Genomic DNA, 56,001 nt, shown 5'->3' on the forward strand with positions numbered 1-56,001 from the left:
TCGACGCCACCATCGCAGAATTTCTGGAACGTCCGCTTCCGCCTGCCGCCCGGCATGCCTGGCTGCTGCTCCTGATCGGGGCCGCCCAGCTGCTGTTTCTTCGGGTTCCTGCCTACGCTGCGGTATCCACCTCGATGGAGCTGTTGATCCGCGGGCCGGGCCGGTCGTGGCGCGGACTCGTCAACGCCGTCCTGCGCGGCATCGCCGACCGCGGCGCGACGATCTGCCAGGACCAGGATGCCGGGCGTCTGAACACTCCGGACTGGCTGTGGCAGTCGTGGCTGCGCGCCTACGGGCCGGCGACGACTGCCCAAATCGCCGATGCGCACCTGCGGGAACCCGTCCTCGATGTGTGCGCGAAGACGGACCCGGAAGCCTGGGCTGCGAAGCTCGATGGAACCGTGGTGCTGGACGGCGGCATCCGGGTGAAGGCGTCCGGTGATGTCGCCGCACTGGCCGGGTTCCGTGAGGGCGCGTGGTGGGTGCAGGACGCGGCAGCGCAGCTTCCCGTCCGCCTGCTGGGGGACATCGACGGGCGGCACGTTGCCGATCTGTGTGCTGCGCCGGGCGGCAAGACCCTGCAGATGGCCGCGCGTGGGGCCCGGGTGACCGCGGTGGACGTCTCCGAATCGAGGATGCGGCGCCTGGCGGCCAACCTCGCTCGCACCCGGCTGGCAGCTGAAGCGGTGGTCGCGGACGCGACCGGCTGGGAGAGCGGACGTAGTTTCGACGCGGTGCTCGTCGACGCACCGTGTACAGCCACCGGCACGATCCGTCGCCGGCCGGACATTCTCTGGCAACGCACGGCCGGCGACTTCCGGGCCCTCAATCCGTTGCAGGACAGGTTGCTCGACCGTGCCCTCCAGCTGGTTCGTCCGGGCGGGCTGGTGGTCTATACCGTGTGCTCGCTGGAACGCGAGGAGGGCGAAAACCGCGTGCAGGGCCTCCTTAGCCGCAACCAGGCTGCTGAGCAGGTGGCGGTCGATGCCGCGACCGAAGGTCTTCCGGACACGTTCGTGACAGACGACGGGTACCTGCGGACGCTGCCCTGCCACCTGGCAGACGTTGGAGGCGTGGACGGGTTCTTCGCCGCTCGCATTCGCCGCCGAGAATGATGGACCCGGCAGAATCCGCTCCTAATTCGAGTACGATTGCGATCTGGTCGGCCACGAGCGCGTTCTGCGAGGTGCCCTTGTCCACTTGTCCGGTTTCCCGTCCCTCGGGTCGCGCTGCCGACGCCTTGCGTCCGATCGTGCTGGAGCCCGGTGTGTCCAAGTACGCGGAAGGTTCCTGCCTGGCGAAATTCGGGGATACGCACGTCCTGTGCACCGCGTCGGTGGAGGAGCGGGTGCCGCCGTGGCTGCGGGGTCTGAATCGGGGCTGGGTGACCGCCGAGTACGGCATGCTCCCGCGTTCCACGTTGACGCGCACCGACCGCGAGGCGGCACGGGGCAGGCAGACCGGCCGGACGCAGGAAATCCAGCGGTTGATCGGCAGGAGTCTTCGCGCCGTCGTCGACCTCACGGCTCTAGGGCCACGGCAGATCCGGATCGACTGCGATGTCGTGCAAGCCGACGGCGGCACCCGCACGGCTGCGGTGACAGGGGGCTGGGTGGCGTTGCGCCAGGCGATCGCTGCCCTCGGGGATCGCCTGGAGGAAGGGGTGGCGCCGCTGACCGGCCAGGTCGCCGCCGTCAGCGCGGGCATCTGGAAGGATCGGGTGGTGCTCGATCTCGATTACGCAGAAGACCAGCACGCCGACGCGGATGCGAACTTCGTGTTCTCCGCCGACGGCGGCATCGTCGAGGTTCAGGGAACTGCCGAGGAGGCGCCGTTCAGCATGGAGGCGTTCCAGACGATGCTCGAATTCGCGCGCGGGGGAGCGGAAGAACTGTTCGCGGCGCAACGCGCCGCACTTGGAACGTGAAGCCGGGGGCACCGCGCCGATGGTCGGGCGGGAGCCTCGTCGTCGCCACGGGAAATCCCGGCAAGGCGGTCGAGATCGCCGATCTGCTCGCTCCGTTCGAGGTGGACGTCCGCCGGCTCGGAGAGTTCACCGATGTGCTGCCCGATGAAACGGGCGCGACGTTCGTGGCGAATGCGATCATCAAGGCCGAGGCGGCCGCCGCGGCCGCAGGCCTGCCCGCGCTCGCGGATGACAGCGGCCTCGCCGTGGCGGCGCTGGATGGCGCACCGGGAATCCATTCGGCGCGGTGGGCCGAGGAGGCAGGCGGGTTTTCCGAGGCCATGGCACTGCTGGACGAGCGCCTCCGGGGGAACCCGGACCGCCGCGCGGCGTTCCACTGCGCCCTCGCCCTCGCTTGGCCGGACGGGGTGACCCGAACAGTCGAGGGAATCGTCGAGGGAGGGCTGGTCTTCCCGCCGCGCGGTGGCTTCGGCTTCGGTTACGATCCGATCTTTGTCCCTGCCGGCGACGACCGCACGTTCGGGGAAATGGATCCGGCCGAAAAGTCCGGGCGCAGTCACCGGTCAGACGCGTTTCGGAAGCTGGTCGTGGCGTGCTTTCAGACCTAGCCCGGCCCATCGCGCTCTACGTGCACTGGCCGTATTGTCGGTCGCGCTGTCCCTATTGCGACTTCAATGCGCATGTCCCGCGCAACCGGGTGGATGGCGACCGCTGGCTGCGGGCGTACGAGGCCGAGATCCGGCACAGTCGCCGCCTGAGCGGACCCGGGACGCTGGTGAGCGTGTTCTTCGGCGGCGGGACTCCGTCACTGATGCCCCCGGAGGTCACGCATGGGGTGCTGGCGGCCGCCTCGACCGCCTGGCCCTTGGCGGAAGCTGCCGAGATCACGCTCGAGGCCAATCCGAACTCCGTCGAGGTGGGACGGTTCGAGGCGTTCCGCGATGCTGGCGTGAACCGTGTCTCGATCGGTGTGCAGTCGTTGGACGACGACGCGCTGCAGCAGCTGGGCCGGGGCCACACGGCAGCCGAAGCCCGGCGTGCCGTGGAGACGGCCGGGACGACCTTTCCGCGGTTCTCGTTCGATCTAATTTACGGGCGTCCCGACCACGATCCTTCGTCCTGGCAGACGGAACTCGGCGACGCCATTACCCTGGCGGGCGAGCACCTTTCCTGTTACCAGCTGACCATCGAGCGGGGCACACCGTTTCATGCGCTGGCCGCGGCGGGTCGACTGCGCCTCCCGGAAGAACCGGTGCTTGCGGAGTTGTTCGACGTTACCTCCGACACCTTGGCTGCGGCTGGACTGCCGCGCTACGAGGTGTCGAATCATGCCCGGCCAGGGGCCGAGTCCCGGCACAATCTCACGTACTGGCGCTACGGCGACTATGTCGGTGTCGGTCCGGGTGCGCACGGGCGGGTGCGGACCGGGTCCGGCGTAGGCGGATACGCCAGGATTCGCAAGCCGGAGGCCTGGTTGCGGGCCGTTGAAGCGTGCGGACACGGCACTGAAACTGCCGAATGCATCCCGGCTGCGACAGCAGGTCGTGAGATGCTGATGATGGGTCTGCGCATGGTTGAAGGGGTCAGCCGCGCTGCGTTCACCGAACGAACCGCACTGGCGCTTGATCAAGCGCTCCGGCCGGAGGCGCTTCGTCGGGCACGGGATGCCGGGCTGATGCACGCCGACCGAGACGGCGTCCGGGTCACGCCCGCCGGAATTCGGGTCCTGGATGCCTTAATCGGGGACGTCGTCGCCTGAGCTCAGCCCTGCGGTGTCGGCGCAAACCGGGCCGGAGCGCGCTCCAGCAGCGAGTAACCGTCACGCCTGACCTCGTATACGTTGAGGCCGCGCTCCACCGCCCCGTCGGTCAGCAGCCGGAAGGCACCGAGCAGTCCCCGGAATCCCTGCGGTGTCTTCAGCCTGGCGATCCGGGTGTCGGGATCGATACCCGCCAGATTCGCAGCGACGGCCGATGCGTCATACGCCAGGGCGGCGGTGCGCGACGGCGATGTCCCATAGATGCGCCGGAATCGTTCCGCGAATTGCCGGAAGGCTTCTTCGGACAGGTCCGCGAACTGCCCTCCCTCCAGGGCGGGCTCGCCCTGAAGGTCCGAGGTGCGCCAGCTCGAGAGGCCCAGGTAGCGAACTTGGTCCGGTGCGACGTCCCGGTAGGCCAGTTCGGCCGCGATGGCCCTGAGCACGTTCCCGCGGGCGGCAATCAGGATCGCATCACCGGGCCGGTTGGCCGAGCCGCTGACCGTATCGACGAACTGCTGCGCGACGTCGCTCGGTTCGCTGTCGTCGTTGTAGCGAATGAGACCGGATCGGTTCCGGGGTGGCACCGCCAGCTGGTAGGCCTCGGCCACGGCATCGCCGTACTCTGATTCGGGAACAATCAGGCCGACCCGCTGACCCGGTTCCTCGATCGCATGCCCGAGAATTCGGTGTACCTCTCCCCGCGGGTGCACGCCGAGCATCCATGCTTCGCGGTCAGCGACGGAAATGTCGTTGCTGAGCGCCAGGACCGGGATTCCACGATCCACCGCTTCCGGGACCACCGCCCCGGTGGTCCATGCAAAGAGGGGGCCGACGACGAGGCTCGCTCCTTCGGCAGCCAGTTCGAGAAAAGCTGTGCGCGCGGTCTCTGCGTCACTCGCGGTATCCCTGGGGAGCAGCTCGACAAGCTCGGCGTCAACCTCGAACAGGGCCATTTCCACCGCTTGGAACAACTCGCGTCCGGTTGCCGCGTAGGCACCGGACAGCGGGAGCAGTACCCCGACCCGCAACACTGCGTCCCGAGCGATCGGACCGGGGGCGACATCCTGTGGCGGCGCTCCCGCTCCTGTGGAGGTCGTTGAAGAATCCTCGTCAGCAGGTGGTATGGCCGCCACTTGGATGGCATCGGGTGCCGGGGCCTCCGACTCGTGAGCGCTCGCCATTGGCTCTTCCTGCGCGCCACTGCCCTCCTCGACGTCAGCCGGTTCCGGGAGTTCCTGAACGGCCGAGCTCACCCCCGGTTCGACCGGCGCGGGCTCGCCGTCCGATGAAGGCCCGCACGCGCCCACGCAGCCGGCAAGAATCAACATGGATGCTACGACGGGTCCGGAGCGTCGATGCACAAAGCCCTGAATCCCGTCGGCCGGGAGCTGCCGGAGGCATGCGCGAACTAGGCTGACCAGCCGCGGCCATCCCCCACGGTCCGCAGGCGCACGCATGGCGTGGATCGACCCGTCTGGAGAACGATTGCCTTGCACGCTGCAAGTATATCGCCCGAGGGATTCGTTCGGAGCTTTCCGCAGGCTCCAGAGCAGGCTATTTCTATGGGGACGTTCGCCTATTGCGTTGGAACCGAAACCCCATGCAACCTGCACTTCTCACATTTCGTGGTCGCATCCTCTATCTCGCTCTCGGCATGGTGTGCCTGGCCTTGCTGCCAGGGTGCGCCGGCCTCGTCGTGGGCGGGGGCGGAATCGGCGGGATGGCGGCAGCCCAGGAACGTCCGCTCGAGCGCGGCGCAATAGATCTTGCGATCAAATCTGAATTGCTAAGCACGTACTTTCAAACCCAGTTCGACGAGCTCTTCAGCAGAGTCAACGTGCTGGTGGTGGAGGGCCGCGTCCTGCTCACCGGAACAGTGGAAACTAGAGATCTTCGGACCACCGCGGTGGAACTAGCACAGCAGACCGAAGGGGTCGCCGAAGTTCTGAACGAGATCCAATTGGGCCCGGCGTATCCGATCACCACGCGAATGAACGACACGTGGATCTCCACCGAGATCCGTGCCCGTCTGGTGGCGGCGCTGGGCTCCGGACAGATCGATTTCTGGACGACCACGCACGACGCGGTGGTGTACCTTGTCGGCATCGCCGAGAACCAGGCTGAGATCCAGCAGGTCACCGATGTCGCTCGCAACGTGAAGGGCGTCGAGAAGGTCGTCAGTTACATCATTCTGCGCGACGATCCGCGCCGCCTGCCTGATCCCGCCGAGTAGGTCTGCTCGCCGCCGCATCGGTCCGGCCGGAACGTTCATGCCCATTCGTGTGGCCATCCAGATGGATCCGATCGGATCCATCCATCTGCCATCGGACAGTACGTTCGTGCTGGCGCTGGAGGCGATGGCGCGTGGGCACGAGCTGTTCACCTACCAGCCCGACACCCTGACTTGGCGACCGGGCCGCCTGTTGGCCACGGGACGGCGGGTGAAGGCGCTTCGCCGCGAACCGGGCAATCACGTCGACGAAGGGGAGCTGGAGGCTGTCGATCTGGCCGACTTCGACGTCGTGCTGATTCGTCAGGACCCGCCGTTCGACATGGGGTACGTGACGACGACTCACCTCCTCGAGCTCTTGCCAGCCAGCACGCTCGTGGTGAACGACCCGCAGGGCATTCGCGATTCGCCCGAAAAGGTCCTCGTGCTCCGTTTCGCCGAGTGGATGCCGCCCACGCTGGTAGCCAGCCGTCCGAAAGATGTCGTCGCGTTCCAAGCGGAATTCGGGCGGTCGGTCGTCAAGCCCCTGTACGGTCACGGCGGAAACGGGGTGTTCCTCCTGTCGGAAGGCGATCCGAACCTGGAGCCGGTGCTGGGTCTCCTCGGGGAGTCCGAGCCTGTCATCGTGCAGCAGTACGTGCCGAGCGTCACCGAGGAGGGCGACCGCCGAATCATCCTGGTGGAAGGCGAGCCTGTCGGCGCAATCGACCGAATTCCGAAACCTGGAGACATCCGGTCCAACCTGGTGGCCGGCGGCTCGGCGCGACCGGCAGTGCTCGGTGACCGGGATCGCGAAATCTGCAGCGCAATCGGACCGGAGTTGCGGCGCCGGGGCCTGCTGCTGGCCGGAATCGATGTGATCGGGGGACGAATCACGGAGATCAACGTGACGTCACCCACCGGGATTCCGGCCATCGAGCGGTTTGACGGGATCAGCGTCGGAGCCCGTTTTTGGGACGCGGTTTCGGTCCGAAGGGCGGCACAGAGCGCGGGTTGAGGCACGTGCCGATGGCTCGCGCATCGTCGTCATTGACGAATGCTGGTGACGTCCGGCGGGGCTTTGCTGCGTCGGCAGCACACGTTGGCGACCGGACCACGATCGATGAGCCGAGCGAGCGCGAGGCCGAGTGATCAGCGCACAACCGGACAGCTCACGGCCTGCGGATCAAGCTTCTCGCGCTGCTGTCGGTTTCGAGTGAGGGGACTTCACGTCGCCACCCGGAGCGCGGGGAATGGCCCGTCGGCGTGGAACCAGCCACTGTTCAAGGCGGCTACGGCGCCGAAAGCTGCCTCTGTTTCGGGTCCGCAATTCGTACTCGGTGGCAGGTGGTATGGCTGCTGCGGCGCCGGCCCTGACGTCCTTCAGGCGCGGCCGATGCAGATGCGCTGGTTGGAAGGCGTGCTGGGACTGCCCGAGCGGCTCCAGTTGCCGCCTAGACTAGCGGCCGAAACAGTCGCCGAGGACAGCGCCCTGACCGCCAACGAAGGAGGCATGCCATGACCATTGCCAATGACCGGTGCATCCGGATTTTCCTGTCGGTCGCTGGTCTCGTGGTGGGTTCGAGTGTGCTGAATCCGGCCATCCCCGTAGCGACAGCCACAGACAGCCTGTCCGCGAACCTGGGCAGCATCGATTTTCCGAACTCCGGTGCAGCTGAGGCGCAACCGGCCTTCCTCACTGGAATGAAGGCGTTTCACAGCTTCGAGTTCGAGGATGCGCGCGAAGCCTTTCGCGAAGCACAGTCCATCGACCCGGATTTTGGCCTGGCCTACTGGGGCGAAGCGCTCAGCTACAACGCTCCGCTCTGGGCTGAGCAGGACGGAGACGCCGCCCGCGCAACGCTGGCCAGGTACGGGGCGACGCCGCAGCTGCGCTCGCAAGCCTTGCCGCCTGGTCGTGAGCGGGGGCTCATGGAAGCGGTGGAACGTCTCTACGGCGACGGCGACAAGCTCTCCAGGGACATCGCCTATTCCGAGGCGATGCAGCGTCTCCACGAGGACTTCCCCGACGATGATGAGATCGCCACGCTGTACGCGGTCTCGCTGCTTGGCACGGTTCGCCCCGGTGACCGAGGATTCGCCCGGCAAATGCGGGCAGGTGCCATCGCGCTGGAAGTGTTCGCGCGCAATCCCCGGCATCCGGGGGCGGCCCATTTCATCATTCACGCATTTGACGATCCGGAGCACGCCATCCTGGCGTTGCCCGCAGCGAGGGCCTACGCCGAGATCGCGCCGGACGCACCCCACGCGCTGCACATGCCGTCGCACATCTTCGTCCAGCTCGGGATGTGGGAAGGTGTTGTGGCCTCGAACGAGGCCTCCTACGAGGCGGCGCTTGACCACATCGAGCGCAAGGACATCGCGCGCGGCCGTTCTGAATTCCACGCGCTGCGGTGGTACCACTACGGACAACTGCAACTGGGTAACGACGACAGGGCGCAATGGGCGCTCGACGAGGCACTTCGAACGTTGGCGCAGTTCCCGACCGCAGGGGTGCGAAACGGCACGTTGAGCATCCTCGCCCGCCACACCCTGGAAAGGGAGAGCTGGTCAGAATTTGACCATGACATCGTGACCGACGCCGAACGAAACCACTCCGCTGTGCAACTGGCTGCCGGTCTGAGTGCGGCGCACACCGCCAACCTGGCAGCGGCGGAAACGGCGCTCGCCAACATCAGGGGTGCCTACGAGCGCCTCAAGCGCGATCCCTCGACAGCCTACCGCGCCAAAATCGTTGCGGTGGAAGCAAAGCAGCTGGAAGCCGCGATCGCGTGGACGCAAGGCGATACCGCCGCCGCCGAAGGGTTCCTCGTCGAAGCGACCGATCTCGAGGGCGAGCTGAACGCCCCGTTCGGTCCGCCGATCCCGATGAAGCCCACATTCGAGATGTACAGGGAGTTCCTGGTGGCGCAGGGCCGGATGGAAGCCGCAGCCGTGCAGTTCGGCAAGGCATTGGCGCGCACGCCGAACCGCACCCGGTCTGTTCAGGGGCTGGAGCGCACCCGGTAGGCGGCGTCGGGTATCCCGTTGCCGGTGCGACGTGAGGGGAGCACGCACCCGGCATCATCTGCTTTGCCGGCGACCGCTCCGGCTACGGGGTTCGGTCCCCGCCCGCCTCGGCAGCGCCACGGGTGGGAGCGCGAGGACGGGGCCGGACCCTTCCTCGACATCGCCGCTGCCAAGACGCCTGCAGGAGCTGAACCCCGCGATCAGTTCAGGGCGTTCATCCTCTCGGCGGCTTGATCATCCGGCCGAGCGGCTCGCCTCCGAACACGTGCACATGGAAGTGCGGCACCTCCTGGAAGGCGTGTTCGCCGTGGTTCGAAAGAAACCGGTAGCCGTCGGCCTCGACGCCTGCCTCGCGCGCGACCCGGCCGATCGTCCGGATCAGGGACTCGATTTCCGGCCCCGTTGCGCGCGCCGAAAAGTCGGCCATGGACACGTAACGTCCTTTCGGGATGACGAGGATGTGGACTCGCGTCTGCGGCTGGATGTCCCGAAACGCCAGCGTGTGTTTGTCCTCGAAGACCTTGTCGCAGGGGAGTTCCCCTCGAAGGATGCGGGCGAAGACATTGCTGTCGTCGTAGGGGTGCTCCGCCGAGCCCATCAGCCTTCCCCTCCTGTTGTGGAGCGCTCCTCCTGACCGTGCTGGCCCGTCCGGCCATGGATCGATCCCTGCGCGCGCTCGGCGAGTTCGACCGCAACCGCGTCCGGCTCCACCCCGGCGGCCTGCCAAAGCACCAGCAGATGGTAGAGAAGGTCCGCACTTTCGTTCACGAGCGCGCTCGGGTCCCGGCGGACACCGGCGATTACCGTCTCCGTTGCTTCCTCGCCGACCTTCTGCGCCACCCGCTCCACGCCGCCGGCCAGCAGGCGGGCGGTATACGAGGACTGGGGGTCAGCCGTTCGGGCTCGTGCGCCGATGACCGTCCACAGGTCATTGAGAGCGGAAGCCAGTGTCGCGGGTTGGTCAGCCATCGGCCTTGCCTTCCACCGCGGGACGAATGTCCGTCACCGCTGCGTCTCGAAATGCCCGGAAAAAGCACGAACGACGTCCCATGTGGCAGGCCGGTCCGGTCTGGTCGACCAGTGCCAGCAACGTGTCACCGTCGCAGTCCACCCTGAGCTCCATGAGCCGCTGGACGTGTCCGGAAGTTTCACCCTTGACCCATTCGGCCTGCCGACTCCGAGAGAAATACGTCACGCGCCCGGTGGCCAGCGTGGCATCGATTGCGGCTCGATCCATCCACGCCAGCATCAGCACCTCACCCGTGTCGTGTTGCTGAGCGACGACCGGGACGAGCCCGGCCTCGTTGAAACGCACGACGTCCGTCAGACTCATGCTCGCTCCTTCGCCGTTTGCGGCTCCGGCCGCACAGGAATGCCATCCGCCCTGAGTGCGCGCCGGACATCGGCAATTGCAGTGTCACCGTAGTGGAAGATCGATGCAGCGAGGACAGCGCTCGCACCACCCGCCTGCACGGCCTCCGCCAGGTGGGCGGCGCTACCAGCCCCGCCGGAGGCAATCACGGGCACATCGACGGCATCGCTGACCGCGCGGGTGAGTTCGATGTCGAACCCGTCCCGGGTACCGTCCCGATCCATGGAGGTGAGCAGGATTTCACCGGCGCCCATGCCGGTGACCCGGCGCGCCCACTGCACCGCGTCGATACCGGTCGGGCGTCGCCCACCGTGCGTGAAGATCTCAAAGCCGTCGCCGCCGCGCTTGGCGTCGATGGCTACGACGATGCACTGGGACCCGAACTTTTCTGCAGCCCTGGCCACGAGTTCCGGTTCCCGGATGGCTGCGGTGTTGATCGAGACCTTGTCTGCGCCCGCCAACAGGAGCCGGCGGATGTCGTCGATTGTCCGAACGCCGCCGCCCACCGTCATCGGCACGAAGCACTGTTCCGCAGTCCGGCGCACGACGTCCAGCAGGATGCCGCGATCCTCGTGCGAGGCCGTGATGTCGAGAAAGCAGAGCTCGTCAGCGCCCTGGGTGTTGTAGACCTGCGCTTGCTCCACGGGGTCGCCCGCGTCCTGAAGATTGACGAAGTTGGTTCCCTTGACGACTCGGCCGTTCTTCACGTCCAGGCAGGGAATGATCCGGATCTTCAACACTCTTCAAGCGGCCAGCAGCCGGGCGGCCCGCTGCACGTCGAGGCGACCCTCGTAGAACGCGCGACCCACGATCACGCCCTCGATGTTGGTGTCGCCCAACGCCTTGATCCGCTCCAGGTCGCCCACAGTGGTGACACCACCTGATGCCACGACCGGTATGGGGCTCGCTCTGGCGACGCGGTGCAGCTCGGCGAGGTTGACGCCCTGCAGTACGCCGTCTCGGGAGATGTCGGTATGGATCAATGCAGCCGCTCCGAAGTCGGACGCGGTGGCGGCAAACGTTTCGACGTCTACGTCGGTGGTCTGGGCCCAGCCCTCGATGGCGACCTGGCCGGCCCGCGCGTCCGCTGCGACGGCGACTCGCCCCGGGTGGGTCCGACAGATCGAGCGCGCGACGTCAGGATCGGTCACCGCAATGGTTCCGAGCACGATCCGCTCCACCCCGGCTTCCAGCCAAGCCGCCGCGGCGGCGGCGGTACGAATCCCCCCCCCGAGCTGGACCCGCATGGAGGTCTCTTCCAACATCGCCTTGATCGCTTCCGTGTTCGGCGACCCACCCATGAATGCGCCGTCCAGATCGACGACGTGCAGCCACGTACATCCCGCGTCCTCAAACCGCCGGGCCTGATCCGCCGGGTCATCGCCGAACACGGTCGCGCGGCCCGGGTCGCCGCGTTCCAGACGTACGCACCTTCCGTCCTTGAGATCGATCGCGGGATAAAGGTTCACGCAATCTTCTTTCGGTAGAAGTGCCCAGCGATCATCTTGCCTTCGACAAGGTGGTAGTCGGGCAGGGTCCCCCAACGTTCATATCCATTCGCCTCGTATAGCCGAATGGCCCGTTCTTGGGTCACTCGCACATCCAGGCAGATCTGCTTGAAGCCCGCCGCCGCCGCGTGTTGCTCCGCGTGCTCGAGCAGGGCGCCAGCCAAGCCGTGCCCCCGCGCCCAGGGCGCAACGAAGTGGGTGTCGAACGAAGCCGAGAACGCTCGCGCCTCGTCGCGGGTGACCGGCCGAACGACTTGGACGGAGCCCGAGACGACCCCGCGGTACCGTCCGACGATCAGGGTTCGGTGGGGCACCACCAGGACTCCCTTCCAATAGGATTCCAGCCGCTCGTCGGAGGGGATGGAGACCCAGCCGAAGCCGATGCCGTCGTCGAGGGCATTGCGGGTCGCGTCGCACAGCTCGGCAAGTTCCCCCGGGCGGAACCGCTCGATGATGTCGGTCGCGGTGTCGGTCACGGCATCCACCGGACGAAATTGGCGAGCATGCGCAAGCCAGTGGCTTGGCTCTTCTCCGGGTGAAACTGGGTACCAATCAGGTTGTCGCGTGCGAGCGCCGCCACGACGGGCCCGCCGTGGCAGGTTCGGGCGGCGACGTGCTCCGGCTGATCGGCGTGAACCGCGTAGCTGTGGACGAAGTACGCGTGCGCGTGCGGCTCAAGGTCGGCGAACACCGGGTGAGGGGTCACGTCAAGGAGTTCGTTCCAACCCATGTGGGGGATCCGATAGCCGGGCTCCGATGTCATCCGGGCAACGCGGGCCGGGATCCAGCCCAGACCCGGGTGCCGTCCGTGCTCTTCGCTTTCCCGACTCATCATTTGCATGCCGACGCAGATTCCAAGAAACGGGATGCCGTCGTCAATGACTCGACGCTGCAGGGCCTCCGTCATGCCGGGAATCTGGCGGAGGCCGCGCATGCAATCGGCAAAGGCCCCGACACCCGGCAGCACGATGCGGTCCGCCTTCCGGACGATAGCCGGCTCTCCCGTCACGGCCACTTCAGCACCGCGCCCGTCCGCCTGCAGGACGTACTCGAATGCCTTCGCGACCGAGCGCAGGTTTCCCGATCCGTAATCGATGATGGCAGTGATCATGGTTGGCACCAACGCCGTCGCGGCCCCTGGCTCATGCAGCTCCGGCTTGGGCGTCGTTCCGAAGGATTCCCTTGGTGGACGGGATCTGGTCGGCTGCCGCCGGGTTCACCCGTATGGCATCGTGCAGGCTGCGTGCCAGCCCCTTGAAGCAGGACTCGATCACGTGGTGGTTGTTCACCCCGTAGAGATTCTCGACATGCAGATTGCAGCCCGCCGCCTGCGTGAACGCCTGGAACCATTCCCGAAACAGCTCAGTGTCCATTTCGCCCAGCCGATTTTGCGTAAACGCCACCTTCCAGACCAGGTAGGGACGCCCGGACAGGTCGACGACCACCCGAGACAGCGTCTCGTCCATGGGGATCAGCGCGTGGCCGAACCTGCGGATCCCGCGGCGGTCGCCAAGGGCGTCGGCTACCGCCCGGCCAACCGCGTAGCCGGTGTCTTCCGTCGTGTGATGTCCGTCGATGTGCAAATCGCCATCGGCCGCGATCTCAAGGTCGATCAGGCTGTGTTTGGCGAGCTGCTCCAGCATGTGATCGAGAAAGCCGATGCCGGTGGCGATGCTGCGCTGGCCGGTGCCGTCCAGCGACGCAGTGACCCGTACCGAGGTCTCACCGGTTGATCGTTCGACACTGGCGGTGCGCATGCGACATGTCGCGAACCGGCGCGATTTCCTGCGCCGTCGTCCGCCCTCCTCTTAGGTTCCTGTCCTGTCGGTTCCCGACCGTCAGAACCGCATCGTGGTCTGACCCGCCGGTTCCCCGTTCACAAGGCACTCGTCCTTGGTCAGCTCGATCACGTCCGAGTCGCTCGTCGCCTCGCACGTCAGGGTACCTTCAGGGTATTGGACATAGACCGTGACAGGGAAGGCTTCGGGGTGAAACACGACGCTCTGGCCGGCATTGACCCACCGGAGCCAGTAGTCGATGGACACCTTTGCCCGGAGCTGCGGATCGGAATTGGTAACCGTGAAGGCATGTGCCGGCGCGACCGCAGCAATGGAGCCCAGGACCGCCATCAGCATTCCCAGGCGAAACGCTCGCGGGAGGCTGGCGAATGTGCGCATGCGCGTCTCCCCAAGACATGGAAAGAGAGACCATGGCCGACTCCGGCCGGCCATGGTCTCAACAACCGATCAGACGCGCCGAAACGCGTCCTTGGTGATTACCAGATCGCGACCGGCGAGCCGATCGAGCCCGTTGCACCCTTGACGGGCACCGGGCTGTAGAAGTACGCGAACTGGTAGACACCCGCATCCGCGAGCACGGACAGCTTCAGGTTCTCCTGGTTCACGATCCCGTGCCGCGTCTGCAGGTACGTGTGCACGCAGAAGGCGCAGGCCGGGTCCGGGTTCGGGACCGCGTCGCCGGGCCAGGTGTCAAAGCCGGTGACACCCGCCTGGACGGTCTCGGCGATCCAGCGGGCGACTTCCATGCCGATGCCGGGGCAGCCGTCGTTGTATGCGGGCGCGTTCTCCCAGTGACGCTCCCATCCGGTCCGGATCAGGATGGCGTCACCAGCCATCGGCTCGTAGTCAGCCATGCCCTGCGCTGCGAGGGCAGCGTTGACGTCAGCCATGGTCACCACGTCGCCCTTCTCCATCGGGGCGTCGCGGACGGCTGCGACGTCGATCAGAATGCCGCGCGCGATGATCGGGTGGAGCTTTTCGCTGCCGAGGTGGTTCAGCCCATACGGGTTGCCCATCTGCTGTGCGGTGAAGCCGTTGTACCAACGCATTTCGGTCTTGTCGCCGACCGCGCCGACCTGAACGCCGATGTGCCCGAGGCCGTCAAACTGGGTACCGACCTGGCCGATTTCCGTGGACAGGAACTCGTCGTTCCACATGATCTGGTTCGCGCCGAAGGCGCCGCCGGTCGGCGTACCGGGGATCCGGAGCGAGAATTTCCGCTCTCCGAACAGCGGCATGCCGCTGACGTAGTCGTGCCCGATCTTCATCGCCTTGCCTTCGCTGATCTGCGCAAGAGCACGCATCACGACATCGGTTTGGGTGTACCAGTTCGTGGAGCCGGCTTCGTCACCCTCGCCCCAGAGGGGGTGCGGCCACCACTTGGAGCCCAACGGGGTGTCCATGACGTCGCCGTCAACCCACGGTTTGCCGGCGCATTCGCCCCAGCTGTCGGCACCACATTCCGCGGTTGCGGAAGCGGCCCATCCTGTGACGGCGAGCACCGCCGTCAATGCGACAAGTTTCTTCACCTGTCTCTCCCTCTTTAGTTTCGCCCATTCGGGTCGCAGCCTGTCAACCTGGCTGCCGATGCCGGCAACCATGTTTTCAGGCATAACAGCGAACCTTATCACGTCGCCGTACAGGCGGAAAGCAATGGATTGTCATCGATTCAGGGGAGAGTCGGCAAGTACGAATCACTGTTCCGGGACTGGCGACTGGTCGCCGGCGCACACGGCCATCTCGAAATAGAGTCCGCGGGCCGGTGCCGTAGGCCCGGCGGCGGACCGGCTCCGGGCAGCCAGCGCGCGCGCGGGCGCGCCGATATCGACACGCCCGAGCCCCACCTCGACCAACGTCCCGACGATGATCCTCACCTGTTTGTAGAGGAACGACGGGGCTCGGGCGCGGACGGTGACATGGGCTCCGGCGTGCCCGACTGCGAGCTCCGTGAGCGTGCGCAGCGCGGTGTCCGCCTGGCAGCCTGCCGCCCGGTAACTCGTGAAGTCGTGCAGCCCGACGAGCGGGCGCGCGGCCGCCGCCATAGCGTCCGCGTCGAGTGCCTGGGGCATCCACCAGACATGGTCCCGCCCGAATGCCGGCGGTGACGGCCGCGTCAGGATCCGATACAGGTAACGCCGCTCGACGGTGGAGAACCGGGCGTGGAAGTCCGGTGCCACTTCGTTGCAGTCGAGCACCACGACAGTGCCGCCGACAGCCCGGGCGAGGTGAAAGTTGAGCCCCATGCGTACCGATTCGGGAGGTCGCGGGCGCGCGAGGTCGAAGTGCGCCACCTGGCCGAGCGCATGGACACCGGTGTCCGTACGTCCGCTCCCGAACACGGTCGGCGCCTCGCCCGAATAACGGGCGACTGCGGCCTCCAGGGCTGCCTGAACCGATACCCCCGTGGCCTGACGCTGCCAGCCCTGGAATCGGGAACCGTCATATTCCACGGTGAGACGATAGCGCGTCACCGGATGTCCAGACTGCCGGTCAGAGGGAGCGCGCCCGTTCGCGCAGCGTGAACTTCTGGATCTTGCCGGTCGAAGTCTTCGGAAGTGCCCCGAAGATCACGGTCTTCGGGGCCTTGAAGTGGGCAAGCTGGCTTCTGCAGAACGCGATGAGCTCCGTCTCCGTGACCGTGTCAGCGTCATTCCGGAGTTCCACGAACGCGCACGGTGTTTCGCCCCACTTGGCGTCGGGCCGCGCGACGACCGCTACCGCCGCGACCCCGGGGTGTCGGTACAACGCGTTCTCGACTTCGATCGACGAAATGTTCTCGCCGCCCGAGATGATGATGTCCTTCGAGCGGTCCTTCAGTTCGATATAGCCGTCCGGGTGCGCCACCGCGAGATCGCCGGTGTGAAACCATTCGCCTGCAAATGCCGCGTCAGTGGCCTCCTTGTTCTGCAGGTATCCCTTCATGACGATGTTTCCGCGGATCATGACCTCACCCAGCGTGGCGCCGTCCCGCGGCACCGGCTCCATGCTTTCGGGATTCATGACGCGAAGTTCCTCGAGGGAGGGATACCGGACCCCTTGCCGGGACTTGAGCCGGGCCTGCTCGGCCGGTGTTAGGTCTGCCCATTCCTCCTGCCAGGCAGACACGACGGCCGGGCCGTAGCTTTCGGTAAGGCCGTACACGTGCGTGATGTGAAATCCCTTTGCCTGCATGGCTTCGATCACGGTTGCGGGGGGCGGTGCCGCCGCTGTCATGACCCGGACCGTCCGCGGCAGCGGCTCGGTGAGCTTCGAGGCCGCCTCCGTGACGGTCGCGAGGACGATGGGGGCACCGCAGAAATGCGTCACTCCACGGGCATGGATGGCGTCAAGAATGGCATCGCCTTCCACCCTGCGCAGACAGACGTGGGTGCCGCCCAGGGCAATGATGGTCCAGGGGAAACACCAGCCGTTGCAATGGAACATCGGCAGGGTCCACAGGTAGACGGGATAGTGACCGAGATCCCAGACAAGCTGGTTGTTCATCGCGGTGAGGTAGGCGCCGCGGTGGTGATAGACCACGCCCTTCGGGTGACCGGTCGTGCCCGAGGTGTAGTTGAGGCTGATGGCTTCCCATTCGTCTTCCGGCATACGCACATCGTGTCTGGGCGTGCCGGTCCCGGCGATGTCTTCGTAGTCGGTGCCGATCACTTCCGGCGACGGCCCTTCCGAATCCGCTGCCCAGATCACGCTTGGGCGGTCGTTCGTCGGGATCCCCTCCATGGCCCCCTCGACGAGCCCGCGGTGTTCCGTGTCGGCAAACAGCAACTGCGCCTTGCCGTGCTGCAGGATGTACCTGACCGTCACGGCATCGAGGCGGGTGTTGATGGTGTTCAGCACTGCCCCGGCCATCGGCACGGAGTAGTGGCACTCAAGCATTGCCGGCGTGTTGGGGAGGAGCACCGCCACCGTGTCGCCCGGCCGAATGCCGGTTTCCTGCAACCAGGATGCGACGCGGCGGCACCGCGCCAGGAATTCCTCGTACGTGGCGGACCGGCGGCCGTGCACCCATGCGTGTCGCTGCGGAAACACGTCGGCGCTTCGGAGCAGGAACCGGATTGGCGTGAGCGGCTGGTGATTGACGGGCCGGCGCTGCAGGCCCTCCGAGAAGGGATGTTCCGGTGGCAGCGGGCTCATCGTCCCTCCCTCTCACTGCTGAACGCGTCCGCGCCCGACTCACCTCCACCCAGCGCACAGGCAGTGCCGTCGTGTTCTACCCGGAGCAAGGTCCACGAGCCGGTCTCGGGGGAGCGGTACAATTCCATGACGGCCTTGCCGTCGCCGCTGACTCCCCACCAGGCCAGGGCCTCTCCGTGGACTTCGGCGAGGGCGCCCTTGAAGGCTTCATGGTCGCGGCAGAACATCGTCCGCTGCAGGGTTCGCCACTCCGCCATACCCGTCACCGGGATAGCGAAGCCGGCCAACAGGACAATTGCAGCCCGCAAAACGCCCGCTCGGGCGGGACCGGCAGCTGGGCGGCGAGGCATTGGACGCTCCAAGAGTCCTGAACACGGGAGGCATCGGGGGCCTGCCGGCAGCAAATTGCGTTCGTCCGCGGCAGCCAGGGCGTTCAGCATGTCGCGCTGACCGGTCGACGCAATCGGCTTTGGCCTGGCCCTGCCGGTGGAGCTAGCGGGCCGGGCGCCCGTACGGCGAAATGAGCGCAGCCGCAAGCAAGCGGACAGTGGCAGGGCTTGGCGCTGAGCCGGCACGACCGGGTCCGTCCGACGATCCCGCGCTACTCGGGGAGCGCCTGAAGCAGCGCCCTTACCACTCTCGTCGCGTTGTCAGCGGCCAGCCGGAAGAAGATGTCGAGCTGGTTTCCTTCGGCATTTCCGCCGGCGAGGTCGGACAGGCTGCGGACGGCGATGAACGGCACTTCGTTCGCCCAGGCCACGTGCGCCACGGCCGCGCTTTCCATGTCCAGGACGAGGGCCCGGAAGGTATTGAACGTGTAGTCGCGGAATGCGGCATTGTCGATGAAGGCGCCACCGGATACCCCGGCACCGCCAATGACGATCTCAGGCGGGTTCTGCAGGCAGTTGGTTTCCGACGTGCAGTGCTCGAGGGTGACGCTGCCGGCAGCAGCGCGGGCCGCGGCGAGCATGGTCGGATCCGCCGGGAACCAGAACCTCGTCTCCGGTGCCGGCGCTCCTGCCCGTTGCACGGTCACCGATCGAGGAAACATCATTCCGAAATTCCCGAACGGGTATTCGAAGAAGGGAGGCTTCTTCCACCCGTGTTCAGTCTCACGGGCGAAGACGGTTTCCAGGTACTGCCCCCAGCGATCGGCGACCACCACGTCCCCGATGCCCAACTCGGGGGCCACGCCCCCCGCGATGCCCGAAAACACGATGCGCTCGATTGCAAAGTGGTCGAGCGCGAGCTGCGCGGTCATCGCCGCGTTCACCATGCTGATGCCGCTCAGAAACAGGACGACATCGCGTCCCTCGAGCCGGCCGGTGGTGAACTCGACACCGTTCACCATGTAGACCTCTGTGCCCACCAAGTCGTGTTTCAGGATCGTCAGTTCCGGCGCAAAGGCGGAAACCACGGCGATGCGGGGGACATCGTCACGGGCACCGTGCGCCGGCACGGGTACGGCGGTCGCCTCCGCGATCCAGCCGAAGGCGAGCAACGCGGCGGGCAAGGTCCACAGTCTGCAGATGTTCATCGTTGTCCCCGTTCGGCCGTCCGCCCAATCCCCTGAGCCCCCGCCGCAGGCCGCGCCTGCAACGCCCGAGGGTTTCGCGAGGCGAGATCCAGCCTACGCGCGGTGGCCGCTGACCGCGATGCATAACACATGGGATTCTCAGCACGTGTTCCGACACCCCTGGCGGTGTCGAGGCAGGGCCTCCGGATCATCGTGGGACGGGTCCGTCGCAGTGGGGGTGAACTCGGATTTGCCCGGACCGGTGCCTGTGGCGGACTTCCCCCGCATAAGGCGGGGCGGCCTGTTTGGACAGGACTGGCCTCGACAAGCGGATTCCGAATCGGACGGCCTGTCATTCCGAATTGGACGACTATATATTCCGAATTGGACGGAATAACATTCCGAACTGGACGGCCAATTCATGGCAAAAGGGAAGAGCGTTCTGTCGCGTGACGGGTTTGTACAGCGGCACGCTGAACCCAAGGTCATCAGGGCGCTGGCAGACACGCGCGTCACGGCCATTGTCGGTCCGCGCCAATCCGGCAAAACCACGCTGGCTCGTCGAATCGCTGATAGGGACGGACGCTCTTTCATCACCCTGGATGATGCCCAGTACAGACGATTTGCCAACCATGACCCCGACGGCTTCATGCGCGGTCTCGAGTACGCGGTAATCGATGAAGTCCAGCGTGCTCCCGACCTCATTCTCGCCATCAAGAAGGCGGTTGATGAGGACCCCAGGCCGGGGCGTTACCTGATCACCGGATCGGCCGATCTCTTCAGGGGCACGCTTTCCCCCGATTCACTGGCAGGCCGAATCGAGATTGTGCAACTCCTGCCGTTTGCGCAGTCGGAGATCGCCGGCACCCAGGCGATCGATTTTCTCGACCGGGCTTTTGCGGGAGATTTCCCTGGCACTACCACGATCGGACCCACGGAAGACCTGGTGGAGCGCGTCATTTCGGGCGGGTTCCCGGAGGCGCTTTCCCGGAGCAATCCTGGGCGTCGTCGCAGCTGGTTGCTCGCATACGTCCGCTCCCTGGCAGAACGCGATGCGGTGGAGATTGCCGCTGTTGAGAGGCCGGCGATGACCAGCCGGCTGATCGAATCGGCGGCGCCGACCGCGGGGCAGCTGACGAATGCATCGCAGCTGGGGATGCAGCTCGGAGTCGACAGCAAGACCGTTACCCGCTGGATCACGGTGCTCGAGCAGATGTTCCTGGTTCGACGGATCCGGGCGTGGCACCGAAACAACCTGAAGAGGCTGGTCAAGACCCCCAAACTGCAGTTCTTGGATTCGGGTCTGCTGGCAGCGCTGCAGCGAGCAGACGCGGCGCGTCTCGCATCGGATCGACAGGCCTTGGGCCCGCTTCTCGAATGCTTCGTGCATGCGGAACTGGCCAAGGTCGCAACGCTAACCGACACCCCGACGTCCCTTTACCACTTCCGGGACAAGGATCAGATGGAAGTCGATTTTGTGGCGGAACGACCGACCGGTGACATTGTCGGCATCGAGGTGAAGGCTGCTGCAACCGTGCGTCCCAGAGATTTCCGGGGGCTTGCCCGACTGGAAAAGCTCGCCGGGCAACAATTTACCTGCGGCATCCTCCTGCACGACGGTGACCGCGTTCAACGCGTATCCGCCAGAATGTTCGCGATGCCGGTCGGGATGTTGTGGCGCCCCCGGTCACGCTGAGCCGTCTCATCGACCTGCCGGTTCGGGACACGTCGGATCAGCGGAGAGGGGAGAGGTTGGCGAGGAACTGCCGCGCGCTGGCATCCCATCCGCGCCCTTCGGCGAAACGCCGGCAGGCGACGCGGTCCAGTTTGAGGGCCGCGTGTGCGGCCCTGCCTAGGTCGTGGTCGAGAACGGCGACCTCGGGGGCATCGCCGACCACGTCGAGGGGTCCCGGCTCCGGATAGGCCGCGACGGGTACGCCGCAGGCAAGCGCTTCCAGCATCACGTTGCCGAACGTGTCGGTGCGGCTCGGAAAGACGAATACGTCGGCTTGCGCGAATGTGCGGACGAGGTCGTCTCCGGTTCGGGTGCCCGGGAACTCGACGTCGGGAAAGCGGCGTTGGAGGGACTCCCTCGCCGGTCCGTCGCCCACCACCATCTTCCGTCCCGGCAGCTTCAGCTCGAGAAACGCCTCAAGGTTCTTCTCGACGGCGACCCGTCCGACCGTCAGCCATAGCGGGCTGTCGGGCACACGATCCATACGCCTGGGGCGAAACAGCGACGTATCGACACCGCGACTCCAAAGCCGGACCTGCCCGAATCGCCGCTGCTCGAGTTCGGCGACCAGTCTCGGCGTCGCGGCCATCACGGTAGCGGCCCGCCGATGAAACCGCCGCAGGACGGCGTAACCAAATGCCTCCGGCAGGCCGGTCCGCGCCTTGAGGTATTCGGGAAAGCGGGTGTGAAACGAGGTGGTGAAGGGTGTGGACAAACGGCGACACGACCGGCGCGCCGCCCAGCCCAGGGGTCCTTCGGTCGCAATGTGGACGGCTTCCGGCCGGAAGGCTTCGATGGTGCCGCGCACGCGCCACGGGTCGAGGGCAATCCGGATCTCCCGGTAGGTCGGGAGCGGCGCCGTCCGGAAACCGTCCGGTCCGATGATCCGGACCGTGTGTCCGAGCGCCCGGAGTTCCGGCTCGAGCGCGGTGAACGTGCGGACCACCCCGTTGATCTGCGGGTGCCAGGCATCCGAGACGATCAGGATGCGCATGACGCGTCAGGACGCCGTCGCCAGCTCCGAGGCCCGGCGCTTAAAGCGGCTCAGCGTGCCGCCCTGGAGGATTTCCAGCTGGCCGTCGAAGTGCTCGACGAGCGCGGTGCAGCTCTCGGTCCAGTCACCGTCGTTGCAATAGAGGATGTCGCCGATGGTGCGCATCTTTGCATGGTGAATGTGGCCACAGATCACGCCGTTGACCCCCCGTTGACGTGCCTCCTGGGCAAGCGCGTTCTCGAAATCCGCGATGAACTGCACCGCGTTCTTGACCCGGTGCTTCAGGAACCCCGACAGCGATCAGTACGGAAGCCCGCTGACCCGCCGGGGGAAACCGACGATGTTCATGTCCGGAACGCACCCCGCCAACAGTGGCGGCGGTCGACCGACCCGCCGCCATTATCCAACTAGCGGCAATTGGAGCAGGTGACGTGATGCGTGCCGGAGTCCATTCCGTGAAGAGTTTTTGACAATTGGCGGGCGCGCGTCGGGGGAGGGCCTACTCGTCAGCCACCTTTACGACCAGCTTGCCGAAGTTCCTGCCCTGCAGCAGCCCCATGAACGCTTCCGGCGCCCGTTCGAGCCCTTCGACGACGTCCTCCCGATAGCGCAGCTTGCCTTCCTTGATCCAGCGCGCCATGCGGCGAAGGGCGATGGGGTATTTCTGCGTGAAGCGGAACACGAGAAAACCTTCCACGCTGGCCTGATTGATCAGGACATGCCGCAACGACCGCGGCCCCATGGCTTCCTCCGTGTTGTTGTACTGGGAGATCTGGCCGCAGATGGCGACCCGCCCCCACTGCGCGAGATTCGCAAAGGCCGCGTCGGTGACAGGACCGCCCACGTTGTCAAAGTAGACGTCCACGCCGTCCGGGCAGGCTTCTCGAACCGCCGCGTTGAGGTCACCTGCCGCCCGGTAATTGATGCCGGCGTCGAAGCCGAGTTCCTTGGTGATGTAGTTCACCTTGTCGTCGGAACCGGCGGTGCCGACGACTCGGCAGCCGCCGATCTTGGCGATCTGCCCGACCGCCGCCCCCACGGCGCCGGACGCCGCGGACACCAAGACCGTGTCACCGGGAACCGGGCGTCCGACCTCGAGCAGGCCGAAGTAGGCGGTCATCCCCGGCATGCCGAGGATCCCGACCGACGTCGAGATGGGCGCGAGCGAAGGATCGACCTTGCGAATCTGGGCCGACGTCGCGATCGCGTAGTCCTGCCAGCCGAGCGCAAATCCTTGGACGATGTCTCCTTCCTGGAAGGCCGGATCCTGACTCTTCTCGACGCGTCCGCAGACACCCCCCGTCATGACCCCGCCGACCGGGTTAGGCGCGGCGTACGACTTGCCGGCACTCATCCGCCCGCGCATGTAGGGGTCGAGCGACAGCCAGAGCGCGCGGACTAGGACTTCCCCGTGCCGGGGCTCGGGGACCGGTTCCTCTTCAAGGCGGAAGTTCTCGGCGGTGGGCATTCCCACGGGACGGGAGGCAAGGACGATCCGGCGATTGACGGCCATGGCAGGTTCCTGGACTAGGTGGCGAGAAGGCGCCGCGTTGGGCGGCGTGAGAAGTAGAGGGTTTTACCCGATCAGGCCGGTGACGGGCGATGACGGGTCACCGACGAACTTACGCGGAATGCGGCCTGCGAGATAGGCGTCGCGGCCGGCGCTCACAGCCGCGCGCATCGCCCGGGCCATCCGCACCGGGTCCTCCGCGCCGGCGATCGCCGTGTTCATCAGGACGGCGTCGCAACCAAGCTCCATGGCGAGCGTCGCGTCCGAGGCGGTTCCTACCCCGGCGTCGACGATGACCGGGATTTGCAGGCGCTCCACGATGAAGCGGATGTTGAGCGGATTCTGGATTCCGAGCCCCGAGCCGATCGGCGCGCCAAGCGGCATCACCGCGGCCGCCCCCAGATCCTCCAGGCGTCGCGCCAGCAGCGGATCGTCGGTGCAGTACACCATCACCTCGAACCCCTCGCGGACCAGGATCTCGGTCACGCGGAGCGTCTCAGGCATGTCCGGATACAGTGTGTCTGGGTCGCCCAGCATCTCCAGCTTCACCAGCGTCCAGCCCCCGACCTCGCGCGCGAGGCGCAGGGTGCGCAGTGCATCCTCCGCCGTGTAGCAGCCGGCCGTGTTCGGCAGGTAGGTGTACGCCTTGGGATCAATCGCGTCGGTCAGCCGTTCGGCGTTGGGGTCGTCGAGGTTCACGCGGCGCACGGCGACGGTGATGATCTCGGCGCCGGAGGCCTCCAGCGCCGCGCGGTTCTGGGCGTAGGTCGCGAACTTGCCGGTGCCGATGATCAGGCGCGAACGGAAGCGCCGGCCTGCGACTTCCCAACGGTCATCGTCACCGCCGCCCACCAGTTGGACGATTTCGATGGAGTCGCCGCTCCTGAGCTTCAGAGTCGCGAATTCGGCGCGCCGCACGATCTCGCGGTTCCGCTCAACCGCGATCTTCCTGGAATCCAGCCCCAGGTCCCGCAGAAGATCATCAAGCAATAGATCGGGGGCGACGGTACGCTCCGTACCGTTGACCGAAATCTCCACCGAATGCTACCCCGCGCGCGTTTGCCGTTCCTCGGAATCTCAAGGCATTGCCGTGCCGTTACTGTAGATTCCTTTCATGGCACAGGCTACTACCGTGTTCGTGCTGAACGGCCCGAACCTGAATCTCCTCGGAACGCGTGAGCCCGGCATCTACGGCCGCGAGACCCTGGTCGACGTGGAGGCACTGTGCCGCAGGACGGCGGACCCGCTCGGGATTCGGATCGACTTCCGGCAGACCAACCACGAGGGCGTACTGGTCGACTGGATTCAGGAAGCGGCAGCCGAAGCAGGCGGAATCGTGCTCAATGCCGCCGCCTACACCCACACCTCCGTGGCGCTGCTCGACGCGTTGCGGGCGTTCGATGGGCCGGTGATCGAGGTGCACGTTTCGAATGTGTACGCGCGCGAACCCTTCCGCCACCATTCCTATGTCTCGGCCCGGGCGGACGGGGTTTTGTGCGGGGTCGGCGTGGCCGGTTACGCTCTCGCGCTTGAGGCCATCGCGCCCATGCTGGATGCCCCGCCGGCTGGCGAGACCACCCGGCAGTGAAACGAGGGACGGCAAGGCTGGCATGCCCAATTTCCCGGTAGACGAACCGTTTCTCCGTCGGTTGGCGGAGTTGATGAACGAGACCGACCTTGCCGAGCTCGAGCTGACGTTCGGGCGCCGCTCCATCCGGCTGGCCAGGGGGGCGCTGCCGCCGGCGCCTGTCAACCGCCCGCCCGATCCCGATCCGGTGCCGGCCGAACCTGCAGCACCTGAGCCGGCGCCCTCGGCACCGGATCCCGACCGTCCCGAAGAGTTCGCGAACCACCTGGGGGCGGTCACGTCGCCGATGGTGGGCACGCTGTACGTGGCGGCTGCGCAAGGGGCGGAGCCCTTCATCAAGGTAGGTGATGAGGTTGGCGAAGGGGACCAGCTTTTCATCATCGAAGCCATGAAGACGATGAATGCGGTGCTGGCGCACCGCGGCGGGACCGTGGCGCAGATCTTTGTCGAGGATGCCACGCCGGTCGAGTTCGGCGCTCTGCTGGCGATTATCGAGTAGGCATCCGATGTTCAGGAAGGTGCTCATCGCCAATCGGGGCGAGGCAGCGCTCCGCATCCTCCGAGCCTGCCACGACCTTGAGGTCCGGACCGTCGCCATCCATTCGACCGCCGACGCCGATGCCATGCATGTCCGGCTGGCCGACGAATCGGTGTGCATCGGCCCGGCCGACGTGCAGTCGAGCTATCTGAACGTGCCCGCCATCATCACGGCGGCCCACGTCAGCGGCGTCGATGCCCTGCATCCGGGCTACGGCTTTCTTTCCGAGAATGCCGATTTTGCCCAGATCGTCGCCCTCCATGACATCACGTTCATCGGCCCGAAGGCGGAACACATTTCGGTCATGGGGGACAAGGTGGAGGCCCGCCGGCGCATGCGCGCCCTTGGTGTGCCGGTGGTCCCGGGCGCCGAGGGCGCGCTGTCCTCCCTGGAGGAACTTCGAGCCGTGGCCGGAGAGATCGGGTTCCCGCTGATCGTGAAGGCGGCGGCGGGCGGCGGCGGGCGGGGCATGAAGGTGGTCGAGACGGAGACCGAACTGGAAGGCGCCTGGCAACTGGCGCGGGCCGAGGCGCTGGCGGGATTCGGCGACGATACCGTGTACGCCGAGCGTTACTTGGCAACGCCCCGGCACGTCGAGTTCCAGATCCTCGCCGACGCACACGGCAACGTGATGCAGCTGGGCGAGCGCGACTGCTCGGTCCAGCGGCGCCATCAGAAGATGGTGGAGGAAGCGCCGTCGCCGGCGATCGATGCCGATGCGCGGCGGCGGGTCGGCGACACGATCGTGGCGGCGGTGCGGGAACTCGGGTACCTCGGACTGGGTACCGTGGAAATGCTCTACGACGACGGCGAGTTCTATTTCATCGAAATGAACACCCGCCTGCAGGTGGAGCATCCTGTGACCGAGATGGTGACCGGAATCGACCTGGTATGCGAACAGCTGCGTGTCGCGGCCGGCGAGCCGGTGAGCTTCGAGCCCGACGCGTTCACCGTGACGGGTCACGCCATCGAGTGCCGGATCACCGCCGAGGATCCGGAGACGCTGACGCCGCAGCCCGGCCGGGCGGACGTCTACCATGCGCCGTCCGGGCCCGGGGTCAGGGTCGATTCGGCGATGTTCGGCGGGAGCGAGGTGTCGCCGCACTATGACAGCCTGATCGCCAAGCTCATCGTGCACGGCCGTGACCGCGACGAGGCGCTCCGCCGGCTGCGGCGCGCGCTCCGCGAGTACGCGATCGACGGACTGGCCAACACCATCCCGCTGCACCAGCGCATCCTCGAACACCCCGATTTCGTGGCCGGGGAATACGACGTTCACTGGCTGGAACGAGAGTTCATGGGCCGGGAGAATCCGTGACGGAGGCCGCCGTCCTGCCAGTAGCGGGGGTGCTCGAAGCGTATCGGCAGGGCTGGTTTCCCATGGCGCAGAGCCGCGGCGACCAGAAGGTCTACTGGATCAATCCGGACGTTCGGGGGGTGCTGCCGCTGGCGCGTTTTCACGTGCCGCGCCGACTGGCGCGCACGCTCCGGCAGCGCTCGTTCGGGCTCACGGTCGACCAGGCGTTTCCGGCGGTGATCGGCGCCTGCGGCCGGTGCGATCCGGACGGGGACCGCTCGGAGACGTGGATCAATCCGGCGATCCGCACCGTGTTTCTGCAGCTGTACGAGGACGGCCACGCCCACTCGGTGGAGTGCTGGCGGGACGGTGAGCTGGTTGGCGGCCTCTACGGACTTGCCGTCAACGGCGCCTTCTTCGGTGAAAGCATGTTTTCGGTCGTTCGTGACGCCAGCAAGGTTGCGCTTGTGCACCTCGTGGACCGGCTCCGCGCCGGCGGGTTCGTGCTGCTCGACGCACAGTTCGAGAACGATCACCTAGACCAGTTCGGTCAGGAACGCCTGTCACGTGCCGCGTTTCGTCGGCACCTGGAGGTCGCAGTGACTCATGATGCCGACTTTTTCCGGATCGGTGGCGCCGGGCAAGTGCCGGACCACCTGTATCCGGATTCGGTTCGCCTGCCCATGGCCATCGGCGGGTCATGTCCGGCCAGGCCGAGGCACGCGGAAACGGTGCCTTCCGTCTAGATGCCGGTGGCGGTCAGCGCGGGCTTTCGTCCGCGACCCCGGGTTCGACGGGTCGTGTCGGCGGCTCCGCCCGGGGCTCAGGTCCCGGGGTTCCCCCCAGCCGGCAATCCAGCACCCAGACGTCGTGCGTCGGGTATTCGAGGGCCGACAGGCCGGGACTGGAGGCGAACATCCACCCCCTGAAGATCTCGGCGCCCGCGAAGCGGCTGGCCGGGTCTAGCTCCGTGATCACGAGAAACGCGGCACTCTCGGGCACGTCCTCGGGCGGTGGTTCCCAGCAGCGGGTCGGCACGATCTCCAGCGGCCCCACCCGGGTCGTGGTGTGTAGCGGCGCCTCGATGGCGTACGCGCGGGCCGGCCCCTTCTCCAGGACCCGCAGAACCACTACGGGTCCTTCGGCCACGGCGGCATTCAGTCCGAAAACGGCTCCGGCAAGTCCTGCACAGAGCGCGCCAAGACAGCGCGCACCTGCTCGGGGTCGGCGCCCATCAGCACCCCGTCTTCGAGCGCATCCCGCGCGAGATCCCGGATCTCGCGGATGTTCTCGTTGAGCACCTTGATCTTTTCCGTGCAGGACAATGGCGTCTGGTCTGGTGCAAGCCATTGCTCGGGAATGAACTCCGAAGATGCAGTCACGGGGCGTCCGTGCGGGTCACTGGTTGCCGAAGAGCTTCGAGATGGCGCGCAGGAAATCAACTGCGGATTCGGTGTTCTCGATGGTGTCGCCGGGTGCCAGCATGGTGTCTTCGGCACCCGGGCTCACGCGGAGGTGGGCGCCCCCCATCAGTCCGTCGCTGGCTACCGAAACATAGGAATCGCTCGGCAGCTGGACCGCGGGTTCCAGCATCAGGGTGACCACCGCCTCGTAGGTGTCCGGATCGATGGCCTGGCTGACGACCGTCCCGACGGTGATGCCACTGACGCGAACGGGAGCGCCCACGGTGAGGCCCCCGACCGACGCAAAGCGGGCCGAGAGCTCGTAGCCGCCGCTGGTCTGCAGCGCGGTACGCTCGTGGGCATAGACCAGGAAGAACGCCGCTGCCACCAGGACCACGGCACCGAGGAGCGTTTCAAGAGCGTTTCGGGACAGGGGGAGTCTCCTCGTCAAGTGCGGGCGTCCACGGCTGGTACGGACGCGGCGACGGGGGAGTGGTGCCGAGCAGCGAACCTGGCGGGCGGTGGGCCTCCGCCGTTCCGGTCAGATTCGGGCGGTGCGGTCGCTGCCAGGGATAGGGGGCGGGCGCGCCTTCGATGGGCGGCTGGTCGGTCGTGTGCGTGAGCCACGCCTGCCAGAGCGGTGGTACGGCGGACCCTTCGGCGGGTCCTCGGTAGAGCACCCAGCGCCGTTCCCGATCACCAACCAGCGGGCGCCCCCGGTAGTACCGATTGCCGAATTCGTCGACGCCGACCCTGGTGCCAAAGAGCTGGACGGTGAGCCAGATTGCCGGACTGTTGGACACGTTTGCTACTTGCTCGTTCCATGCCCGGAGACGGGTCGCACGTCACCCCTCCGGAAGCACACGAGGTCCCTAAATTGCCGCCGTTCGCCAAGTGTGGCAGGAATCGACGGGAACCGCACGCCCTAAATGTATCGTGCCGCCCGTTTCTTGCCGAGTTCAGGAATTCCAGATGACCGGTCCATTGATGCCCAAGGCGACGGCCCTCTGGCTGATCGACCACACGACGCTGACCTTTGAACAGATCGCGCAGTTTTGCCAATTGCACGTGCTCGAGGTGCAGGGAATCGCCGATGGGGATGTGGCCGCCGGCGTGGCAGCCCGGAATCCGGTGGTCAGCGGCGAGGTGGAGCAGGCGGAGATCGATCGCTGTCAGCAGGATCCCTCAGCCCATCTGACAACCAATCCGAACCTGAACGTGGATGACGAGGCCCGCCGCACGGGACCGCGCTACACGCCGGTAGCCCGTCGTCAGGATCGTCCGGATGCGGTGGCTTGGCTGCTCCGGCAACATCCGGAATTGAGCGACTTCCAGATCGGCCGGCTGGTAGGGACCACCAAGGGGACCATCGACAAGATCCGGAACCGGGAACACTGGAATTCGCCCAACATCACGCCCCGTGATCCGGTGTTGCTGGACTTGTGCAGCCGGGCCGAATTGGTGGAGGCGGTCGAGAAAGCACGCAAGTCGAAACGCTGGCTCGACCGGGAGCGGGCACGAGAGGAAGAGGAACAGCGAAAGGCGGCCGAGGACACGGCCGAGCCCATGCTCTTACGGTCGCTGGCCGAGCGGCAGGCCGAGCCTTCCGAGTAGGAGCTGTCCCGCGTCCCGTGGGAGTAAGCTGCGCTGACGCCTGCGCCTACATCCGGGTGACGTGCCTTCGGCGAATTTCCCCATGCCGTCGATGCCGGACGGATCGACGCCGTCTACTGTCGCCATCCCGCGGGTATCCGAGCGATCCAATGTCGGCCCAAGCGCGCCCGCTCGGGCCTTCAGACACCGGACCAACGTCCCAGTAGTGACGATCACGCCGCCGGTTGACAGGTCAATCCGTATCAGTGGATCGACTTGATGGCGGCTGCGGACAAGGCGCGAAAGTCCGAACGGTGGCAGGAAGCGCAGGACTTTTCCGAAGAGACAAGTCTCTCGGCGACGGCACCGTTGGGTGCTCTGGAACGGGGCAGGCGCGCGTGCCCTGCCCCGTTCGGAATCAATGGTTACTGGGAAACGAACGCCGCCATTTCCTTGGCGCCAGCCTCGTAGATACCGTTCAGTGTGGCGGCAAGATCGTCTGCCGCGGCCATGTCGGGCATGGCAGCGCGATCGAACACGCCCGTCCAGCTCACGATGCTCGTTCCTGCTTCTGCGCCGGCTCTCACCATGAAGGTGCCATGGTACTGGATACCGGCAAGAAAACCGGCGGTCATCGCATAGGTGTAATGCATCGGCCCATTGGCGACCATCGGTTCCTCCACCACTTCGCCGTTGGCCAGTTCAAGGCGTCGGACGGAGCCCATGCCGCCGTCGCCGGCAATGATCTCGCAGCTCACGACGAGGCTAAGGAAGTCCGCGAGGTTGCAGAAGCCGCCAACGCTGGCCCATGCGTCCGCCGGCGCAACCTGCACCGTCTCTTCGCTGTGAATGACCTCGATGTCGGCGGCGAGTGCCGGGCTCAGGCTGGCAACAAACATGACGGCGGCAAAGAGTGCGGCAGCGGCACCGCGGACCAGATGGTTCATGAGAAGTGCTCCTTGGCGAGGGACGGCCCCAGGCTGTGGAAAGGGGGCGACGGATTCGCGTGATTGGACTGCACGGATATCGTGCGACGCCACGATAGCATGACCGAACAAATGCCCGCGAATCTCCTTGGTGACGCTGGGGAAGCATCCGATGCGCGGTCTCAGCGTTCCTGCCGGTCCCCCGCAGGTTCCTCCGCATCGCCGCTGTCGCATGGTGTCCGGCCGAGAGGCTGGCGGCAATGGTGGTGCTTTGGTACGGCGGCAACGCGGTCGATGCTGCCGTTGCCGGCGCCGCGATCCTCGCGGTTGTGTAGCGCCATTCGACGGACATTGGCGGGAGAGTCTTCTGTCTCTACGCGCCCGGCGCGTCGCGTTGGCCGAAGCCCTCCAGACGGCGGTCAACCCGCTGGACGGCGGAGCCAGACGCCTGGCGGCGGCCGATCCTGGTTCCGCTGGTCCGTGCCGAACCGCCGGCCAGCTGGCTCCGGGGCTTGGCGCGCGGGCGAACGGGAGCACCGTATGCCGCGTGACAATGGCCCGTATGTCCCGGAGATCCGTCACCGATTGGAATTATCCGGTCCCGCTGGGGATGCCGGGGTCGGCCGTCCGCCGCGCCCGCGAACCGCAGGCTTTGACTCGCACAGGCGATCGTGGCAAAGGGGCGTCCCCTCCGCACCGATTTCCACGAAGGACTTGTATCGTGCCGGAACTCGATCTTGGAGAGAAACGCGCATGCAGCGACTGCGGCATTCTCTTCTTCGACCTCAACAAGTCACCGCCCAAGTGCCCGAAATGCGGAAACGAGGTCCGAATCATGCAGCAGAGGACGGCGGCGGCCGTGCAAAAGACCGACGTCGCCAGTGATGACGTCGTGGACGACGCTACCGACGAGACCAAGCAAGAGGAAGATGAGTTCGAAGACGACACCGATAGCGTGACGCTCGGACCCTCTCCAAAGCCGACCATCGAGGACGAAGCACTGGAGGACGAATAGCGCCGACAGGTTGCACGCCTGCATTCGTTTGCACACAATCCAGCCAACCCGCCGGAGGATCGGGGCCGTAGCTCAGTTGGGAGAGCGCGTGAATGGCATTCACGAGGTCAGGGGTTCGACCCCCCTCGGCTCCACCATCCGGAATCGAGATTGTTCGCATGAGTTGATCGAAACGATCATTTCATGGTTAACCTAGAGTTTGGGCACAACTAATGGTTAACGGCGGCAAGCTGTGAAACACACCGAAATTTTTCATAAAGTGCAAACTTGAAGTTTCCACGAATCCGACCACGTCATTCGACATCTCCAACGCGCACGCTGACTGGACTGGCGCGGTTCGCATGACCGAATTCCGCCTAGTGCTCGAGACCTACGCCAACGCTGTCCGCAGCGGCTGGCCGGCCGCCGACTTGGAACGAGCGATCCTGCATGACCTTCCACGCCGGTTCCACGGCCTGCCGGCCGAGGCCCAGGCTGGCGTCCTCGCAACGGCTCCGTCGCTGACCCACACCCGCTGGGATGCGCTGATCGCGGCCATGATCGAGCACGTCGCCCGGCTGCATCGCCACGACCTGCCGGCCTGGATCGACGAACCCGAGCGTTTCCTGGACCGTACCTGGGTACTCCCCGACATCCCGTTCATGCGGCGGAACGCGATCCTGTACGCACCGGCTGCCTTCATCCGCCACGGGGCGCTGCCGGACCCGCGCGACTTGGATGCCCGCGGTGGAGAGCGCCATGCCTGGGTCCCGTAATCCGCCCGGCGCGCTTGACCGCGACACCCTGCTCCAGCTCTTCGAGGAACTTGCGGATGCACTCGCGCAAGCGCGGGTCCGCGCCTGCATCTACATCATCGATGGGGCAGCGATGACCATGGCCTACCAGCGCGACCGCACCACGCAGGACGTCGACGCCCGGATCGACGACGGCCACCAGGCCGTGCTGACGGCGGTCAGCACCATTGCCCGACGGCACGGACTGCCGACCACTTGGCTGAACGAACAGGCCACCGCCTACCTTCCGGCGGCGCCCGACCAACGGGTTCCGGTCGTGTTCGACTCGCCGCACCTGATCATCACCGGTGCCTCGGCCGAACACCTGCTGGCCATGAAGCTGGAGGCCGCGCGGCGCACCGATCAGGCCGACATCGCCACGCTGCTCCGGACCCTTGACATCCAGGACGCGAACGCCGCCATGGCGATCCATGCTGATCTGTTCCCGCATTCGGAGCAGGCAGGCCGAGCCCGCAAGATCCTCGACACCATGTTGGCGGAACCGGGCCGGTGCTGACCCGTGCGCCTGAGAGCAGCAGTCTGAAATACACTGGCGTTTTCCGCACGTCGGTTCGGCCGCGCCCTGCAAACTTCCGATTTCTGGACGGCGAAGTTGAAGGTGCGTTTCAGACAGGGCGCCTGCTCATAAGCTGAAGATCCCGGAACTTGAGCCGGTCCCTCAGCAAGCCTTGAGCCGCACACTCGATTTCATGGGCGAACAGATAAGGATCACGCAGGGCGTGCTTGCCATCCTCGTGTTGGCCAGCGTCTGCGAACAGCCTGGCTAGCCGCACCACTCCACGAGCAACAGGTACAAGCCAATGCGGTATTAGTGACCGCCCTCGAATAGATACGCGAGGAGACCGAACGGACGGCCGACAGCGTTGAGCGCGCGCATCGAGCGTGCCAGCGGACAGCCGGAGACTGGTTCTGGCCGGGGCAGTCATTGAGAGAAACTTGTGCAGATTCCAGTTCGGCCAAAGACCCGATTCAAGGTTTGGCGGCACCGGATTCCGGCGGGTGCCGAGGACCTCAAGGGAGGCGCTTACACCATGCACGGGAAGCGGATAGTGCTGCTCAACAGCTTTCCCGCAGAGAAACGATACGTAGTTATTGTCTGCATACGCGATGGGAAGACGCTCCACCTTGCGATTGATGCGACCATCTACACGGCCATGATCGGGTGCTCGGGGCGACGGCTACGCGGGGCGGGCTGTCGCTCGAGAAGCGACGACGGGGCTACATGCCTGCCAGCATCCCGCCGATGCAGATGTCGCGGCTCTCTTCGTAGACAGCGAGCCTCTCCGCGCGGGGTCGGCCAGTGACGGACGGCGCGAAGAACGCGGAGTCCGGTGGAAACGTTGGGACAAGATGAACAGGAGCAAAACGCTCAGGGCGGCGCGGCGCAGACAGCGGAGCGATGCGGCCGTCCGCAGAGGCCGGTTTCGGTCCTAACGGCCGAGGACGGTGTCGATGCCCGCGAGCAGCAGACCGAGCTTGGCCGACGAAATCCGGCCCGTGCGTTCTTCGAGGAGCGACCGGTCGAGCGCGACGATCTGTGTCGCGTTCGCGACGGAATCTTTCGGCAGCCCCGTCATCGCGGCGGTCAACCGCACGTTGCCCGGCGCGTCCTCCCACCGAAGGTTGCTCGTGAGCGGGATGCACACCGCCGTGGCCAGCCGGCTCCGGTTCAGCGCATCGCCCTGGACGACGACGACCGGCCGGCGGAAGCCCGACCCCGACCTCGTCGGCTCGGGTAACTCGGCCCAGCACACATCGCCCTGGGTGATCACCATTCGGTGTCGGTGAGCACCCGCCTGCCGGCGGCAGCGAGGAAGGCGTCATCGTTCCCTCCGACCTGGCCGCATACCCGGTTCATCGCGTCGGTGACCTCGTCTTGCGCATGGCGCGCGAGATATTCGTCGAGCGCCGCCGCGTAGACTTCGCTTCGGGACCGGCGTCCCTGCGAGGCCAGTCGTTCGGCGCGAGCGAAAATGTCGTCGGGGATGGACACGGCTGTTTTCATACCCGCAGTATAACCACCTCCCATGGCGGACGGTCAAGGTCGAGGGGTTCTGGACTAGGTTCAGCGCGCCCACGCAACTTCCAGGCGTCGTCGGCGACCAGATCCGCACGGTCGTGGCCCGGCCGGCGCAGGGACACGACATGTCAGTAACGTCATACTCGGGCGCCGGCACACTGCCGGCAAGCGCTGGACGGTCGAGATTGCCGAGGAGTTCGAGCCTGAGTTATTCGCGGTGCAGCAATTGGCTTGCGGGTCTTGACGAAGGCATAGGACAGACGAAGTTGGAGTGGCCTCCGGCGGCGGCGTCGAAGTCGGCGCGCCATTCGGGGTCGATCATGGCCTTACCGGACAAAGTCGCTCTCGGGGCGTGGGCGGCAGAACATGCGGAGGACGGTGCCGGGCCGGACATGATACCCGCGGGGCGTGCCAGTTTTTCTCGGCGACAGCCGTCGGAACGCGGTCAGGCGGCTCTGCATGGCAAGCAACCTGGTGGTCCCCGCGGGCGCGGTTGCCGGGCGGGCCGCTGAACTCTCAGAAGTGCAAACGGCCAAGACCCCACAAGGGACAAACAGCGACAACTTACGTGGTGTTTGACTGGAGGCGCGACCACGGGCGGCGGTCGGTGGGCGACACTAATGTCGGTGTCTCACGATTGAAACAGCACGCAAGACGGAGTGGGGGCCGCTACTCCAGCGGCTGGACGATCGTGAACGCCCCCCGGATGTCTCCTGCCGCGAAGCCGCGCGCCTGATCGACCGGATACAAGGCGTCAAGCTGGGCAATGATCTCCGGCGCAATACTGCTGCCATGGCATGTCGTACAGACCTCTTGCGTGATGATGGCCTTCATATACCGGAAGTTGCGATGACCGTCGCCAGCCACGATTTCGGCGTGGTCCAGCGTCTTCGGGTCGGCCCCGGCCGCCTTGCGGGCTTCGAAGTCCTGAAGGACGGCCATTTCCCACGCATCGGGTGCATTGTCGGGGTTCCTGAGCTTCAGGCTGGTCCGTCCGACGCGCCATCCGCGGGCCGAGGATTCCGCTTGTGCAATGCCGGGCGCGGCCAAATTGCACACTTCGATTGCGGCCACCGGCCCGCCGTCGGCCATGGCCAGTGACAGCTGTTCCTTCAGCGCACCCACAAACGACTTGATCACATCCCGGCTGGCCGCCGTGCGTGCGGCCACGTCGTCATCGGCGAACGCAGGGTTGAGGACGACAAGAAGACCAAGGACGGCCAGAAACACTCGCATAAGCGACCTTCGACGGTGGTTCGCGATCCAGCTTATCAAAATCGCGGCTCACGGACGTCCGTCCCGGCAACGCACTGGATCGGCGCGACTCGTCGGCCGGCCGCGAATCGCTTGCCGGTGGTCGCAGCATGTTGCCGTGCAGCAGGCCAGGGCGGGTTCGCAAACGGCACCGGGCCCGGTTCGGCAACGAAGCCGAATGGCCGGGACGGACGTCGGGGAACGAGCGGCCCGGGCCGGCTCAGAGGATCTGAGCCATGCAATTACTGCATACCATGGTCGCAAAAGTTCGCACGGATATTTCTGAAATCTGCTGAGTTTTGGGCATTGCTCATCATGCAGAAATTGCATGACTTCCTTGACTCCTTTTCGATGCAGGTGGAGCGTGTATGGCTTGGAAAAGGCCTGCACCTGACCGATCCGGCAACGGGGCATGGCCTCGGACGGAATTGATCCGTGAAGACAAGCACGATCGTGGCATTGCTGATGGCCGTCGTCATCGTGGCGGGGCTCGGGGTTTGGGGCACCGTTTGGTGGCAGGAGCGCCGCCATTTCGAGGTCACCGACAACGCCTACGTGCGCGGCAGCATCACGATGATTGCTTCCCGCATCAGCGGCTATGTCACCGAAGTACCTCCGCCGACGCACACGCATGTCCATCCCGGCGACGTGCTGGCGGTGTTCGAAACCGAGCCCCTGGAAGCGGTTGTGGACGAGCGGCGAGCGAGTGTCGAGGTGGCCTCGGCAGCCATGTCCGCTGCCCTCGCCGAGGTGGAAGCCGCCAACGCCGCAGGTGCCGCCGTGGCCGGCCACCGGGTTACGACCGAAGCCCGCAAGGTGGCGAAGCAGGTTGAAGTGCGCAGCGCTGAGGCCCGGGCGGCTTCGCTGGAGGCCGAGCGCGACCACGCAGCCATGGACGCCGAGCGGGCGGAGACCTTGTACGACGCGCGTTCAATCAGCCGCAGCGGTCTGGATGACGCCAGGACCCGGCTGGTGCGCGCCGAACACGATCTCCAGGCCGCCATCGCTGACGCCGCCAAGCTCCGCAGCGAGCTTCTGGTGCTCGATGCCGAGATCGCCGAGCTGGACGCGGAGGCCACGGAACGCGAAGCCAACCTGAGCCGGGCGAACGCCCGCCACCAGAGTGCCGCCGCCGCACTCGAAAGCGCGAAGGCCAAGCTGGAGGCGGCGGAACTGGACTTGGCGTCGACCGAAGTGCGCGCGCCGATCGAGGGTTTCATCGCCAACCAGACGGTTGAGCCGGGCTTCTACATCGAGGAAGGCTGGCCGATGATGGCAGTGGTGCCGCTGCACAGCATCTGGGTTACGGCCAATTTCAAGGAAACGCAGCTGGAACGGCTGCGCGTCGGGCAGGAAGTGCGAATCGAGGTCGATGCGTTCCCGGACCATCCGATCACCGGCCACATCCTGAGTTTCGCGCCGGCAAGTGCCGCGTCGTTCTCGCTGCTGCCGCCGCAAAACGCATCCGGCAACTTCGTGAAGGTCGTGCAGCGAGTGCCTGTCAAGATCCGGTTCCAGACGCCGGAAGCCCTCACCAACCGGATCGTGCCCGGCATGTCGGTCGTGGTCGCGGTTGACACTCGTACGGCGCCGCAGGGTGCAGCCCTAGCGGAGCGCACACCGTAAGCACGCCCTCCGTCCTGCCGCCAGCAATCGATGTCGGCGGACTGACACCATCCGGCCGTCTCGCCTTCTGGGCGATGACCGGCGGGATGTTCCTGAACCTGATGGGGGTTCAGAATCTGGCCATCGCGTTCCGGCACATCCAGTCGGGTCTGGGGGCCGGACCGGACGAGGTCAGCTGGATCATCACGTCGTTCCTGATCGCGGAAGTCGTGATGCTCGCGATGTCCGGGTGGCTGCTGCGGGTGCTGTCGATCCGCTGGATGTTCACGATGTGCGCGGGCGGGTTCACCGTCGGGTCGGTCCTCTGTGCGCTCGCTTGGGACATCAATTCCGCCGTAGCCTTCCGCGCCGTTCAGGGGCTGTTCGGCGGCGGCATCATGCCGTGCGTCTTTTCGGTGATGTTCACGCATTACCGACCGGAGGCCCGCGATCGCGTGAGCATGCTGGTCGGGCTCTTCGCGACCGCCGCCAGCGCGCTCGGCCCCATCCTCGGCGGCTTCATCGCCGAGTCCCTGTCGTGGCGCTGGATCTTTCTGTCCAACGTGCCGTTCGGCATCGTCGTGACCCTGCTCGGCGCGTCGCTCGGCCGATACGACTCGCCGGAGACGGGCCTCTGGAAACGGGCGGACCTGCCAGGGATCGTGCTCGCGATCCTGGTCCTGGGCCCGGGCCTGGTCGTGCTGGAAGAGGGTCGCCGCGCCGACTGGTTTGCCTCCGACCTGATCACCTCACTGACCGCGGTGTCGGCCATCGCCCTCCTGCTGTTCCTGGCCCGCGAACTCACGTGCAAGAATCCGGTGGTCGACCTCTCGGTGTTCAAGACGCGGAACTTCGCGCTCGGGAGCGCCGTCGTGTTTTGCTGGGGCGTCGTGCTGTTCGCTCCGGGATACCTGCTCCCCGTATTTCTTGCCCGGGTGCGCCTGCTCGACAGCATCGTCATCGGGCAGATGGTGTTCGTGCTCGGGGTCGGCCAGTTCCTGTCCGGTTTCATCACGCTCGCGCTGTTCCGGATCTGGCCGCGCCGGATCGTGGCCCTCGTCGGCATCCTGATGATGGGCACGGGCACCCTGATGCAGGGCTTCATGTTTGCCGGACCGGGTTTCTGGGATGTGTTTCCGGCGCAGACCGTGCGCGGCCTCGCCGCGCAGCTGACGTTTCTCCCGATCCTGAACCTGGCGCTCGGCTATCTGGGGCCCGACCGCATCAAGAACGCGTCGGGCTTGTTCAACCTGATCATGCGGCTCGGCGCGGCGGTCGGGATCGGCGCGATGAACTCCATCCTGGAAGCCAGAATCCAGCACCACTACACCCATCTGTCGGACGTTGCCCGGAACTCGGCCGCCGTGGCCCACGACTGGCTGCGGATGCTCTACCGCGGCCTGGAACCGACGGTGTCAGACTCGTTTGCTGCCGTCCGGGGAACGGCGGGTTACATCTACCTGGTTGCGGAACGCGAGGCGATGGTCCTGGCGTTCAACGAATCGATGCTGGGGCTTGGTGCAGCAATGCTGCTGCTGGCGCCTTCGGTGCTGTTCCTCAAGAGCATTGCAGGAATCCAGCCGACGCGGCGGCGCGGTGCCGATAGTAGGGTACGTGGCCCGTGAAGCACTGCACGACAGGTTCCATGCGGTTGCACGGTGCGAGCATGTCATCGCTTCGCGCCGACAGTCGTGAAACGGTCAAGACTTCGCGCTAAGGTCACCCTGCCCCATGCAAAACGCCACCCGCTTCCTGCTTGACGACTCCCACGCCGGCGTCGGCCCGGACGATGTTCCGTCCGTCTTCCGGCTCCGCCAGCAGTTCCCGCGCCCGATCGAGCCGGATCTTGTCGCGGCGGTGCGGCGGGAGATGGCGCCGGTGGTCGCCGCTGTGTGGCCCGGCCAGCGCATCGTGGTGACGGGTTCGAGCCGGGGCATCGCGAACCTCGCAACCGTAGTGCGCGAGTGCGTGGGCGCGCTGCGCGATGCGGGCGCCCGTCCCATCGTCGTCCCCGCGATGGGTAGCCACGGCGGCGCGACGGCCGACGGGCAGGCGCGGGTGCTGGACGACATCAACGGCATCACCGAGGCGAGCGTCGGCTGCCCCATCGAGTCGAGCATGGAGGTGGTGCAGATCGGGACCACCGCCAGCGGTTTCCCGGTGTACCAGGACAGGATCTGCCACGAAGCGGACGGCGTGCTCGTGGTCAATCGCGTCAAGCCGCACACCGGCTTCACCGAACGGGTGGAGAGCGGCATCTGCAAGATGCTCGTGATCGGCATGGGCAAGCAGGCCGGTGCGTCGAAGATCCACCATCAGGCGTTGCGGCTGGGCATGGGCCGGCTCGTGCTCGAAGCGTCCCGCATGATCGTGGAATCCGCCCGACCGCGGCTGGTCGGGGCCATCGCGCTCGTGGAGAACGCATTCAAGGAGACCGCCGTCGTCCAGGGCGTGCCGGTGGGACGCTTCGACGCGCTTGTCGAGGCGGAAGGCGAGTTGCTCGAACGCGCCTACTCGCTTCTGCCCCGGCTTCCGTTCGAGGATCTCGACGGCCTCATCGTCGACGAGATGGGGAAGAACGTGAGCGGTGCAGGCATGGACACCAACGTCATCGGGAAGAAGGATGGCATGACGAGCCCGCGGATCGGCGCCATCTACGTGCGCGGGCTGACCGAGGACACCCACGGCAATGCGGTCGGCCTGGGAAACGCCGACATCATGCCGCGCTCGCTGCTTCCGCACGTCGACCTCAACTCCACGTACATGAATGCGTTCACCGCGAAGCGCCTGTCCGTCTGCAAGGTACCGATGCTGGTGGAGAACGAGCTGCAGGCATTGCAGGTCCTGCTCAATTTCCGGGCCGAGGAGGATCCAGCGTCGCTCCGGCTCGCGTGGATCCGCAACACGTCAATGCTCGACGAGATGTGGGCCTCGGAGGCGCTGCTCGGCGAGGCGCGCGCCGCTTCGAACATCGAAGTGCTGTCTGCGCCGGCCCCGATCCGCCTCGACGACGCGCTCGCGCTCGCTGCTCCCTGACGAGGGCCTGCTTCCCCGCCATCGCTATGTCCTGCACCCGCCGGATCGCCGGGAAGGTGCCCGCCGTCGTCTTCTCACCCCCCGCCCAGCACATGGCACCGAACCGGGACAAGAGTGATCCCTTTCGTTTAGAGGACCGACTATTGAAGGTTAATCCATTAACATACAATAGCGGGACGCCTTGTTGCAGGAATTCAAATAAGGGCTTGTCCGTCGTGTGGCGCGGTCAAACGGACAGCCACAGCCTGCCGAAATTCGGCTTGGAGCCTGTCAAGGCGTTCGTGCCGCCGCGCCGCCGGGGTCGTGCTGCGGTGAGCCGAGCGATCAGTGCGACAGCAGCACCGGGACCGTCATGCTCTTCAGCAGGTCTCGCGTGACTCCGCCGAGCCACAGCTCCCGCACGCGGGCATGGCCGTACGCACCCATCACAAGGAGATCGATCCCGGCGTCTGAAATCCGATTGAGGATCAGGTCGGAGATCGGCACGTCCGGAGCGTTCAGCTTCTCCACAGACACGTTGACGCTGTGCCGCGCGAGATGCCGTCCGAGATCCGCGCCGGGGACGGGACCGTGCCGGTCGCCTCGCTCCTCTGGGTCCACCGAGAAGATCACAACCTCGGCCGCCTGCTGCATGATGGGGAGTGCGTCGGCTACCGCCCGGGCGGATTCCCGGCTCGCGTCCCACGCCACCATTACGCGCTCGCCCACCTTCGGATAGGTGCCGAAGTGGGGAACCACGATGACCGGTCGCCCGCTCGCAAGGAGGACGTGCTCGGCTAGGTCCCGGGATGCCCCGAAGGCACCGCCTTCGCGCCCACTCTGTCCGATGACGGCGATGTCTGCGTGCCGGCTGAAGAGGGCAGTCGTCCTGACCGGGTCGCCCTCCGTGGAATGCCATTCATGGGCGACCCCCGCCGCCTGCGCGCTTCGTTCAAACCCCTCGCGGACCCGTGCATGGGCCGCGTCCTCCGTCCGTCGCCGTGTGTCCAGATCTCCCGAAAACACGTCTGCGGCGGCGTACCCGGCGAACGACAGGTCGTCTCGAAGCATCATCCCGATCGCGTGTGCCTCGTGGCGGGCGGCCAGCCGGATCGCGTACTGCACGCGCTCCTTGCTTTCAAGCGTGTCGTCCGCCACCACGAGAATGTCCTTGTAAGCCATCGCGTACTCCTCGCAGCTGCCTCAGCAGCCGTTCTTGAACTCTTGTGGAAGTAGCACCGCGCCGCCGGCGCAGGATCACAACGTCCGGGCGTCAGCCTCTCCGGACGGGTGATCGGCGCCAATCGATTGGCCTGGCGGAAATTTAGTGCACGGCGGGGTCGGCGGCCAAGCAGGTCGTCTGGAGCGCGCGCGTTCCGCCACTTGGCCGATCTTCGGTCGGCACATGCCGGCGCACGATAGCTGTGACTTTCAGGATGAGACGAGTTGGAAACGCCGGTTGGCTGCCTGGGATCCCCGAGCCCGGCATGCTTTCGCGTCGCTGCACGAACACCGAGCGCGCTTCACCGAGTGGCCCGAGATTACACGTCCACGTTCAAGCTACGGGCCGGCCGCGTCCCGACGGGAGCGGGCGGCCGTTCACGCGGCGGCGCGCTCCCCCCGGTACAACCCCGGCGTGCCCCGCAAGCTGATCCGCCACAGGAGACGCTCGGTCCCGGGACCGTCCGGATCGTCCATCGGAGCCGCGGAGTGCATGGTCATCTGGGTGTCCCAGATGCCGATATCGCCGACCTCGTACTTGTGCGCGTAGATGTACTTGTCCTGCACGCAATGGTCCTTGAGCGACCGCAGGAGGGCGTCCGAGGCCTTTTGAGGCATGCCTTCGATGGCGCGAGGCGTGCCGCTGACGGCGTACAGCGTGCGCTCGCCCGTGATCGAATGAGCGCGCACCAGCGGATGCAACACGGGCGGCACAGTGGCTGCCTGCGCGTCGGTGAGTTGCTGGGTCGGGTGTTCACTGTCGCGGCCAGCCGTCGCCCCGTAGCAGTGAACCGCGACCAGTTTGTCGACGCGTGCGCGCGTGTCCTGGTCAAGACCGTCGTAGGCGGCCTTCATGTCGAGAATTCGGGTCTCGCCGCCCACATCGGGGACCTTCTGGGCGTACAGCATGGTCGCGCTGGCAACTTCGGCCTCGTAGGACTGGTCCGTATGCCAGAAGACGGCGGTGTTCCGGCTGTACTCCCGCCAGCGTCGCGTCACGTTTCCTACTTCGAGGAGATCCGGGTAGCCCGGCATCCGTGCCGTATCGATGACGTGCTGGATAGGGACTCCCCACTGGCGGCCGAACCGGAGATACGCGTCCTTGTCGCAGTTCTGCTGCTTCAGGACCAGCAGGCGATGCCGGTAGAGTGCCTGCGACAGCGTGAGGAATTCGTCGTCACTTACACCTGCCTTGAGGTCCACGCCATGGACGGCTTGGCCGAACGGGCCGTCGAGCGCTTCGAAACGAATCATGGAGAGACCCTCGTTTCGATAAGATCCGATAGGCGGGACCCCATGGTGGCGTCGAGTTCGGCTCTGTGCAACTGTGCGGGCGTTGAAGGGGGCTGGTGAATGTTGACTGGAAACCTCGGAGCCACCCGGCGGATCTTCACCAGCCTGGGGGAGCGGCCAGAAGGGAACCGGCCCATCTTTGCTGCTGGAGACGGCTGGTACAACACACTCGGGCGCACTGTCACATCACAGTTGTGCGACTCGAGATCACCAAACTTTTCATCCACGATATCGTCGTGATCAGGATCAACATCGCCGAGGCAAAGGCTCATTTTTCGCGGTATATCGAGGCCGTCGAACGGGGCGAGACGGTAATTGTCTGTCGCCGCAACGTTCCGGTTGCCGAAATTCGGCCGCTGTTGCAGGTGTCACACCAACGGCGGCCTGTCGGCATTGACGCGGTATGCAGGTGCCCGCTAGCTTCTTTGATCCCCTCCCCGACGACTTGCTCGCCGCCTTCGAGGGCATGGCCGGTAGAGAGTGAGGCTATTGCTCGAGTCCTGAGCGTTGCCCTGATGGGCGGCAGATGAGGCACAGTTGACGGACACGGCTCTGACGCGATGCCGCGACTCAGGGCACGAAGCGTTTCTCAGTGCTGTATTCGCCTTGGAAAACGCATGCAAGCGCTACTCGTTTGGTGTCCGCTTCCATCTTGTAGTTGCGGACTTGAGCACGGCGCAGCGTCATCCGTACGTCCCTTTGCCCAGAAATCGTGCCAGCACTTGCAGCGGGAAACCTTGCACCACGGCATCACTTCCGAACGAATGCCGGCGTGTTCCATCAGCGATGCTTGAAGGCGAGGCTGGTGCCGGCCAATCGCGTGCGATCAAGCGTCCTTTGCCGCAGAAACCGGTCTGGAGGCAGGAAATCAGTCTGACAAGCGATCGGCTGCAGGATCGGCAAAATTCGTAATCGTGACATCCCCTTGGGGAAATTCGGCGACAATATTGAGTTTCCCGCCCATGGCCTCGATATAGGAGCGAAGGTTGGACACGTACATGTCGGTTCTGCGCTCAAGCTTGGCGACAGCAGGTTGTTTGACATTTAGCGCTTGCCCAATCGCTTGCTGAGTCATGGCGCGTGCCCGGCGGAGTTCATGAAGCGGCATGGCCGCGCGAAGCGCGGCCTTTCTTTCTTCAACACGATGCCGACGTTCAGGCGTGAAGTCCCGGGTCAACTCTCGAAAGTTCTTCCGTCCGGTCATGGGATCAATCCCTCCCCTTTCAATTCACTCAGGTAGATGTCGTAGAGACGATCGGCAACAGGTACGTACTGTTTGTAGAAGCGCGCATTTCCTGTTTTGTCTCCGCCGATGAGCAGAATTGCTGTTCGTCTGGGGTCGAGCGCATAGAAGACCCTAAGAGGTCTTCCGGAGCTCTGGATTCGGAGTTCCCTCATGTGACCGTGGCGGGAGCCCAGGACGCCCGACGAGTACGGAAACGGCAAGTGGGGTCCGTACTCCATCAGGAGTTCGACGACTGCAGTGATGTCGTTCTGCTCATTGTCAGAGAGACTGCTCCACCAATCGCCGAACTCGTTGGTGAATTCGACTTCTTGGGTCATCTGTTCTAATATTCCATAGGCGGAATACAGTCAACTGGAGTCACCCGCACTCGGTGCCGTTAATGGCTGGGAACGTGCTCCACCGACGATGTCTCCAGTAGATGCCTCCAATCCAATCACAGTCCTGTCCGACGATCGGCGGGAGTTCTCCCGCTTGCCAGTAAGAATGGGTCGCAAATGTTCGCTGCGATCCTTTCAGCGGCAAGTTCGGGTAGAAACCTCCGCAAGGAGCATGCAGCCAACGATGGTCAGCACCTGCGTATGACCAAGCAATCGTCGGACAACTTACAGACTCGCAGCGAGTGACGACGCTCGGGAAACGAAGCCATGGCTTCGGTCCCGTCTCGCTGTCCGACAAAACCACCTGACCGGTCTGCAGTTCGAGGTGTAGACTGCAGTTGAGCCAAGTTCTTCCGAGCGAACATGTAGGCTTGGCCAAGACATAAGATGCTGACCATAATGGCTTCTACCATTACGAACGAACCGCCTCCTGGATACTCCTTCGACTCGCAACCGTTGGGCCGCTGCTGATGGAAGCAGTTGTCGCGGCTGCAAGCATGCTTCGACTTCTCCAGGTTTCGGACAGGTATGCCGCACGGCGTTCGCAAGACACACGCCTCAGCGGGATGTCCCGTTCATGTGCGGTTTGAAATTGGCAGTTCTCCGGCTATTTCGAGCCGCTAGCGGGACACGGGCCACCGTTACCCAGCCGTGCCGGCCATCCGGGAGAGAGCATTGCAATGACTGAACAGGAGCGGAACAAGTCGAACGTCGTCGCCTTCTATGACCTGATGTTCAACAAGTGCGATCCCAGACAGGCCGTCGCGCTGTATGTCGGCGCGGACTACATCCAGCACAATCCCCATGTCGCCACAGGGAAGGCAGGATTTGTTCGTTATTTCGAGGACATGGCGCGGCGGTATCCCGGCAAGTCGGTCGAGTTCAAGCGTGTGTTCGCGGACGGATCGTTCGTTGTGCTCCATTGCCATCAGGTCTGGCCTGGTCTGCCAGACTACGCCGGCATCGACATCTTCCGTCTCGACGGGCAAGGAAAGATCGTCGAGCACTGGGACGTCTTGCAAGAGATCCCGAAGGAATGCGCACACACGAACGGCATGTTCTGACGGACTGACGCCCGCGTTGAGGAGCCGGGCACCGACGGCACCTCCCGCAACCGCAAGCGGCTCCCGAACTGCAAGCCACAGGGGGCGAGGGCCGCCGAACTGGACCAAGGGAAGCTCGAGGTCAGTCCGCGAGGCTCTCGGCCAGGCGCATCATGGTCACAGCTTCCCGGCGGTAACCGAAGCGATCGTCGCCCATATTGGCCTCGGCCAGCGCGATTGCATCCGGATAGGACCAGGTGCCAAGGTAGCGGCCGCCACTCAGGATTTGGCCGAAGCCGGCAATGGCGGCAACGAAACGGGTATCCGCATTGGCCGTGCCCATGCCGAGCGTGATGGGGAATTCAGTCAGCCGGCTCTCCGCTTCACCGGGCTCCTTGTACCGCAAGCGCAGGTATGCGAGTTCGCCGTCGAAGTCCTGCATCGCCTCGCGGCGTTCGGCATAGCGCAAGGGATCGCTGCGCACGGCCGGCGAACCGACCGGCGTGATCTCGTAGAGCGCGGTCACCGAGTGGCCGGCACCGATCTCCCCCGCGTCAACCTTGTCGTTGTTGAAATCCTCGCGTGCAAGCGCGCGGGTTTCGTAACCGATCAGGCGGTATTCGGCGACGGCCGCGGGATTGAACTCCACCTGGATCTTTACATCGTTGGCGATGGGAAAGAGTGCCCCGGTGAGCTGGTCTACGAGCACCTTCCGCGCCTCGGAGAGCGTGTCGATGTAGGCCGCTTGGCCGTTTCCGTTCTGAGCAAGCGCCTGCATGGTGGCATCATCCAGGTTGCCCCGGCCGAAGCCGAGGACGGCTAGGTAGATGTCGCTTTGGCGCTTGCGGGCGATGAATTGCTCCAGGGCGTCCGGGTCCGCGATACCGACATTGAAATCGCCATCGGTGGCGAGAATCACCCTGGTGACTTCTCCCTCGGCTGCCATCCGTTCGGCGGTCTGGTAGGCGAGCCGGAGGCCCTCGGCTCCGGCCGTCGATCCGCCGGCATGTAGCTGGTCCAGCGCGGCGAGGATGGCCGTGCGATCGTCGGCGGGCGTCGCGTCCAGTACGAGGCCGGCGCTCCCGGCGTAGGCGACGATGGCGATCTGGTCTTGCGGGCGCAGCTGCCCGAGCATCAGGCGGAACGACTGGACCAAGAGCGGCAGCTTGGCGGGGTCATCCATGGATCCCGACGTATCCACGAGGAACACGAGGTTCAGCGGTGGCCGATTCTCGACGGCGGGCGATCTGCCCTGGAGCGCGATGTGGATCAATTGCGTATCGCGGTTCCAGGGGGTCTCCAAGACGGTGACGGTGGGCCGGAAGGGGCTCCCGGTTGCCTCCGGCTCGGCATATTCGTACGGGAAGTAGTTGATCATTTCCTCGATCCGTACGGCTTCGGGAGACGGCAGGAAGCCATGCATCAGCGTCGAGCGGACGAGGGCGTAGCTGGCCGTGTCCACGTCGACGGCAAAAGTCGAGACGGGCGCTTCGGCCGCGACGCTGAGTGGTTGCGGGTCGGCATTGGCGAAGGTTTCCGAGCCGGGCCTGCGTGTGCTGTCGTGCCCGATGGGCTCAGCGTCTGCGATGCTCTCGGCGCGCAGGGCAAGCTCCACCTCCGGGTCGACCGCCCTTGACCGAAGGCTGCGCACGCTCGGGGCGACGTCCAGGCTCTCGGTTTCGGCGAGGTCAATCGGGCTGCCCACGGCCGCCGCGGGAGTGGGTGCAGACGGAGGCTCGACGGAAGCAGGCGCTGCAGCGACTTCCGCGACTTCGTCGCCTGCAGGGCCAATCGACATTTCGTCTTGTGCGACCATGGTGCCCGACAACGGGTCTTCCGGTTGCAGTAGTGGTACGCCGCCCTCGCGGATCAGGGGCACCAGTACGATCAGGCCGAGAGCAGCGAGACCGGTGGTGGCGGCCAGCGCCGGGCGTGCGGCAAGTGCTGCAAACATGCGTCCTACTCCGGTTTTCAATCCCGCCCAGCCGGTGGGTCGGTCATGGGTAGGACGCGGCGCCGCGGCCAATCCTTGGGCACGTTCGAAGATTTCCTCCGCGCGTGCCAGATTGGCGGCGCGTCGAGCCGGGTCCGGCGTCGGGGTCGCGCGGTCCATTGCGCGTTTCAGTTCGTCGAGCGGGTCCGTCATGAACTCAGTTCCTCCTGTCGCATGGCGCGGAGGCGCTTGCGGATTTCCGAAAGGCGCCAGCTGACGGTGCCTTCGGAGACGCCGAGTACCAGGGCGGTCTCGGCATGGGTCAGTTCCTCCCCGAGAACGAGTGCGGCGGTATCGCGAAGCTGCTCCGGCAGCGCGGTCATGGCGCGACGCAGCCACCGGAGGTTCTCGGCCGAATCCTCGATGGCCGCGCGCCGGTCGGACTCCCAGTGGCCCCAGCCCTCGGCCGATTTCGCACGGGTGGCGGCGCGGCGTCGGCGGTCATGGGCGGCGTTCACGGCCACGCGGTAAAGCCAGGTCGTCAGTTTGGCTTCGCCGCGAAAGTGCTTCAGTTTCGCCGGCAGGGCCAAGCAGATGTCCTGGGTCAGGTCTTCCGCGGTTTCCCGGCGACCCGTGAGGCGGAAGCAGAGGCCGAAGAGGCGGTCGTAATGGCGCGCCAGCAGAGCGGCAAATGCCGCCCGATCCCCGCTGGCGGCGGCCAGGGCCAGGTCGCGGTCACCGTTAGCCATGCACATCGCATCACATATGACGCACGAGCGCAGCCGATTCTTGGCGCGGGAATCTTGCTGCCCGGCGCCGGACCGGCGCGCACGTGCAACGCATGCCCAATGTTGTACCCCAGCGCGCAGGGCGCGCCCACGTTGGTGGAAATGGCGAGTGTCGTCTGCTTCTGAAGCTGCTCCGCCGGCACGGCGGACCGGGGGGACGCGGGTCTATCCGAGGAAGGCCAAGCGGCCGCGACCTCCCGCCGTCCCGGACGCGGCGCTATGGCGCCTCTTGGGCGCCGAACACACCCACGTAGCGACCGGTGTCGAAGACGCCGAAGGTCTCGCTGTGGTCCGGACCGAGGAAATGCCCTTCGAGATAGATGCCCTCGGCCTCCGAGACATAACGGCCGTTGACAAGCGCCATGGCCTCCCAGCCCTGAGCACTGATGTCATGCCCGGGAATTGCGATGTCCACGCCGACGCGGGGCCGGGACAGATCGGCGATCGTGACGGTGGCGGTTCCCTGGTGGCGCTCGGACGTTGCGGTAGAGGCGGCCTCTGCGATACCGGTCCACGTCGCGCTCCCGGCTCCGCCGGGGTTCGAACCTGACGTGTCGCCGATGACGTAGGCACCTGCAAACCCCATGCTTCCGCTGATCTCAGTCCCGTCAGTCAAGCCGGATATCGTGGCATCGACGATGTCGATTGCGGCGAAGCCGTACTCCCCCCAGAACCCCTAACTGTTGATCGTCGGGCTGGTGGTCAACGTGACCTCGGGAATGCTCTCCTCGACTTCGAAAACGCCGTGCAACGTTGCCGTGTCGAAACCGCTGCGCGAACCCAGTTCGAAGTCCGTCGAAGCGATGGCGGAGGACGGATCAACCAGGTCCGCAACGGTGATCTCGGTGCCATCATCTTCGGCCACGCATCGCACGCCGGAACAGGCGAAACCGACGACCAGATCGTCGGTCAGCGTCACACCTTGCGACAAGAACGAATAGCGGAGGTGGAGATTCGGGATGACCAGAGTGTCCGCCCGTTCGAGAATGCCCTCCAACCGAACCACCCGCGGGTCAGAGCGGAGTTCGTCAAGTCTGCGTTCCGTTGCGGTTGGGCTGTCGCTACCGCCGGCACAAGCGGCAAGCATCAACGGAATTGCCACCGCTATGGAAATCAGCACGTGTGCGGGTGTCATGGTTGCCCTCCTCGATGCCTTCAAGACGTCGCCAACACTGGGAACGAATGTCTCGCGGCATTCGCGAGAGGTTGCCCACGAGGTCACCGGCCATCGCACGCTGGCCGACTCGCCCGGGAAGCAGCGTCGAACGGAGTTACGAGTCGCGCTAGACCAGCTCGGCGCAAGCCTGTGCGATCCGAGCGCAGGCGTCTTCCAGCGCACTGTCCGACGTCGCGTAGCTGATCCGGAAAAACGGTTCCAGTCCGAACGCCGCGCCGGGCACGACCGCCACCCCGACCCGGTCGAGAAGGTACGTGGCCAGATCGCCGCTGTCCCGGATCACGGTCCCGTCGGGGGTCGACTTGCCGACCAGTCCGGTGCACGAGGGGTACACGTAGAAAGCGCCCTCCGGTACCCGGCAGGAGAGGCCCGGGGCCGCATTGAGGGCCGCGGCGACATTGTCGCGCCGTCGCCTGAACGCCTCGGTCCAGCTCACGAGGAACGATTCGTCGCCCGTCAGTGCCGCCACGGCAGCGGCCTGGCTGATCGAGCAGGGATTGGTGGTCGACTGCGACTGGATCTTGGCGATGGCGCGGATCAGGCTTTCCGGTCCGCCCGCGAACCCGATCCGCCATCCGGTCATCGAGTAGGCCTTCGACACGCCGTTGACCGTGAGCGTCCGATCGTGAAGGGCCGGCTCGACCTGGGCGAGGGTCCGGAACACGAAGTTGTCGTAGGTGATCTTCTCGTAGATGTCGTCGGTCATGACGTGGACATGCGGGTGCCGGACGAGCACCTCGGCCAGCGCCCGGAGTTCACCGGCGGTGTAGGCGGCCCCGGTCGGGTTGGACGGCGAGTTCAGGATGAGCCACTTGGTGCGCTCCGTGATCGCGGCATCCAGCATGTCGGCGGTCATGCAGAAGCCGGTGTCGGCGCCGGCCGTGACGATCTTCGGGGTGCCGCCGGCCAGCGCCGTCATGTCGGGGTAGGACACCCAGTACGGCGCGGGAATCAGGACTTCGTCGCCGGGATTCAAGGTCGCGAGCAACGCGTTGAAGAGCACCTGCTTGCCACCGGTCCCCACCGTGATCTGGCTGGTCGCGTACTCAAGGTCATTGTCCCGGCGAAACTTCGCGGCCACGGCCTCCTTGAGTTCCGGCGTACCGTCCACGGCGGTGTACTTGGTCTGGCCGTCGCGGATCGCTCGCATCGCGGCGTCCTTGATGTGATCGGGCGTGTCGAAGTCGGGCTCCCCGGCGCCAAGGCCGATCACGTCCCGCCCGGCGGCGCGCAGCTCGCGCGCGCGCGTGGTGACCGCGATGGTCGGGGACGGCTTGATGCTTTCCAAGCGTCGCGCTAGAAGGCTCATCGAATGCTCTTTCTGATTGCTGCCAAGCCGGTGGCGGCAGGATGCCCAGGCTCGTCCGTGTTCTATCTGTCTTGCCCGGTGCGTGGCAAGGCCTCACCTGGAAATCGTATGGTACTTCGCTTGTTTCTGTCGGCTGCGGCAATCACGTTGAGCTTCGAGCTCCTGGCACCCGCGCCATCCGACGCCTCCTTCGTGCACTCGGTGGGGCGTGACTACATGATCCGTGAATGGGTCGACCAGGAGCTGGATTCCGTTCTCGTCGAGATCACCCCGATCATGCACGAGGGCAATCCCGCCTACCGGGTGAGTTTCCGGCCACGCTCGGACGCGCCGGATTCCCGGCCGACGGAAATTCTCGTCCGGGCCGATGACTTCCGCGACATGAAGCCGGTGCTGGTGCACCCGCGGCAAGACGACGGGTAGGTTCGCTGCCCCGGCCCACTGCCCCCGATGCGGCGTTGCTGCGGGTCCTCGCGGCACTTGACCTCGGCCGCGGAGCAGAACCGCTCGAAGTGTCCCCGTTGACCGGGGGCGTATCGTCCGACATCTGGAAAGTGGTGTTTCCCGACCGCACCGTCTGTATCAAGCAGGCCCTTGCGAAACTCCGCACCGAGGCGGACTGGTACGCGCCGGTCGGACGCAATGCGGCCGAGGCCGACTGGCTCCGCTGGGCCGGCCGGGCGGTGCCGGGGTCGGCGCCGGCGCTGCTGGCGGAGGACCGTGGGGCGGGCCTCCTCGTCATGGAGTACCTCGCGCCCGACCGGTACCCGCTGTGGAAGGCGGAGCTGATGGCCGGCCACGTGGATGCGGCGTTCGCCGCTCGGGTCGGGGAGACGCTGGGGCGCCTGCATGCAGCGGCCGCGGCGGACCGCGCCGTGCCGGCGGGGTTTCCCAATGCCGCGACGTTCCACGACATCCGCATCGAGCCGTACCTGCTGCATCCGATCGAGCAGAATGGTGATCTCCGTGCTCCCCTCGAAGCGATCGCCGGTGATCTGGCCGGCCGGGCGCCGACGCTGATCCACGGTGACGCCAGCCCGAAGAACCTGCTGCGGTCGCCCGGGGGCGCGCCCGTATTCCTCGATGCCGAATGCGCTACCGCCGGTGATCCGGCCTTCGACCTCGCGTTCTGCTTGAATCACCTGCTGCTCAAGGGCCGCCTGTTTCCGAGCCGCGGGGCGGTGCTGCTCGCCAGCGCGGCCGGGCTGCGCGAGGCCTATCTCCGGCGGGTGGCTTGGGAAGAACCGGCCGCGCTCGAGACGCGTGTGGCGCGGCTGCTGCCCGGCCTGATGCTCGGTCGCGTCGACGGGCGCTCGCCGGTCGAGTACCTCGATACCGAGCCGCTGCGGGCCCCGGTGCGCGCCTTCGCCCGCGCGCATCTGGTCCGGCCGCCGGCGACCCTGTCCTCGCTCTTTGCAGACTGGGCCGGTCTCCTGGAGAAGCTCAATGCCTGACACGACCATTCGCGGCGTGCAGGGACGTCGCATCTGGGATTCACGCGGTCATCCGACCGTGGAGGCCGACGTGATCCTGGCGGGTGGCACCAGAGGTCGGGCCGCCGCACCGGCGGGCGCCAGCCGGGGGGGCGGGGAGGCGATCGATCTTCGCGACGGCGGTGCGGCGCTCGGTGGCCGAGACGTGGCCGGAGCGCTCCGGGCGCTCAATGGACCGGTGCGCGATGCGCTCTTGGGAGCGGATGCCGCCGACCAGTCGGCCGTAGATCAGATCCTCGCGGAGCTGGGCGGCGAGGGGTTCGCGAAGATCGGCGGCAACACCTCGACGGCGGTGTCACTGGCCGTCCTCGACGCTGCCGCCCGAGCCCGTGGGCTCGCGCGCTGGGAGCTGCTGGCGGGCGACAGTGCGCCGCTGCTGCCGTTACCCGAAATTCAGCTGCTGGGCGGCGGCGCCCATGCCGCACGTGCCCTCGACCTGCAGGACATCATGGTGATGCCGGTCGGCGCGTCCTCGTTTGCGGAGGCTCTCCGGATCACCGGCGAGACATACCGGGCCGCCGGTCAGCTGCTGGCGGACACCGGGCGCCTTGCGGGCGTGGCGGATGAAGGCGGCTACTGGCCCGTCTTCGATTCCAATCGGGAGGCGCTCGCGTTCGCCGTCCGGTCCATCGAGGCCGCCGGCCTCCGACCGGGCACCGACATGGCGCTGTCGCTGGATATCGCGGCCAACCAGCTGCATGAAGACGGCCGGTACCGGCTCCGCCTCGAGGACCGGGAGCTGGAGCCCGGCGCCTTCGCAGACGAGCTGCTTGGCTGGTGCCGGGAGTTCCCCGTCATCTCGATCGAGGATCCGCTGGCGGAAGACGACAGGGAAGGAATGGTCCGGTTCGTGACGGCGGTCGATGGGCGGGCCCAGGTCGTGGGTGATGATTTCCTGGTGACTGACGCCGCCCGCACGGCCGATGCTGCCCAAGCTCACGCTGCCACGGCACTACTCGTGAAACCCAACCAGGCGGGCACGGTTACCCGCGCTAGGTGCGCGCTCGACGCGGCGCGAAGGGCGGGCTGGGGGATCATCGTGTCGGCACGTTCGGGCGAAACCGAGGATGTGTCGGTGACCCACCTGGCGGTGGGTTGGCGGGCGGGCCAGATGAAGGTCGGCTCCTTCGCCCGTTCCGAACGCATGGCGAAGTGGAACGAAGCGCTCCGGATCGAGGAGCGTGCTGGTGCCGATGCCCGCTTCGCTGGTCGCGCCGCCGTGGTGGCGCCCCAATTTGGTGCCTGATCTGGGCTGACGGCAGACAGGTTCCAAGCCCGCGAGAATAGGGCCGGGCCTGCCAGACTTGGTCACGTGGGCCCGCACCCGACGTGGAGCATCGAGGACGTGCTGCTGCTTCGCCGGCGGCTAGCCAACTCGCGCCCCAGCCCTTCTGCTCTGCCGAATAGTGGGGATTGATATTCCCTTGGTCGCGTTTGATCTCGTTGCCGCGTCCCGTTCGGAACGCGCTGCTGACACAGCTTGGACACTGGTACGCCCGGAAAGGACCGACGCTGGCTTTGTCACCTCTTGCAGGGATCCAGTTCCAGAAATATGATTTTCTTATTCTGATATTCAGAGTAAGAACAACATGCGCATTTCTGAGCGTGGTCAGATCACCATTCCCAAGGCCTTGCGAGACCGCTTTGGGATGAGCCACAACGTGGAGGTGGAAATCACTCCGACTCGGGAGGGCCTTCTCATCCAGAAGCGGACGTCGGCAAAACATCCTGTGGAGCGCGTGTATGCGATCTTGGGCAATGTTGGCGACACGGACGAATATCTTGAAGAAATCCGCGGAAGGTGATCACGGCGGTCGACACAAGCATCTTGCTTGACGTGTTCATGGCCGATACTCGGTACGGCGAACGGTCGAAGTCATGGCTGCGCGCCGCCTACGATGCGGGCGCCATTGTGGTATGCGATATCGTTTATTCAGAGCTGGTTCCGGCCTTCCGCGATCGGTCAGTGCTCGACCGCGCATTGCGGGAAATCAATACAGCCGCTTCCCCAATCGATACTGCTGTCGCCTACGAAGCCGGCATTCGCTGGAAGCGTTATCGGCAAGCGGGCGGGCCTAGGAATCGGATCATCACCGATTTCCTGATCGGTGCCCACGCCGTTACTGTTGCCGACAATTTCCTAACGCGAGATCGAGGTTTCTACGCCACGTATTTTCCGAAGCTGATGAAACCATGATTGACGGGTCGGGTCAGCGTACTCTACTCCGCATCGATCACCGCGACTTCGTCTGAGGCGGGCAGTTCAAATACCTGCGATTCGCACCAGGCTCTTGCCCCGCGCACTGCGCAATCCTCACTGGCGACAGGGGCGAGAAATTCACCGGATTTCTCGCTGACATGACACTGTCAGGCTGCGCCGGGAACGAGTTCAAACCCGACGCTGGGTTGGGCAATGGAGTTACTGCAGCTGGCTTTTGACCTTGTCTCGTCGCCGAACCTCGCTTCGAGGTCTCTACTGCACCTGGAGGTCCGGAAGCGAAGGAACCGCTTCGATGGCGACGATGTAGCCCAACGGTAGGTCAAGTTCCCGGGCTCCCGCGAGCACCAGCTTCTTGTACCAGTCGAGCGGCTGGAGGCCGGCGTCGCGTGCTTCCGGTTTCGCCAGATACAACGTGGCGTCCATCGATTGTTCGCCGAGCGTCACCCTGACGGGTTCCCGCCGGTATCCAGGGCCTTCAATCGCGTCCAGTTTGGCGATCTGAGCATCAGTCAGACGGTCGAGCGCGCCCCATACCCGGTCGTCCGGATGGCCAGTGTGGAACGCATCGCATTTGCCGGTGCCATCTCGCCCACCCACCTTGTGAAATCGGAGCGCGTGTCCGGTGAGATAGGCTGCCCCAACCCGCTCGCAGGGGCCGAGACGGGCCTCGATACGCGCCCTGAACATGTTGGATCCGTACGACAGGTGCAGCAACGTCAACTCCGTACGTACGATTCACGGTGTCGCGCCAGGAGGGCAAGGCCGCTCCCGGACGGATCCTGCGGCCGGCAGCAACGTTGGCCGAAATCCTGGCTCGCGCCGATCAACGTAGCGGCACCGCCGTGAGAAGTCGTGGGGCCGCATGGCCACCGATGCGCATGAAGATGGAGTTTCGCGACGCAGTCCCGCAATACCTAGCGATTCAAACATGCTTTAGGATGACCGGTTCCGCGCGGATTGGATTGGAGGCGTCGATGCCGAGGGTGATCAAGTTCGGAATGGCAGTGGCTCTCCTTGCGGGCGGCCTGACTGCCACCAACGCTACTGCCAAGGATTTGATCTTCGCCATCGGCTTGCCGCCCATTCACACCTGGTCGAAGACGCTGGCCTACGTCGACGAGCACATCGACGAACGGTCCGGCGGGGCGCTCTCGACGGAGGTCTTCTACGGGTCGCTCCTTAACCTCAAGCAGGGGCTCAACGGAGTCCGCGATGGACTGGCCGATGCCGCCCTCCTGGTGCCCGGCTATCACCCGGCGGAGATGCCCCAGGTCAACCTGATTCTCGACCTGGCGATGCTCGGGCAAAACGCCACGGTCCTCTCGGCCGCAACCAGCGAATACATGTTCACCTGCCCGG

Annotated in this window: 62 protein-coding genes, 1 tRNA gene and 1 pseudogene (1 of these 64 only partly in view); 27 read left to right on the plus strand and 37 right to left on the minus strand. The window is 65.6% G+C overall.

The features are described 5' to 3' along the window. The 4 genes from OXH60_05370 to hemW form a co-directional block, all read left to right on the plus strand. Positions 1-1,115: RsmB/NOP family class I SAM-dependent RNA methyltransferase (locus OXH60_05370; GenBank protein MDE0711548.1), on the plus strand; the 1,115-nt coding region annotated here is incomplete at its 5' end. A 77-nt stretch (positions 1,116-1,192) separates the two neighbouring features. Continuing rightward, the gene (gene rph / locus OXH60_05375) at positions 1,193-1,927 is read left to right on the plus strand and encodes a ribonuclease PH (protein MDE0711549.1); all 735 of its coding nucleotides are present in this window, start codon (positions 1,193-1,195) and stop codon (positions 1,925-1,927) included. Continuing rightward, positions 1,924-2,535, plus strand: coding sequence for an RdgB/HAM1 family non-canonical purine NTP pyrophosphatase (rdgB, locus tag OXH60_05380; GenBank protein ID MDE0711550.1), 612 nt, complete (start codon positions 1,924-1,926; stop codon positions 2,533-2,535). The genes rph and rdgB overlap by 4 nt, the downstream gene beginning before the upstream one ends. Continuing rightward, positions 2,520-3,686 carry a radical SAM family heme chaperone HemW gene (gene hemW, locus OXH60_05385; protein MDE0711551.1) on the plus strand — a complete coding sequence of 389 codons (1,167 nt, stop codon included), beginning with the start codon at positions 2,520-2,522 and terminating at the stop codon, positions 3,684-3,686. The genes rdgB and hemW overlap by 16 nt, the downstream gene beginning before the upstream one ends. A 2-nt stretch (positions 3,687-3,688) precedes the next feature. Here hemW and OXH60_05390 read toward each other — a convergent pair whose 3' ends face one another. Then, positions 3,689-4,939, minus strand: coding sequence for a penicillin-binding protein activator (locus tag OXH60_05390; protein ID MDE0711552.1), 1,251 nt, complete (start codon positions 4,937-4,939; stop codon positions 3,689-3,691). Positions 4,940-5,286: 347 nt separating this feature from the next. Between OXH60_05390 and OXH60_05395 the strand changes: the two genes are divergently transcribed. The 3 genes from OXH60_05395 (at position 5,287) to OXH60_05405 (ending at position 8,925) form a co-directional block, all read left to right on the plus strand. Beyond that, on the plus strand, positions 5,287-5,919 hold the full coding sequence (locus OXH60_05395) for a BON domain-containing protein (GenBank protein ID MDE0711553.1): 633 nt from the start codon (positions 5,287-5,289) through the stop codon (positions 5,917-5,919). A gap of 37 nt (positions 5,920-5,956) precedes the next feature. Continuing rightward, the gene (gene gshB, locus OXH60_05400) at positions 5,957-6,913 is read left to right on the plus strand and encodes a glutathione synthase (GenBank protein ID MDE0711554.1); all 957 of its coding nucleotides are present in this window, start codon (positions 5,957-5,959) and stop codon (positions 6,911-6,913) included. Between the two features lie 500 nt (positions 6,914-7,413). After that, complete coding sequence (locus OXH60_05405) at positions 7,414-8,925, plus strand: hypothetical protein (GenBank protein ID MDE0711555.1); 1,512 nt, start codon at positions 7,414-7,416, stop codon at positions 8,923-8,925. 214 nt (positions 8,926-9,139) lie between these two features. On the opposite strand, the gene OXH60_05410 is transcribed toward OXH60_05405, so the two are convergent. The 14 genes from OXH60_05410 to OXH60_05475 form a co-directional block, all read right to left on the minus strand. Then, the gene (locus OXH60_05410) at positions 9,140-9,523 is read right to left on the minus strand and encodes an HIT domain-containing protein (protein ID MDE0711556.1); all 384 of its coding nucleotides are present in this window, start codon (positions 9,521-9,523) and stop codon (positions 9,140-9,142) included. Beyond that, on the minus strand, positions 9,523-9,894 hold the full coding sequence (gene hisE / locus OXH60_05415; protein ID MDE0711557.1) for a phosphoribosyl-ATP diphosphatase: 372 nt from the start codon (positions 9,892-9,894) through the stop codon (positions 9,523-9,525). The genes OXH60_05410 and hisE overlap by 1 nt, the downstream gene beginning before the upstream one ends. Beyond that, complete coding sequence (gene hisI / locus OXH60_05420) at positions 9,887-10,258, minus strand: phosphoribosyl-AMP cyclohydrolase (GenBank protein ID MDE0711558.1); 372 nt, start codon at positions 10,256-10,258, stop codon at positions 9,887-9,889. The genes hisE and hisI overlap by 8 nt, the downstream gene beginning before the upstream one ends. Further along, the gene (gene hisF / locus OXH60_05425; protein ID MDE0711559.1) at positions 10,255-11,037 is read right to left on the minus strand and encodes an imidazole glycerol phosphate synthase subunit HisF; all 783 of its coding nucleotides are present in this window, start codon (positions 11,035-11,037) and stop codon (positions 10,255-10,257) included. Before hisF ends, hisI begins: the two co-directional genes overlap by 4 nt. 3 nt (positions 11,038-11,040) lie before the next feature. Beyond that, entirely contained in the window at positions 11,041-11,766 is a 726-nt protein-coding gene (hisA, locus tag OXH60_05430; protein ID MDE0711560.1) for a 1-(5-phosphoribosyl)-5-[(5-phosphoribosylamino)methylideneamino]imidazole-4-carboxamide isomerase, read from the minus strand. Further along, a complete protein-coding gene (locus tag OXH60_05435; protein ID MDE0711561.1) occupies positions 11,763-12,281 on the minus strand; it encodes a GNAT family N-acetyltransferase in 519 nt (172 codons plus the stop codon). The genes hisA and OXH60_05435 overlap by 4 nt, the downstream gene beginning before the upstream one ends. Then, the gene (hisH, locus tag OXH60_05440; GenBank protein MDE0711562.1) at positions 12,278-12,916 is read right to left on the minus strand and encodes an imidazole glycerol phosphate synthase subunit HisH; all 639 of its coding nucleotides are present in this window, start codon (positions 12,914-12,916) and stop codon (positions 12,278-12,280) included. Before hisH ends, OXH60_05435 begins: the two co-directional genes overlap by 4 nt. A gap of 31 nt (positions 12,917-12,947) precedes the next feature. Further along, a complete protein-coding gene (gene hisB / locus OXH60_05445; GenBank protein MDE0711563.1) occupies positions 12,948-13,562 on the minus strand; it encodes an imidazoleglycerol-phosphate dehydratase HisB in 615 nt (204 codons plus the stop codon). Between the two features lie 81 nt (positions 13,563-13,643). Next, positions 13,644-13,982: a hypothetical protein gene (locus OXH60_05450; protein ID MDE0711564.1), complete on the minus strand. Its 339-nt coding sequence runs from the start codon at positions 13,980-13,982 to the stop codon at positions 13,644-13,646. Between the two features lie 98 nt (positions 13,983-14,080). Continuing rightward, the gene (locus tag OXH60_05455) at positions 14,081-15,133 is read right to left on the minus strand and encodes a cyclase family protein (GenBank protein MDE0711565.1); all 1,053 of its coding nucleotides are present in this window, start codon (positions 15,131-15,133) and stop codon (positions 14,081-14,083) included. Positions 15,134-15,298: 165 nt separating this feature from the next. Continuing rightward, positions 15,299-16,075, minus strand: a complete 777-nt coding sequence (gene truA, locus OXH60_05460; GenBank protein MDE0711566.1) for a tRNA pseudouridine(38-40) synthase TruA — start codon at positions 16,073-16,075, stop codon at positions 15,299-15,301. 19 nt (positions 16,076-16,094) lie between these two features. Further along, on the minus strand, positions 16,095-17,738 hold the full coding sequence (locus tag OXH60_05465; GenBank protein MDE0711567.1) for an acyl-CoA synthetase: 1,644 nt from the start codon (positions 17,736-17,738) through the stop codon (positions 16,095-16,097). After that, the gene (locus OXH60_05470; GenBank protein MDE0711568.1) at positions 17,735-18,088 is read right to left on the minus strand and encodes a hypothetical protein; all 354 of its coding nucleotides are present in this window, start codon (positions 18,086-18,088) and stop codon (positions 17,735-17,737) included. Before OXH60_05470 ends, OXH60_05465 begins: the two co-directional genes overlap by 4 nt. A gap of 251 nt (positions 18,089-18,339) precedes the next feature. Then, complete coding sequence (locus OXH60_05475) at positions 18,340-19,275, minus strand: 5'-methylthioadenosine/S-adenosylhomocysteine nucleosidase (protein ID MDE0711569.1); 936 nt, start codon at positions 19,273-19,275, stop codon at positions 18,340-18,342. 400 nt (positions 19,276-19,675) lie between these two features. Between OXH60_05475 and OXH60_05480 the strand changes: the two genes are divergently transcribed. After that, a complete protein-coding gene (locus OXH60_05480; protein ID MDE0711570.1) occupies positions 19,676-20,950 on the plus strand; it encodes an ATP-binding protein in 1,275 nt (424 codons plus the stop codon). Positions 20,951-20,987: 37 nt separating this feature from the next. Here the strand turns inward: OXH60_05480 and OXH60_05485 are convergent, their stop codons facing one another. The 4 genes and pseudogenes from OXH60_05485 to thiS all read right to left on the minus strand — a co-directional run bounded on the left by OXH60_05485 (position 20,988) and on the right by thiS (position 24,531). Next, entirely contained in the window at positions 20,988-21,983 is a 996-nt protein-coding gene (locus tag OXH60_05485; protein MDE0711571.1) for a glycosyltransferase family 1 protein, read from the minus strand. A 6-nt stretch (positions 21,984-21,989) separates the two neighbouring features. Further along, positions 21,990-22,298: pseudogene (locus tag OXH60_05490) on the minus strand (hypothetical protein). Positions 22,299-22,482: 184 nt separating this feature from the next. Beyond that, a complete protein-coding gene (locus OXH60_05495; protein ID MDE0711572.1) occupies positions 22,483-23,496 on the minus strand; it encodes an NADP-dependent oxidoreductase in 1,014 nt (337 codons plus the stop codon). Positions 23,497-23,559: 63 nt separating this feature from the next. Further along, positions 23,560-24,531: a sulfur carrier protein ThiS gene (gene thiS, locus OXH60_05500; GenBank protein MDE0711573.1), complete on the minus strand. Its 972-nt coding sequence runs from the start codon at positions 24,529-24,531 to the stop codon at positions 23,560-23,562. 76 nt (positions 24,532-24,607) lie between these two features. On the opposite strand from thiS, the gene aroQ reads away from it, so the two are divergent. Genes aroQ through aat form a run of 4 tightly spaced genes read left to right on the plus strand, consistent with a single transcriptional unit; the run spans position 24,608 to position 27,662 of the window. Then, complete coding sequence (gene aroQ / locus OXH60_05505) at positions 24,608-25,081, plus strand: type II 3-dehydroquinate dehydratase (protein MDE0711574.1); 474 nt, start codon at positions 24,608-24,610, stop codon at positions 25,079-25,081. Positions 25,082-25,103: 22 nt separating this feature from the next. Further along, positions 25,104-25,580, plus strand: a complete 477-nt coding sequence (locus tag OXH60_05510) for an acetyl-CoA carboxylase biotin carboxyl carrier protein subunit (protein MDE0711575.1) — start codon at positions 25,104-25,106, stop codon at positions 25,578-25,580. 7 nt (positions 25,581-25,587) lie between these two features. Further along, the gene (gene accC, locus OXH60_05515) at positions 25,588-26,937 is read left to right on the plus strand and encodes an acetyl-CoA carboxylase biotin carboxylase subunit (protein ID MDE0711576.1); all 1,350 of its coding nucleotides are present in this window, start codon (positions 25,588-25,590) and stop codon (positions 26,935-26,937) included. Then, positions 26,934-27,662: a leucyl/phenylalanyl-tRNA--protein transferase gene (gene aat / locus OXH60_05520; protein MDE0711577.1), complete on the plus strand. Its 729-nt coding sequence runs from the start codon at positions 26,934-26,936 to the stop codon at positions 27,660-27,662. Before accC ends, aat begins: the two co-directional genes overlap by 4 nt. A 13-nt stretch (positions 27,663-27,675) precedes the next feature. On the opposite strand, the gene OXH60_05525 is transcribed toward aat, so the two are convergent. Genes OXH60_05525 through OXH60_05540 form a run of 4 tightly spaced genes read right to left on the minus strand, consistent with a single transcriptional unit; the run spans position 27,676 to position 29,122 of the window. Further along, positions 27,676-28,065, minus strand: a complete 390-nt coding sequence (locus OXH60_05525; protein MDE0711578.1) for a DUF2155 domain-containing protein — start codon at positions 28,063-28,065, stop codon at positions 27,676-27,678. 8 nt (positions 28,066-28,073) lie between these two features. Beyond that, a complete protein-coding gene (locus tag OXH60_05530; protein ID MDE0711579.1) occupies positions 28,074-28,298 on the minus strand; it encodes a hypothetical protein in 225 nt (74 codons plus the stop codon). Between the two features lie 16 nt (positions 28,299-28,314). Then, on the minus strand, positions 28,315-28,770 hold the full coding sequence (gene mlaD / locus OXH60_05535; protein ID MDE0711580.1) for an outer membrane lipid asymmetry maintenance protein MlaD: 456 nt from the start codon (positions 28,768-28,770) through the stop codon (positions 28,315-28,317). After that, complete coding sequence (locus OXH60_05540) at positions 28,733-29,122, minus strand: NADH-ubiquinone oxidoreductase subunit NDUFA12 family protein (protein ID MDE0711581.1); 390 nt, start codon at positions 29,120-29,122, stop codon at positions 28,733-28,735. The genes mlaD and OXH60_05540 overlap by 38 nt, the downstream gene beginning before the upstream one ends. Before the next feature lie 169 nt (positions 29,123-29,291). Here OXH60_05540 and OXH60_05545 point away from each other — a divergent pair, with 169 nt between their 5' ends. Continuing rightward, positions 29,292-29,933, plus strand: coding sequence for a DUF1013 domain-containing protein (locus OXH60_05545; protein MDE0711582.1), 642 nt, complete (start codon positions 29,292-29,294; stop codon positions 29,931-29,933). A gap of 404 nt (positions 29,934-30,337) precedes the next feature. On the opposite strand, the gene OXH60_05550 is transcribed toward OXH60_05545, so the two are convergent. Next, complete coding sequence (locus OXH60_05550; GenBank protein ID MDE0711583.1) at positions 30,338-30,859, minus strand: SRPBCC family protein; 522 nt, start codon at positions 30,857-30,859, stop codon at positions 30,338-30,340. A gap of 700 nt (positions 30,860-31,559) precedes the next feature. Between OXH60_05550 and OXH60_05555 the strand changes: the two genes are divergently transcribed. The 4 genes from OXH60_05555 (at position 31,560) to OXH60_05570 (ending at position 33,143) form a co-directional block, all read left to right on the plus strand. Beyond that, the gene (locus OXH60_05555) at positions 31,560-31,853 is read left to right on the plus strand and encodes a TIGR02300 family protein (protein MDE0711584.1); all 294 of its coding nucleotides are present in this window, start codon (positions 31,560-31,562) and stop codon (positions 31,851-31,853) included. A 61-nt stretch (positions 31,854-31,914) separates the two neighbouring features. Continuing rightward, a tRNA-Ala gene (locus OXH60_05560) sits at positions 31,915-31,990 on the plus strand. 204 nt (positions 31,991-32,194) lie between these two features. Then, positions 32,195-32,608: a hypothetical protein gene (locus OXH60_05565; protein ID MDE0711585.1), complete on the plus strand. Its 414-nt coding sequence runs from the start codon at positions 32,195-32,197 to the stop codon at positions 32,606-32,608. Then, entirely contained in the window at positions 32,592-33,143 is a 552-nt protein-coding gene (locus OXH60_05570) for a DUF6036 family nucleotidyltransferase (GenBank protein MDE0711586.1), read from the plus strand. Before OXH60_05565 ends, OXH60_05570 begins: the two co-directional genes overlap by 17 nt. Before the next feature lie 934 nt (positions 33,144-34,077). Here the strand turns inward: OXH60_05570 and OXH60_05575 are convergent. From OXH60_05575 to OXH60_05585, 3 genes are all read right to left on the minus strand, one after another. Next, positions 34,078-34,422 carry a type II toxin-antitoxin system PemK/MazF family toxin gene (locus tag OXH60_05575; GenBank protein ID MDE0711587.1) on the minus strand — a complete coding sequence of 115 codons (345 nt, stop codon included), beginning with the start codon at positions 34,420-34,422 and terminating at the stop codon, positions 34,078-34,080. Then, entirely contained in the window at positions 34,416-34,640 is a 225-nt protein-coding gene (locus OXH60_05580; protein ID MDE0711588.1) for a hypothetical protein, read from the minus strand. The genes OXH60_05575 and OXH60_05580 overlap by 7 nt, the downstream gene beginning before the upstream one ends. A 696-nt stretch (positions 34,641-35,336) precedes the next feature. Continuing rightward, positions 35,337-35,903, minus strand: coding sequence for a DUF3365 domain-containing protein (locus OXH60_05585; GenBank protein ID MDE0711589.1), 567 nt, complete (start codon positions 35,901-35,903; stop codon positions 35,337-35,339). A 453-nt stretch (positions 35,904-36,356) separates the two neighbouring features. Here OXH60_05585 and OXH60_05590 point away from each other — a divergent pair, with 453 nt between their 5' ends. From OXH60_05590 to OXH60_05600, 3 genes are all read left to right on the plus strand, one after another. Beyond that, positions 36,357-37,547, plus strand: coding sequence for an HlyD family secretion protein (locus OXH60_05590; protein MDE0711590.1), 1,191 nt, complete (start codon positions 36,357-36,359; stop codon positions 37,545-37,547). A 74-nt stretch (positions 37,548-37,621) separates the two neighbouring features. Then, positions 37,622-39,151, plus strand: a complete 1,530-nt coding sequence (locus OXH60_05595) for a DHA2 family efflux MFS transporter permease subunit (protein ID MDE0711591.1) — start codon at positions 37,622-37,624, stop codon at positions 39,149-39,151. Between the two features lie 244 nt (positions 39,152-39,395). Further along, positions 39,396-40,562 (plus strand): lactate racemase domain-containing protein, encoded by a 1,167-nt coding sequence (locus OXH60_05600; protein ID MDE0711592.1) that lies wholly within the window; start codon positions 39,396-39,398, stop codon positions 40,560-40,562. A gap of 324 nt (positions 40,563-40,886) precedes the next feature. Here OXH60_05600 and OXH60_05605 read toward each other — a convergent pair whose 3' ends face one another. The 4 genes from OXH60_05605 to OXH60_05620 all read right to left on the minus strand — a co-directional run bounded on the left by OXH60_05605 (position 40,887) and on the right by OXH60_05620 (position 44,618). Then, positions 40,887-41,723, minus strand: coding sequence for a universal stress protein (locus tag OXH60_05605; GenBank protein ID MDE0711593.1), 837 nt, complete (start codon positions 41,721-41,723; stop codon positions 40,887-40,889). 417 nt (positions 41,724-42,140) lie between these two features. Further along, on the minus strand, positions 42,141-43,016 hold the full coding sequence (locus OXH60_05610) for a TauD/TfdA family dioxygenase (GenBank protein ID MDE0711594.1): 876 nt from the start codon (positions 43,014-43,016) through the stop codon (positions 42,141-42,143). Between the two features lie 907 nt (positions 43,017-43,923). Further along, entirely contained in the window at positions 43,924-44,259 is a 336-nt protein-coding gene (locus tag OXH60_05615) for an XRE family transcriptional regulator (GenBank protein ID MDE0711595.1), read from the minus strand. Continuing rightward, positions 44,256-44,618 carry a type II toxin-antitoxin system RelE/ParE family toxin gene (locus OXH60_05620; GenBank protein MDE0711596.1) on the minus strand — a complete coding sequence of 121 codons (363 nt, stop codon included), beginning with the start codon at positions 44,616-44,618 and terminating at the stop codon, positions 44,256-44,258. The genes OXH60_05615 and OXH60_05620 overlap by 4 nt, the downstream gene beginning before the upstream one ends. 740 nt (positions 44,619-45,358) lie before the next feature. Between OXH60_05620 and OXH60_05625 the strand changes: the two genes are divergently transcribed. After that, the gene (locus tag OXH60_05625; protein ID MDE0711597.1) at positions 45,359-45,742 is read left to right on the plus strand and encodes a nuclear transport factor 2 family protein; all 384 of its coding nucleotides are present in this window, start codon (positions 45,359-45,361) and stop codon (positions 45,740-45,742) included. A gap of 121 nt (positions 45,743-45,863) precedes the next feature. On the opposite strand, the gene OXH60_05630 is transcribed toward OXH60_05625, so the two are convergent. The 5 genes from OXH60_05630 to OXH60_05650 all read right to left on the minus strand — a co-directional run bounded on the left by OXH60_05630 (position 45,864) and on the right by OXH60_05650 (position 50,928). After that, entirely contained in the window at positions 45,864-47,867 is a 2,004-nt protein-coding gene (locus OXH60_05630) for a VWA domain-containing protein (protein MDE0711598.1), read from the minus strand. Further along, positions 47,864-48,403 carry an RNA polymerase sigma factor gene (locus OXH60_05635; GenBank protein MDE0711599.1) on the minus strand — a complete coding sequence of 180 codons (540 nt, stop codon included), beginning with the start codon at positions 48,401-48,403 and terminating at the stop codon, positions 47,864-47,866. The genes OXH60_05630 and OXH60_05635 overlap by 4 nt, the downstream gene beginning before the upstream one ends. Before the next feature lie 256 nt (positions 48,404-48,659). Then, on the minus strand, positions 48,660-49,058 hold the full coding sequence (locus tag OXH60_05640; protein ID MDE0711600.1) for a hypothetical protein: 399 nt from the start codon (positions 49,056-49,058) through the stop codon (positions 48,660-48,662). 60 nt (positions 49,059-49,118) lie between these two features. Beyond that, positions 49,119-49,577 carry a hypothetical protein gene (locus OXH60_05645; protein MDE0711601.1) on the minus strand — a complete coding sequence of 153 codons (459 nt, stop codon included), beginning with the start codon at positions 49,575-49,577 and terminating at the stop codon, positions 49,119-49,121. Between the two features lie 148 nt (positions 49,578-49,725). Continuing rightward, the gene (locus OXH60_05650) at positions 49,726-50,928 is read right to left on the minus strand and encodes a pyridoxal phosphate-dependent aminotransferase (protein MDE0711602.1); all 1,203 of its coding nucleotides are present in this window, start codon (positions 50,926-50,928) and stop codon (positions 49,726-49,728) included. Between the two features lie 108 nt (positions 50,929-51,036). Here OXH60_05650 and OXH60_05655 point away from each other — a divergent pair, with 108 nt between their 5' ends. The 5 genes from OXH60_05655 (at position 51,037) to OXH60_05675 (ending at position 54,618) form a co-directional block, all read left to right on the plus strand. Then, positions 51,037-51,351, plus strand: a complete 315-nt coding sequence (locus OXH60_05655; GenBank protein MDE0711603.1) for a hypothetical protein — start codon at positions 51,037-51,039, stop codon at positions 51,349-51,351. Between the two features lie 35 nt (positions 51,352-51,386). Then, entirely contained in the window at positions 51,387-52,382 is a 996-nt protein-coding gene (locus OXH60_05660) for an aminoglycoside phosphotransferase family protein (GenBank protein MDE0711604.1), read from the plus strand. After that, entirely contained in the window at positions 52,375-53,667 is a 1,293-nt protein-coding gene (gene eno / locus OXH60_05665) for a phosphopyruvate hydratase (protein ID MDE0711605.1), read from the plus strand. The genes OXH60_05660 and eno overlap by 8 nt, the downstream gene beginning before the upstream one ends. Positions 53,668-54,010: 343 nt before the next feature. Beyond that, positions 54,011-54,226 carry an AbrB/MazE/SpoVT family DNA-binding domain-containing protein gene (locus tag OXH60_05670; protein MDE0711606.1) on the plus strand — a complete coding sequence of 72 codons (216 nt, stop codon included), beginning with the start codon at positions 54,011-54,013 and terminating at the stop codon, positions 54,224-54,226. Further along, on the plus strand, positions 54,223-54,618 hold the full coding sequence (locus OXH60_05675) for a PIN domain-containing protein (protein MDE0711607.1): 396 nt from the start codon (positions 54,223-54,225) through the stop codon (positions 54,616-54,618). The genes OXH60_05670 and OXH60_05675 overlap by 4 nt, the downstream gene beginning before the upstream one ends. A gap of 276 nt (positions 54,619-54,894) precedes the next feature. On the opposite strand, the gene OXH60_05680 is transcribed toward OXH60_05675, so the two are convergent. Continuing rightward, a complete protein-coding gene (locus OXH60_05680) occupies positions 54,895-55,356 on the minus strand; it encodes a gamma-glutamylcyclotransferase (protein MDE0711608.1) in 462 nt (153 codons plus the stop codon). A gap of 260 nt (positions 55,357-55,616) precedes the next feature. Between OXH60_05680 and OXH60_05685 the strand changes: the two genes are divergently transcribed. Then, positions 55,617-56,001, plus strand: partial view of a C4-dicarboxylate TRAP transporter substrate-binding protein gene (locus OXH60_05685; GenBank protein MDE0711609.1) — the beginning only. Its footprint extends 737 nt past the window's final position; 385 of the gene's 1,122 nt are visible here — the first part of the coding sequence; it begins with the start codon at positions 55,617-55,619; its stop codon lies beyond the right edge, outside the window.

This window comes from Rhodospirillales bacterium (assembly GCA_028824295.1).
Lineage (GTDB): Bacteria > Pseudomonadota > Alphaproteobacteria > TMED109 > TMED109 > VXPW01.

Coding starts and splice junctions, on each gene's coding strand:
- hisB (MDE0711563.1), bottom strand. CDS start 13,562: ATGCGCACCGCCAGTGTCGAACGATCAACCGGTGAGACCTCGGTACGG.
- hisH (MDE0711562.1), bottom strand. CDS start 12,916: ATGATCACTGCCATCATCGATTACGGATCGGGAAACCTGCGCTCGGTC.
- eno (MDE0711605.1), top strand. CDS start 52,375: ATGCCTGACACGACCATTCGCGGCGTGCAGGGACGTCGCATCTGGGAT.
- OXH60_05575 (MDE0711587.1), bottom strand. CDS start 34,422: ATGGTGATCACCCAGGGCGATGTGTGCTGGGCCGAGTTACCCGAGCCG.
- OXH60_05645 (MDE0711601.1), bottom strand. CDS start 49,577: ATGACACCCGCACACGTGCTGATTTCCATAGCGGTGGCAATTCCGTTG.
- OXH60_05480 (MDE0711570.1), top strand. CDS start 19,676: ATGGCAAAAGGGAAGAGCGTTCTGTCGCGTGACGGGTTTGTACAGCGG.
- OXH60_05410 (MDE0711556.1), bottom strand. CDS start 9,523: ATGGGCTCGGCGGAGCACCCCTACGACGACAGCAATGTCTTCGCCCGC.
- OXH60_05630 (MDE0711598.1), bottom strand. CDS start 47,867: ATGACGGACCCGCTCGACGAACTGAAACGCGCAATGGACCGCGCGACC.
- OXH60_05495 (MDE0711572.1), bottom strand. CDS start 23,496: ATGGCCGTCAATCGCCGGATCGTCCTTGCCTCCCGTCCCGTGGGAATG.
- OXH60_05565 (MDE0711585.1), top strand. CDS start 32,195: ATGACCGAATTCCGCCTAGTGCTCGAGACCTACGCCAACGCTGTCCGC.
- OXH60_05605 (MDE0711593.1), bottom strand. CDS start 41,723: ATGGCTTACAAGGACATTCTCGTGGTGGCGGACGACACGCTTGAAAGC.
- OXH60_05545 (MDE0711582.1), top strand. CDS start 29,292: ATGACCGGTCCATTGATGCCCAAGGCGACGGCCCTCTGGCTGATCGAC.
- OXH60_05510 (MDE0711575.1), top strand. CDS start 25,104: ATGCCCAATTTCCCGGTAGACGAACCGTTTCTCCGTCGGTTGGCGGAG.
- OXH60_05625 (MDE0711597.1), top strand. CDS start 45,359: ATGACTGAACAGGAGCGGAACAAGTCGAACGTCGTCGCCTTCTATGAC.
- OXH60_05650 (MDE0711602.1), bottom strand. CDS start 50,928: ATGAGCCTTCTAGCGCGACGCTTGGAAAGCATCAAGCCGTCCCCGACC.
- accC (MDE0711576.1), top strand. CDS start 25,588: ATGTTCAGGAAGGTGCTCATCGCCAATCGGGGCGAGGCAGCGCTCCGC.
- gshB (MDE0711554.1), top strand. CDS start 5,957: ATGCCCATTCGTGTGGCCATCCAGATGGATCCGATCGGATCCATCCAT.
- OXH60_05465 (MDE0711567.1), bottom strand. CDS start 17,738: ATGAGCCCGCTGCCACCGGAACATCCCTTCTCGGAGGGCCTGCAGCGC.
- OXH60_05450 (MDE0711564.1), bottom strand. CDS start 13,982: ATGCGCACATTCGCCAGCCTCCCGCGAGCGTTTCGCCTGGGAATGCTG.
- OXH60_05550 (MDE0711583.1), bottom strand. CDS start 30,859: ATGAACCATCTGGTCCGCGGTGCCGCTGCCGCACTCTTTGCCGCCGTC.
- OXH60_05615 (MDE0711595.1), bottom strand. CDS start 44,259: ATGACCGGACGGAAGAACTTTCGAGAGTTGACCCGGGACTTCACGCCT.
- OXH60_05405 (MDE0711555.1), top strand. CDS start 7,414: ATGACCATTGCCAATGACCGGTGCATCCGGATTTTCCTGTCGGTCGCT.
- OXH60_05570 (MDE0711586.1), top strand. CDS start 32,592: ATGCCTGGGTCCCGTAATCCGCCCGGCGCGCTTGACCGCGACACCCTG.
- OXH60_05585 (MDE0711589.1), bottom strand. CDS start 35,903: ATGCGAGTGTTTCTGGCCGTCCTTGGTCTTCTTGTCGTCCTCAACCCT.
- OXH60_05470 (MDE0711568.1), bottom strand. CDS start 18,088: ATGCCTCGCCGCCCAGCTGCCGGTCCCGCCCGAGCGGGCGTTTTGCGG.
- OXH60_05620 (MDE0711596.1), bottom strand. CDS start 44,618: ATGACCCAAGAAGTCGAATTCACCAACGAGTTCGGCGATTGGTGGAGC.
- OXH60_05595 (MDE0711591.1), top strand. CDS start 37,622: ATGACCGGCGGGATGTTCCTGAACCTGATGGGGGTTCAGAATCTGGCC.
- hisI (MDE0711558.1), bottom strand. CDS start 10,258: ATGAGTCTGACGGACGTCGTGCGTTTCAACGAGGCCGGGCTCGTCCCG.
- OXH60_05635 (MDE0711599.1), bottom strand. CDS start 48,403: ATGGCTAACGGTGACCGCGACCTGGCCCTGGCCGCCGCCAGCGGGGAT.
- OXH60_05670 (MDE0711606.1), top strand. CDS start 54,011: ATGCGCATTTCTGAGCGTGGTCAGATCACCATTCCCAAGGCCTTGCGA.
- OXH60_05485 (MDE0711571.1), bottom strand. CDS start 21,983: ATGCGCATCCTGATCGTCTCGGATGCCTGGCACCCGCAGATCAACGGG.
- OXH60_05600 (MDE0711592.1), top strand. CDS start 39,396: ATGGCGCCGGTGGTCGCCGCTGTGTGGCCCGGCCAGCGCATCGTGGTG.
- OXH60_05395 (MDE0711553.1), top strand. CDS start 5,287: ATGCAACCTGCACTTCTCACATTTCGTGGTCGCATCCTCTATCTCGCT.
- OXH60_05655 (MDE0711603.1), top strand. CDS start 51,037: ATGGTACTTCGCTTGTTTCTGTCGGCTGCGGCAATCACGTTGAGCTTC.
- OXH60_05610 (MDE0711594.1), bottom strand. CDS start 43,016: ATGATTCGTTTCGAAGCGCTCGACGGCCCGTTCGGCCAAGCCGTCCAT.
- OXH60_05475 (MDE0711569.1), bottom strand. CDS start 19,275: ATGAACATCTGCAGACTGTGGACCTTGCCCGCCGCGTTGCTCGCCTTC.
- hisE (MDE0711557.1), bottom strand. CDS start 9,894: ATGGCTGACCAACCCGCGACACTGGCTTCCGCTCTCAATGACCTGTGG.
- aroQ (MDE0711574.1), top strand. CDS start 24,608: ATGGCACAGGCTACTACCGTGTTCGTGCTGAACGGCCCGAACCTGAAT.